50 protein-coding genes and 3 pseudogenes (2 of these 53 only partly in view) are annotated in these 57,537 nt (G+C 71.2%); 41 read left to right on the forward strand and 12 right to left on the reverse strand.

Features of this window, described 5'->3' with window-relative positions:
• The 6 genes from IPK81_14815 to IPK81_14840 all read left to right on the forward strand — a co-directional run.
• Nucleotides 1-512: the 3' portion of a GntR family transcriptional regulator gene (locus IPK81_14815; protein ID QQS10894.1), read on the forward strand. 196 nt of this gene lie to the left of the window's left edge; 512 of the gene's 708 nt are visible here — the last part of the coding sequence; its start codon lies beyond the left edge, outside the window; it ends in the stop codon at nt 510-512.
• A complete protein-coding gene (locus tag IPK81_14820; protein ID QQS10895.1) occupies nt 509-1,330 on the forward strand; it encodes a phytanoyl-CoA dioxygenase family protein in 822 nt (273 codons plus the stop codon). The genes IPK81_14815 and IPK81_14820 overlap by 4 nt, the downstream gene beginning before the upstream one ends.
• Nucleotides 1,331-1,340: 10 nt before the next feature.
• On the forward strand, nt 1,341-2,705 hold the full coding sequence (locus tag IPK81_14825; protein ID QQS10896.1) for a Gfo/Idh/MocA family oxidoreductase: 1,365 nt from the start codon (nt 1,341-1,343) through the stop codon (nt 2,703-2,705).
• Nucleotides 2,706-2,759: 54 nt separating this feature from the next.
• Complete coding sequence (locus IPK81_14830; GenBank protein QQS10897.1) at nt 2,760-3,365, forward strand: hypothetical protein; 606 nt, start codon at nt 2,760-2,762, stop codon at nt 3,363-3,365.
• An 81-nt stretch (nt 3,366-3,446) separates the two neighbouring features.
• On the forward strand, nt 3,447-4,475 hold the full coding sequence (locus tag IPK81_14835) for an isopenicillin N synthase family oxygenase (protein QQS10898.1): 1,029 nt from the start codon (nt 3,447-3,449) through the stop codon (nt 4,473-4,475).
• A 109-nt stretch (nt 4,476-4,584) separates the two neighbouring features.
• On the forward strand, nt 4,585-5,721 hold the full coding sequence (locus IPK81_14840; protein ID QQS15125.1) for an AFG1 family ATPase: 1,137 nt from the start codon (nt 4,585-4,587) through the stop codon (nt 5,719-5,721).
• A 15-nt stretch (nt 5,722-5,736) separates the two neighbouring features.
• On the opposite strand, the gene IPK81_14845 is transcribed toward IPK81_14840, so the two are convergent.
• Together IPK81_14845 and IPK81_14850 are read right to left on the reverse strand one after the other, a co-directional pair.
• Entirely contained in the window at nt 5,737-6,531 is a 795-nt protein-coding gene (locus tag IPK81_14845; protein QQS10899.1) for a class II aldolase/adducin family protein, read from the reverse strand.
• Between the two features lie 88 nt (nt 6,532-6,619).
• Nucleotides 6,620-7,042, reverse strand: a complete 423-nt coding sequence (locus IPK81_14850) for a GNAT family N-acetyltransferase (GenBank protein ID QQS10900.1) — start codon at nt 7,040-7,042, stop codon at nt 6,620-6,622.
• Nucleotides 7,043-7,242: 200 nt separating this feature from the next.
• Here IPK81_14850 and IPK81_14855 point away from each other — a divergent pair, with 200 nt between their 5' ends.
• The 11 genes and pseudogenes from IPK81_14855 (at nt 7,243) to IPK81_14905 (ending at nt 21,439) form a co-directional block, all read left to right on the forward strand.
• Nucleotides 7,243-8,136, forward strand: coding sequence for a dienelactone hydrolase family protein (locus tag IPK81_14855; GenBank protein ID QQS10901.1), 894 nt, complete (start codon nt 7,243-7,245; stop codon nt 8,134-8,136).
• Nucleotides 8,137-8,374: 238 nt separating this feature from the next.
• Nucleotides 8,375-9,430, forward strand: a complete 1,056-nt coding sequence (locus IPK81_14860) for a class I SAM-dependent methyltransferase (protein QQS10902.1) — start codon at nt 8,375-8,377, stop codon at nt 9,428-9,430.
• A 121-nt stretch (nt 9,431-9,551) separates the two neighbouring features.
• A complete protein-coding gene (locus IPK81_14865; protein ID QQS10903.1) occupies nt 9,552-10,424 on the forward strand; it encodes an alpha/beta hydrolase in 873 nt (290 codons plus the stop codon).
• Entirely contained in the window at nt 10,421-10,687 is a 267-nt protein-coding gene (locus tag IPK81_14870) for a hypothetical protein (protein ID QQS10904.1), read from the forward strand. The genes IPK81_14865 and IPK81_14870 overlap by 4 nt, the downstream gene beginning before the upstream one ends.
• Nucleotides 10,688-10,790: 103 nt before the next feature.
• Nucleotides 10,791-11,753, forward strand: coding sequence for a malate dehydrogenase (gene mdh, locus IPK81_14875; GenBank protein QQS10905.1), 963 nt, complete (start codon nt 10,791-10,793; stop codon nt 11,751-11,753).
• Nucleotides 11,754-12,142: 389 nt separating this feature from the next.
• Nucleotides 12,143-13,339, forward strand: a complete 1,197-nt coding sequence (gene sucC, locus IPK81_14880) for an ADP-forming succinate--CoA ligase subunit beta (protein QQS10906.1) — start codon at nt 12,143-12,145, stop codon at nt 13,337-13,339.
• A complete protein-coding gene (gene sucD, locus IPK81_14885; protein QQS10907.1) occupies nt 13,339-14,217 on the forward strand; it encodes a succinate--CoA ligase subunit alpha in 879 nt (292 codons plus the stop codon). Before sucC ends, sucD begins: the two co-directional genes overlap by 1 nt.
• Before the next feature lie 85 nt (nt 14,218-14,302).
• Nucleotides 14,303-17,203, forward strand: a pseudogene (locus IPK81_14890) (2-oxoglutarate dehydrogenase E1 component).
• A 74-nt stretch (nt 17,204-17,277) separates the two neighbouring features.
• Nucleotides 17,278-18,498, forward strand: a complete 1,221-nt coding sequence (gene odhB, locus IPK81_14895; GenBank protein QQS10908.1) for a 2-oxoglutarate dehydrogenase complex dihydrolipoyllysine-residue succinyltransferase — start codon at nt 17,278-17,280, stop codon at nt 18,496-18,498.
• Between the two features lie 28 nt (nt 18,499-18,526).
• Nucleotides 18,527-19,939: a dihydrolipoyl dehydrogenase gene (locus IPK81_14900; protein ID QQS10909.1), complete on the forward strand. Its 1,413-nt coding sequence runs from the start codon at nt 18,527-18,529 to the stop codon at nt 19,937-19,939.
• Nucleotides 19,940-20,212: 273 nt separating this feature from the next.
• Nucleotides 20,213-21,439, forward strand: coding sequence for a CoA transferase (locus IPK81_14905; protein QQS10910.1), 1,227 nt, complete (start codon nt 20,213-20,215; stop codon nt 21,437-21,439).
• A gap of 367 nt (nt 21,440-21,806) precedes the next feature.
• On the opposite strand, the gene IPK81_14910 is transcribed toward IPK81_14905, so the two are convergent.
• The gene (locus tag IPK81_14910) at nt 21,807-23,018 is read right to left on the reverse strand and encodes a CoA transferase (protein QQS10911.1); all 1,212 of its coding nucleotides are present in this window, start codon (nt 23,016-23,018) and stop codon (nt 21,807-21,809) included.
• Between the two features lie 232 nt (nt 23,019-23,250).
• Between IPK81_14910 and IPK81_14915 the strand changes: the two genes are divergently transcribed.
• From IPK81_14915 to IPK81_14955, 9 genes and pseudogenes are all read left to right on the forward strand, one after another.
• Nucleotides 23,251-23,442: a hypothetical protein gene (locus IPK81_14915; protein ID QQS10912.1), complete on the forward strand. Its 192-nt coding sequence runs from the start codon at nt 23,251-23,253 to the stop codon at nt 23,440-23,442.
• Between the two features lie 5 nt (nt 23,443-23,447).
• Nucleotides 23,448-24,788 carry a uroporphyrinogen-III C-methyltransferase gene (cobA, locus tag IPK81_14920; GenBank protein ID QQS10913.1) on the forward strand — a complete coding sequence of 447 codons (1,341 nt, stop codon included), beginning with the start codon at nt 23,448-23,450 and terminating at the stop codon, nt 24,786-24,788.
• Entirely contained in the window at nt 24,788-25,105 is a 318-nt protein-coding gene (locus tag IPK81_14925) for a DUF2849 domain-containing protein (GenBank protein QQS10914.1), read from the forward strand. Before cobA ends, IPK81_14925 begins: the two co-directional genes overlap by 1 nt.
• 7 nt (nt 25,106-25,112) lie before the next feature.
• Nucleotides 25,113-26,767, forward strand: a pseudogene (locus tag IPK81_14930) (nitrite/sulfite reductase).
• Nucleotides 26,754-27,260 carry a DUF934 domain-containing protein gene (locus IPK81_14935; protein ID QQS10915.1) on the forward strand — a complete coding sequence of 169 codons (507 nt, stop codon included), beginning with the start codon at nt 26,754-26,756 and terminating at the stop codon, nt 27,258-27,260. Before IPK81_14930 ends, IPK81_14935 begins: the two are co-directional and overlap by 14 nt.
• A gap of 161 nt (nt 27,261-27,421) precedes the next feature.
• On the forward strand, nt 27,422-28,528 hold the full coding sequence (locus IPK81_14940) for a 5-methyltetrahydropteroyltriglutamate--homocysteine S-methyltransferase (GenBank protein QQS10916.1): 1,107 nt from the start codon (nt 27,422-27,424) through the stop codon (nt 28,526-28,528).
• Between the two features lie 108 nt (nt 28,529-28,636).
• Nucleotides 28,637-29,341, forward strand: a complete 705-nt coding sequence (locus tag IPK81_14945) for a CoA transferase subunit A (protein QQS10917.1) — start codon at nt 28,637-28,639, stop codon at nt 29,339-29,341.
• A 157-nt stretch (nt 29,342-29,498) separates the two neighbouring features.
• Nucleotides 29,499-30,158, forward strand: coding sequence for a CoA transferase subunit B (locus tag IPK81_14950; GenBank protein QQS10918.1), 660 nt, complete (start codon nt 29,499-29,501; stop codon nt 30,156-30,158).
• A gap of 203 nt (nt 30,159-30,361) precedes the next feature.
• Nucleotides 30,362-31,312 carry a DMT family transporter gene (locus tag IPK81_14955; protein QQS10919.1) on the forward strand — a complete coding sequence of 317 codons (951 nt, stop codon included), beginning with the start codon at nt 30,362-30,364 and terminating at the stop codon, nt 31,310-31,312.
• Between the two features lie 6 nt (nt 31,313-31,318).
• On the opposite strand, the gene rmuC is transcribed toward IPK81_14955, so the two are convergent.
• From rmuC to IPK81_14970, 3 genes are all read right to left on the reverse strand, one after another.
• Nucleotides 31,319-32,920, reverse strand: a complete 1,602-nt coding sequence (gene rmuC, locus IPK81_14960; protein QQS10920.1) for a DNA recombination protein RmuC — start codon at nt 32,918-32,920, stop codon at nt 31,319-31,321.
• A 59-nt stretch (nt 32,921-32,979) separates the two neighbouring features.
• Nucleotides 32,980-34,326 (reverse strand): hypothetical protein, encoded by a 1,347-nt coding sequence (locus IPK81_14965; protein QQS10921.1) that lies wholly within the window; start codon nt 34,324-34,326, stop codon nt 32,980-32,982.
• A 73-nt stretch (nt 34,327-34,399) separates the two neighbouring features.
• Entirely contained in the window at nt 34,400-34,750 is a 351-nt protein-coding gene (locus tag IPK81_14970) for a DUF1232 domain-containing protein (GenBank protein ID QQS10922.1), read from the reverse strand.
• A 155-nt stretch (nt 34,751-34,905) separates the two neighbouring features.
• Here IPK81_14970 and IPK81_14975 point away from each other — a divergent pair, with 155 nt between their 5' ends.
• From IPK81_14975 to IPK81_15025, 11 genes and pseudogenes are all read left to right on the forward strand, one after another.
• Entirely contained in the window at nt 34,906-35,898 is a 993-nt protein-coding gene (locus IPK81_14975; protein QQS10923.1) for a tripartite tricarboxylate transporter substrate binding protein, read from the forward strand.
• A gap of 174 nt (nt 35,899-36,072) precedes the next feature.
• Entirely contained in the window at nt 36,073-36,519 is a 447-nt protein-coding gene (locus tag IPK81_14980; protein ID QQS10924.1) for a MarR family transcriptional regulator, read from the forward strand.
• A 105-nt stretch (nt 36,520-36,624) separates the two neighbouring features.
• Nucleotides 36,625-37,491 (forward strand): FAD binding domain-containing protein, encoded by an 867-nt coding sequence (locus IPK81_14985; protein ID QQS10925.1) that lies wholly within the window; start codon nt 36,625-36,627, stop codon nt 37,489-37,491.
• Nucleotides 37,492-37,617: 126 nt separating this feature from the next.
• Nucleotides 37,618-40,447 (forward strand): annotated as a pseudogene (locus IPK81_14990) (molybdopterin-dependent oxidoreductase).
• Nucleotides 40,448-40,455: 8 nt separating this feature from the next.
• Complete coding sequence (locus IPK81_14995) at nt 40,456-41,934, forward strand: 6-hydroxynicotinate reductase (GenBank protein ID QQS15126.1); 1,479 nt, start codon at nt 40,456-40,458, stop codon at nt 41,932-41,934.
• A 28-nt stretch (nt 41,935-41,962) separates the two neighbouring features.
• The gene (locus tag IPK81_15000; GenBank protein ID QQS10926.1) at nt 41,963-42,487 is read left to right on the forward strand and encodes a gamma carbonic anhydrase family protein; all 525 of its coding nucleotides are present in this window, start codon (nt 41,963-41,965) and stop codon (nt 42,485-42,487) included.
• 25 nt (nt 42,488-42,512) lie between these two features.
• A complete protein-coding gene (locus IPK81_15005; protein ID QQS10927.1) occupies nt 42,513-43,373 on the forward strand; it encodes a UPF0280 family protein in 861 nt (286 codons plus the stop codon).
• The gene (locus IPK81_15010; GenBank protein QQS10928.1) at nt 43,370-43,831 is read left to right on the forward strand and encodes an RDD family protein; all 462 of its coding nucleotides are present in this window, start codon (nt 43,370-43,372) and stop codon (nt 43,829-43,831) included. The genes IPK81_15005 and IPK81_15010 overlap by 4 nt, the downstream gene beginning before the upstream one ends.
• A gap of 55 nt (nt 43,832-43,886) precedes the next feature.
• Complete coding sequence (gene leuD / locus IPK81_15015) at nt 43,887-44,507, forward strand: 3-isopropylmalate dehydratase small subunit (GenBank protein ID QQS10929.1); 621 nt, start codon at nt 43,887-43,889, stop codon at nt 44,505-44,507.
• Between the two features lie 80 nt (nt 44,508-44,587).
• Nucleotides 44,588-45,730, forward strand: coding sequence for a 3-isopropylmalate dehydrogenase (leuB, locus tag IPK81_15020; GenBank protein ID QQS10930.1), 1,143 nt, complete (start codon nt 44,588-44,590; stop codon nt 45,728-45,730).
• A gap of 86 nt (nt 45,731-45,816) precedes the next feature.
• A complete protein-coding gene (locus tag IPK81_15025; protein ID QQS10931.1) occupies nt 45,817-47,235 on the forward strand; it encodes an MFS transporter in 1,419 nt (472 codons plus the stop codon).
• Nucleotides 47,236-47,256: 21 nt separating this feature from the next.
• Here IPK81_15025 and cobT read toward each other — a convergent pair whose 3' ends face one another.
• Complete coding sequence (cobT, locus tag IPK81_15030; GenBank protein ID QQS10932.1) at nt 47,257-48,300, reverse strand: nicotinate-nucleotide--dimethylbenzimidazole phosphoribosyltransferase; 1,044 nt, start codon at nt 48,298-48,300, stop codon at nt 47,257-47,259.
• Between the two features lie 33 nt (nt 48,301-48,333).
• Here cobT and IPK81_15035 point away from each other — a divergent pair, with 33 nt between their 5' ends.
• The 4 genes from IPK81_15035 (at nt 48,334) to IPK81_15050 (ending at nt 51,618) form a co-directional block, all read left to right on the forward strand.
• Nucleotides 48,334-49,203, forward strand: coding sequence for an adenosylcobinamide-GDP ribazoletransferase (locus tag IPK81_15035; protein ID QQS10933.1), 870 nt, complete (start codon nt 48,334-48,336; stop codon nt 49,201-49,203).
• Nucleotides 49,200-49,751, forward strand: a complete 552-nt coding sequence (gene cobU, locus IPK81_15040; protein QQS10934.1) for a bifunctional adenosylcobinamide kinase/adenosylcobinamide-phosphate guanylyltransferase — start codon at nt 49,200-49,202, stop codon at nt 49,749-49,751. The genes IPK81_15035 and cobU overlap by 4 nt, the downstream gene beginning before the upstream one ends.
• A gap of 101 nt (nt 49,752-49,852) precedes the next feature.
• Entirely contained in the window at nt 49,853-50,776 is a 924-nt protein-coding gene (locus tag IPK81_15045) for a DMT family transporter (GenBank protein QQS10935.1), read from the forward strand.
• A 146-nt stretch (nt 50,777-50,922) separates the two neighbouring features.
• The gene (locus IPK81_15050) at nt 50,923-51,618 is read left to right on the forward strand and encodes a lipid-binding SYLF domain-containing protein (GenBank protein ID QQS10936.1); all 696 of its coding nucleotides are present in this window, start codon (nt 50,923-50,925) and stop codon (nt 51,616-51,618) included.
• 111 nt (nt 51,619-51,729) lie between these two features.
• Here the strand turns inward: IPK81_15050 and IPK81_15055 are convergent, their stop codons facing one another.
• The 5 genes from IPK81_15055 to IPK81_15075 form a co-directional block, all read right to left on the reverse strand.
• Nucleotides 51,730-52,518 (reverse strand): outer membrane lipoprotein carrier protein LolA, encoded by a 789-nt coding sequence (locus tag IPK81_15055; GenBank protein ID QQS10937.1) that lies wholly within the window; start codon nt 52,516-52,518, stop codon nt 51,730-51,732.
• A gap of 76 nt (nt 52,519-52,594) precedes the next feature.
• On the reverse strand, nt 52,595-55,306 hold the full coding sequence (locus tag IPK81_15060; protein ID QQS15127.1) for a DNA translocase FtsK 4TM domain-containing protein: 2,712 nt from the start codon (nt 55,304-55,306) through the stop codon (nt 52,595-52,597).
• A 90-nt stretch (nt 55,307-55,396) separates the two neighbouring features.
• On the reverse strand, nt 55,397-56,596 hold the full coding sequence (locus IPK81_15065) for an aminotransferase class I/II-fold pyridoxal phosphate-dependent enzyme (GenBank protein ID QQS10938.1): 1,200 nt from the start codon (nt 56,594-56,596) through the stop codon (nt 55,397-55,399).
• A gap of 250 nt (nt 56,597-56,846) precedes the next feature.
• The gene (locus IPK81_15070; protein QQS10939.1) at nt 56,847-57,275 is read right to left on the reverse strand and encodes an OmpA family protein; all 429 of its coding nucleotides are present in this window, start codon (nt 57,273-57,275) and stop codon (nt 56,847-56,849) included.
• 132 nt (nt 57,276-57,407) lie between these two features.
• Nucleotides 57,408-57,537, reverse strand: the 3' portion of a protein-coding gene (locus IPK81_15075; GenBank protein QQS10940.1) for a rhodanese-like domain-containing protein. The gene runs 248 nt beyond the window's last position; 130 of the gene's 378 nt are visible here — the last part of the coding sequence; its start codon lies off the right edge, out of view — the gene reads right to left on this strand; the stop codon is at nt 57,408-57,410.

Raw genomic sequence — 57,537 nt, forward strand, 5'->3', positions numbered from 1 at the left:
ATGCCGGCCGCAAGGGCATCCGGGTCGCGCCGCTCGATCCCCATCAGACCCGCGACCTCTACGAGGTGCGCGCCGCCCTCGATGGCGCCGCCTGCCGGGCCGCGGCCCGGCGGATGGACGCCGCCTTGGCGGCGCGTGGCCGCGCCGTGCTGGCCGACGCCGCGGCGGCGCGCGCGTCGGGCGACGCCGCCGCGCTGATCGCCGTCGACGTGGCGTTCCACCGTTTCATATACGAAGCGTCGGGCAATGCGCTGTTCGCCGCGACCGCGGCGCCGCACTGGTCGCATCTGCGCCGCGTCATGGGCGCGGTGCTGCGCGGTCCCGACGGGCACGAACGGGTCTGGCGCGAGCACGCCGCGATCCTCGAGGCGATGGTCGCCGGCGACGGCGGCCGCGCCGAGGCGCTGGCCCGCGCCCACGCCGAGGGCGCCGCGGCGCGGCTGCTCGACGGGCTTCCACGCGCGGCGGTGGCCGCGCCCGACGACGAAAGACAGGCAGGAGACGTCCGATGAAACTCACGACCGAGCAGCTCGCCCGCTTCGACGACCAGGGCTACCTGTTCTTCCCCGACTATTTCTCCAAGGAGGAGGTCGCGCTCCTCAAGGGCGAGATTCCCGGCGTCTTCGCGCAGCGGCGGCCGGAGAACGTGCGCGAGCGCACGGGCGACGTCGTGCGGACCGCGTTCGCGGTCCACACCTACAATCCGGTGTTCGAGGCGCTGGTGCACCACCCGCGCTTCGTCGAGCCGGCGGAGCGGCTGCTGGGAGACCGCACCTACATCCACCAGTTCAAGATCAACGGGAAGGCCGCGTTCGACGGCGACGTGTGGCAGTGGCACCAGGACTACGGCACCTGGAAGGCCGACGACGACATGCCCGAGCCGCGCGCCATGAACCTCGCGGTGTTCCTCGACGAGGTCAACGAGTTCAACGGACCGCTGTGGTTCATCCCGCGCTCGCACAAGAAGGGCGCGATCGAGGCGAAGCACGATCTGACCACGACGTCGTATCCGCTGTGGGTGATCGACAACGACGTCATCGCCAGGCTGGTCGAGCAGGGCGGCATCGTCGCGCCCAAGGGAGGTCCCGGCTCGGCGATCTTCTTCCACGGCACGCTGGTGCACGGCAGCCCGCCCAACATGTCGCCGTGGGACCGCCAGATCATCTACGTCACATACAACGCCGTCTCGAACGCGATCCGCCAGTTCAAGCGGCCCGAGCACATCGCGCACCGCGACTTCACGCCGGTCGACGCCTGGGCCGAGGATTGCGTGCGCGCCGCCGCGGCGCGTCTACCGACCGCCGCGGCGCGCCCGCGGGCGGCGGAATAGGCGCCGGACGATGAACCTGCACGCGATGCTGCGCCGGCGCGAGGCCGAGGGCCGGCCCGTCCGCGTCGGCCTGATCGGCGCCGGCAAGTTCGGCTCGATGTACCTGGCGCAGATCCCCAACACGCCCGGCACGCATCTCGCCGGCATCGCCGATCTCTCGCCACCGGCCGCGCGCGCCAATCTCGAGCGCGTCGGCTGGGCGGACGGACGCGCCGCCGCGGCGTCGCTCGACGCCGCTGTGAAGGACGGCCGCACGACCCATGTCGGCGATGACTGGCGGGCGCTGGTGTCGCATCCCGCGATCGACGTCGTGGTCGAGTCGACCGGCAACCCCGTGGCCGCCGTCGACCACGCGCTGGAGGCGTTCCGCCACGGCAAGCACGTGGTGATGGTGACGGTCGAGGCCGACGCGTTCTGCGGTCCGCTGCTGGCGCGCCGCGCCGCCGAGGCGGGCGTCGTCTACAGCCTCGCCTTCGGCGACCAGCCGGCGCTCATCTGCGATCTGGTCGACTGGGCGCGCACCTGCGGATTCCCCGTGGTCGCCGCCGGCCGCGGCCACAAATGGCGGCCGTTCTTCGCGCAGTCGCCGCCCGACACGGTGTGGGACAACTGGGGCCTCACCGCCGAGCAGGCGCGGATCGGCGGGCTGAACCCGAAGATGTTCAACTCATTCCTAGACGGTTCCAAACCCGCGATCGAGAGCACGGCTGTGGCCAACGCGACCGGTCTCGCGGTGCCCGAGGCCGGCCTGGCCTATCCGTCGGCGGCGGTCGACGACATCCCCTACGTGATGCGTCCGCGCGCCGAGGGCGGCCAGCTCGAGGCCAAGGGCATGGTCGAGGTGATCAACGCGCTGGAGGCCGACGGCCGTCCCATCCCCTACGAGATCCGGATGGGCGTGTGGGTCTGCTTCGAGGGCGAGACCGAGTACATCCGCCGTTGCTTCGAGGAGTACAAGGTCCGCACCGATCCCAGCGGCCGCTACGCCTGCCTCTACAAGCGTTGGCATCTGATCGGGCTCGAGGTCGGCGTCTCGGTCGCCGCCGTGGCGCTGCGCGGCGAGTCGACCGGCGCGCCGACCGAGTTCAACGCCGACGTCGTGGCGACGGCCAAGCGCGACCTCGCCGCCGGCGAGATCCTCGACGGCGAAGGCGGCTACACCGTCTACGGGCACCTGTTCCCGGCGCGCAAATCGCTGGCGATCGGCGGCCTGCCGCTCGGCCTGGCGCACGGCGTGAAGCTGCTGCGGCCGATCCGCGCCGGCCAGGCCGTGACCTACGCCGACGTCGCGCTCGACGGCGCGCTGACGGCGGTGAAGATCCGTCGCGAAATGGAGACGATGTTCGCGCCGTCGGCGCGCGTCGCGGCGCAGTAGCCAAGCGCCGCGCGCCGTCGCATCCTGCGTCCGGCCACGATGGACGGGGATGGCATGGATAGACGGGCGTTTCTTCTCGCCGGCGGCGCGACCCTCGCCACCGCCGCGCCGGCGGCGGCGCAGGACGCGGCGGACCGCACCATCGTGCCGGGCGTGCGCTTCGGCGCCATCAACCGGCGCACGACATGGGCCGATCTGCGGCGGCTCTACGGCGCCAGCGCCCGGATCGGCAAGTTCCGCACCGGCGACGGCGAGTTCGGCGGCGCCGAGCTGTTCGCCGGCAAGCCCGACCATCTGCGCGTCTACGGCAGCGAGGACGGCAGGCGCATCGAGTCGCTGGAGACGGTGGCCACCGCCGGACTCTGGCGCACGGCCGAGGGCATCCGCGTCGGCGCGCCGCTCGACCTCGTGGTCAAGGTCAACGGCCGGCCGGTGACGCTGATGCCGTTCGGCGGCGAGGGCGGCGGTCATTTCATCGGCGACCACAAGGGCGGCCGGCTGAAGAACGACCTCGGTCTCTATTTCTTCTTCGACGCGACGCTGACGGAGGCCGAGCGCAAGGTCATAGACGCCGACAACGGCGTCGCGTCCGACCATCCCGTCGTCGTCAAGGCGCGGATGTACGTCTACCGGGTCGCGATGGGCTTTCCCGAGGGCTGAGCGCGGCGGTGGATTCCGCCGGCGGACGTGCGATCATCGGGTGGCGCGGCGCCGGCTGGCGTTCCGCGGAGGGAGGCGGCGATGGATGGCGCGATGCCGTCGACGATGTCGGTGCCGGCGAAGCCCGGCGAGATTCCCGTGCTCGACCTCGGGCCGTACCGCGCCGGCGCCGATGGCGCGCTGGAACGCCTCGCGGGCGAGTTGCGCCACGCGCTGGAGAACGTCGGCTTCTACTTCATCGCCGGCCACGGCGTGCCGTGGAGCGCGGTCGAAGCGACGTTCGCCGCGGCCCTGCGCTTCCACGACCAGCCGGTCGAGGCCAAGCTGGCGTTGAAGCTGAACGAGCACAACGCCGGCTACCTGCCGATGCGCGGCAACACGCTGCGCACGTCGGAGGTGCAGAAGGACACCAAGGCCAATCTCAACGAGGCGTTCTTCGTCAAGCGCGACCTGCCGGCCGACCATCCCGACGTCGTCGCCAACCGCCGCTTCCGCGGCGCCAACCGCTGGCCCGCCGGCCTGCCGGGATTCCGCGAGACCGTGGTCGACTACTGCCGGCGGATGGAGGCGGTGGCGCTGTCGCTGCTGCCGGCCTACGCCCGCGCGCTGGACCTGCCCGCCGACTATTTCACCGACGCGTTCCGCGAGCCGCAGTACACGCTGCGCATGACGCATTATCCTCGGCAGGACGTGGTCGACGGCGCCGAGTTCGGCCTGGCGCCGCACACCGACACCAGCTTCATGACGCTGCTGCCGTCCAACGACATCCCCGGCCTGGCGATCCTGACGCGGGACGGACGCTGGATCGACGCGCCGGCGATGCCCGGCACTTTCGTGGTCAATGGCGGTCAGCTGCTGCGGCGCTGGACCAACGACCGGTTCCTCGCGACGCCGCACCGCGTGCTCAACCGCTCAGGCGCCGAGCGCTACGCCATCCCGTTCTTCGTCGATTGCTCGATCGACCACCCGATGGAGTGCCTGCCGGGCTGCGCCTCGCCGGACAATCCGCCGAGATATCCGGTGACGCTCTATACCGACTACATGGTCTGGTACCAGAACCGGAACTACGACGTGCTGCGCGATCCCGGGACGCCGCCGCCCGCGGCGTAGCGCGGCGCGGTGAAAATCGGCGTTGCCACGCGGCCGCGATGCGTTAGGAAGTCGGCCGGTCATGAGCGTCGTCGAGGATCAACCGGACCCCGCGCCCGCGCCGCCGGCGATGCCGCCGCCGACCGGCGAAGGGCCGCTGTCGAACCTGGAGGCCCGGCTGGCGGCCGGCGTCATCAAGGCCGATTCCGAGCAACGCCGCGTCGTGGCGCGCCTGCAGGTCCTGCACGACACGCTGCGCGCCGCCGCCGCGGCGCCGCGCGGTGGCCTGCTGTCCCTGCTCGGCCTCGGGCGCAAGCCCGCCGCCGCGCCGCCGGGAATCTACGTCTGGGGCCCGGTCGGCACCGGCAAATCGATGGTGATGGACCTGTTCTTCGCCGACGCGCCGGTCGAGCGCAAACGGCGCGTCCATTTCCACGAGTTCATGCTCGAGGTCCACCGCCGCCTGTTCGAGCGCCGCCAGGCGATGGCGGCGGCCGGCGGCGAGGCCGACGCGATCCCGCCGGTGGCGCGCGACATCGCCGCCGAGGCGGCGCTGCTGTGCTTCGACGAGATCCAGGTCACCAACATCGCCGACGCGATGATCCTGTGGCGCCTGTTCGACACGCTGTTCGCCTGCGGCGTGACCGTCGTGGCGACCTCCAACCGCGTGCCCGACGACCTCTACAAGGGTGGTCTGCAGCGCGACCGCTTCCAGCCCTTCATCGACATGGTGAAGGCGCGCATGGAGGTGCTGTCGCTCGACGGCGGCCGCGACTACCGGCTGCAGCGCTACCGCCAGCTCGACCTCTATCTGACGCCCGCCGGGCCGTGGGCCGACCGCAAGCTCGAGGAGGCCTTCGCCAGCCTGACCGGCGGCGCGGCGGGATCGCCGCGCACGCTGCGCACGCAGGGCCGCGACGTGCGCGTGCCGCGCGCCGCGCCGGGGGTGGCGTGGGCCGAGTTCGAGGATTGGTGCGGCAAGCCGCTGGGCGCCGCCGACTTCCTGTGCGTCGCCGACCATTTCCACACCGTGCTGCTGCGCGGCGTGCCGAAATTGACGGCGAGGAACCGCGACCGCGCGTGGCGCTTCGTGACGCTGGTCGACGCGCTCTACGAGCGGAAGGTGAAACTGATCTGCTCGGCCGAGGCGGCGCCGGACAAGCTCTACGTCGAGGGCGATGGCGCCTTCGAGTTCGAGCGCACCGTGTCGCGCCTGATGGAGATGCAGAGCCCCGAGTACCTGGCGCTCGAGCACATCGAGGATTGACGCGACGCCGCCGGCCTAGTTCCGGAAGCTGGGATCCTTGGCGTCCATCATGCGCAGCATGGCGCCCCAGGCGAGCGCGTTCATATCGGCGCCGCTGTCGGGGCCGCCGCGGCGCATGACCTGCGCACGGACCGTGTCGATGGCGGCCTGGCTCGGCATGTTGAGCCGCGCCGCGCCGCCGGCCATGGCGGCGATCTGGATGGTGCAGGCGCGCTCGAGGTTGTGCAGATGGACCCAGGCGTCGGCGATCGAGGTCCCGGCCGCCAGCGTGCCGTGGTTGCGCAGCAGCATCAGCTTCTTGTCGCCGAGATCGGCGATCAGCCGCTCGCGCTCGGCGTAGTCCAGCGCGACGCCCTCGTAGTCATGGTAGGCGAGATAGGGCAGCGCGAACATGGCGTGCTGCGACAGCGGCAGCAGGCCGTCCTTCTGCGCCGCGACCGCGACGCCGTCCTTGGTGTGCAGATGGATCACGCACTGCGCGTCGGGCCGGCCCATGTGGACGGCGCCGTGGATCACGAAGCCGGCCTTGTTGAACGGATAGGGCGAGGGCGTGAGGATGTTGCCCTCGTGGTCGACCTTCAGCAGCGACGAGGCCGTGATCTCGTGGAACATCATCCCGTAGGGATTGATCAGGAAGTGGTGGTCGGGACCCGGCACGCGGGCCGAGATATGCGTGAAGATCAGGTCGGTCCAGTTGTAGTGCGCGACCACGCGGTAGAGCGCGGCGAGATCGACGCGCACGTCCCACTCCTCACGGCTGACCTGGTCGCGGACGGACGGGGCGGATTTGACGGCGGCGACCGGGCTCATGGCGGGCTCCTGGGCGTGGATGATGTCCGGTTGATCGTGGGCGCCGACGCCGCGGCCCGTCAAGCGTGGTCGGCCGGCGCGTCGTCGTTCATGCCTCGCTTGCCGCCTTCTCGAAGAGGACCTCGCCACGGATGTCGCGGCCGCGATCGTTCCAGCCGTTCGCGCGATAGAAGCGTTCGGCGCGGGTGCCGGCATCGGTGCTCAGTTTGATCGTCGCATGTCCGGCCGCCTGGAGTTTCGCGCAGGCGCGGGCCAACAGCGCGCGGCCGACGCCCCGGCCTTCGCGGCCGGGATCGACGAACAGCGCCCAGATAGATCCGTCGCGTGAATCGCAGGCCGAGAATCCATCGATGCGGCCGTCGACCTCGCAGACCCAGATCGCGCCGTCGTCGAGCCGACGGCGGTAGTCGGCCGGAGTCACACGGGCGGGATCGGACAACCGGTTCTCGCGCACCGCCGCGCGGATCTCGATCATGCGCGGGATGTCGGCGGTGGTGGCGTCCCTGATCATGCGGCGGCCATACCATCGACCAGGATCGGCGTCGAACCGCGCGCCCCGTCGAGTGCCGATGTGGCCATACGCCCGTCACCAGACGGAAACCGCCGCCGGGCCGATCTCGCTGGATTGTGATCGACTTGTAGGGCGCCGGCACCATACCGTCCGGTTCGGAACGCGCCGGGCCGTCTGGCGCGGATGAAGGGGATGACATCATGGACGGAGATCGTTTCATCGCGCCGGCGGCGGAAGGCGTCTCGCGGCGCGAGGTGTTCGTGGCGCCGGCGGCGGTCGGACTGGGCGTGGGCTTCGCGCTGGCGGTGCAACCGGTGCAGGCGCAGACGATGATCACGACGCCGAGCGACGGCCTCGTCGCCGGCGAGATCAAGGTCAAGACGGCCGACGGCAAGGAGATGCCGGCGTACCGCGCCATGCCGGCCGCGGGACAGGGTTTCGGCACGATTCTCGTCGTGCAGGAGATCTTCGGTGTCCACGCGCATATCGCCGACATGTGCCGCCGTTTCGCGAAGGCGGGCTACTACGCGGTCGCGCCGGAGCTGTACTTCCGACAGGGCGATCCCAAGGGCTACACCGAAATTCCGAAGCTGCTGGCCGAGATCGTCAGCAAGGTTCCGGACGCGCAGGTGATGGCCGATCTCGATTCCTGCGTCGCGTTCGCCAAGGGCGAAGGCAAGGCCGACACCGCCAAGCTCGGCGTCACGGGCTTCTGCTGGGGCGGCCGGATCACCTGGCTTTACACGGCGCACCAGGCCGCCGTGAAGGCTGGCGTGGCATGGTACGGCCGGGTTGTCGGCGCGGCGAGCGAGATGAACCCGAAACACCCCATCGACGTCGTGAAGGATCTGAAGGGACCCGTGCTCGGCCTTTACGGCGGCGCCGACACCGGCATCCCCAACGACACCGTCGACAAGATGCGCGAGGCGCTGAAGGCCGCCGGCACGCCGGCCGCGACCAAGTCGATGATCCACACCTACGCCGACATGCCGCACGCTTTCAACGCCGACTACCGCCCGTCGTACCGCAAGGAGGCGGCCGACGACGGCTGGAAGCGGTGCACGGCGTGGTTCAAGGCCAACGGCGTCGGCTGACGCCAGCCTGCCCGTTCGCACGGTCCGACCCGCCCCCGGCCCGAAAGCCGGGGGCGGTTTCGTTCCGGCGGTGCGGCGGATGCCATCCGAAGGCGGTATTTTCACTTCAATACATAAATTATCTATTAAATATCAAATAGATAGAAATTATTGTTTATGTTTTAGATGTGCTGTAGTGTGATCATATTGAGTTGCGTCCCGACAATGGTCGTCGGGTCGTCCGGCAGGCGAGGCCGCGATGTCTTTGACCGATATTTCCACCCGTGATGGCGCCGGCGCGCTCGCTCTGCCGGGGTCCGTCGTCGACACGCCGGCGAACCGGCCGGGCGTCGGCGTCGCGCCGCTTCCGGGCCGCGCGGGGCTGACGGCGCGCGCCAAGGCGGCGCTGCGCCGCGGCGTCTGGCACGCCATGACGCTGGGCCAGCGGCTCGGCGTCAGCGCCGTTCCCAACCATTTCTACTCGCCGATTCCCGACGTGCGCGATCTCGCGTCGCGCACGGATTGGCGCGCGCCGATGTCGATGATCGGCGTCGCCGGCTGGTCGCTCGACTCCCAGCTCGATTTCGTCCGCGACTGCTGCCCGCCGCCGGTGGTCGCGCGGCTGCGCACCCACGACGTGCACGCCGAGGCCTGCGCCGCGAACGGCGTCGACGGCTACGGCCGCGTCGAGGCGGATTTCCTCTACGCCCATGTCGTGCGCCACAAGCCGCGCAGCGTCGTGCAGATCGGCGCCGGCGTGAGCACGGCGGTGATCCTGCGCGCCGCGCACGACGCCGGCTACCGGCCGCACGTCGTCTGCATCGATCCGTTCCCGACGCGCTACCTGTGCGACATGGCGGCCGAGGGCCGCGTCGAGCTGGTGCGCGAGCCGGCGCAGCGCGTGCCGGTCGAGGCGTTCCAGCGCCTCGGCGCGGGCGACCTGCTGTTCGTCGATTCGACGCACGCCGTGAAGGTCGGGTCCGAGGTCAACCGCATCGTGCTCGAGGTGCTGCCGCGCCTGGGCGAGGGCGTGTGGGCGCATTTCCACGACATCTACTTCCCCTACGACTACCAGCGCCGCGTGCTCGACGGCGAGATCTACTTCAGCGCCGAGAGCACGCTGCTGCACGCCTTCCTGCTCGGCAACCGCCGGGTCGAGCTGCGCGCCGCGCTGAGCTACCTGCACTACGCCGCGCGCGCCGAGCTCGGCGCCGTCATGCCGAACTACCGGCCGGCCGAGGATTCCGACGGGCTCGAGAAGCGGCCCGGCCATTTCCCGTCATCGGCCTGGCTGCGGATCGTCGCCGACCGCTGACCGTCGGCGGCGTGCGCCACGCCGTTCCAATAGATCCGATCCACCGCCGTCGCCGCGCGACGGTCGACGGCCCGTGTCCGTCGTGCGAGGCTCGCCGCGAATGGACGCGGTGGGGGGCGGAATGCTCGAGACGAAGCGGATCACGACGCGCGCGGGATTGACGTTCGACGCCTGGGACGAGGGTCCGGCCGACGGACCGCTGGTGTTGTTGCTGCACGGCTATCCGCAGTCGCGGCACACCTGGCGGGCGCAGGTGCCGGCGTTGGCGGCGGCGGGCTACCGCGCCGTGGCGCCCGACCAGCGCGGCTACTCGCCGGGCGCGCGGCCCGATCCCGCCGACCTCGCCAACTACCACTACGACCGCCTCGTCGGCGACGCGATCGACATCGCGGCGGCCTGCGGGCGCGACACCGGGAGATTCCATCTCGTCGGCCACGACTGGGGCGGGCAGGTGTCGTGGGGCGTCGCCGACCGGCATCCCGACCGGCTGGCGTCGTTGACCATCCTGTCGCGGCCGCATCCCTCCGCGTTCATCCGCGCGCTTCAGTCGCCCGACGGCGACCAGAAGCACCGCTCGCGCCACCACCGCGCCTTCCTCGATCCCGACACCGCCCGGCTGTTGCTGGAGGACGACGCGCGGCGTCTGCGGCGCGGCCTCGTCGACGCTGGCGTGCCCGACGACGCTGTGGGCATGTACCTCTCGGTGCTGACCGATCCCGGCGCGCTCGACGCGGCGTTGGGATGGTACCGCGCGCAGCGCGAATTGCGCGTCCAGACCGGGGCGATCTCGGTGCCGACGCTCTACGTGTGGGGTGACGCCGACCACTCCGTCGGCCGCGCCGCCGCCGAGGGAACGGCGGAGTTCATCAAGGGTCCGTTCCGCTTCGTCGCGTTGCCGGGCGTCGGGCATTTCAGCACCGACCAGGCGCCGGAGCGCGTCACCGCGCTGCTGCTCGAGCATCTCGCGCGCCATCCCGTGGCGTCGTCGTCGTGAGCGTCGTCTTCGGCGTCCTCGCGGGCGCCGCCGTCGCGGCGTGGTTCACGGCGCTCTACGCCTTCATCTCGCTGGCGGGAAAACTCAGCGGCCGCAAGTCGCTCGGCGCGATGCTGTTCTCGGGCATCGCCTGGTTCGACGCCCGCAATTTCAAGGCCGAGGCGGCGCCGGCGCGGCGCCTGCTGGTGCGCGCATTCGTCGCCTTCTTCATCTGCGTCGTGGCGCTGGCCGTGGTCTCGATGGTCCTCACCGCTCCGCGCTGAGGCCGCCGGCGGCGGCTTGCCGCTCCCATCGAATCGCGCTATGGCGCCGCGTCTTTCATCGCGCGGCCCCGCGCCGGCGCCCCATCCGACAACGGAGATCACCATGGCTCGCAAGAAGATCGCGCTGGTCGGCGCCGGACAGATCGGCGGCACGCTGGCCCTGCTCGCCGGCCAGAAGGAGCTCGGCGACATCGTCCTGCTCGACATCCCCGCCGCCGAGGGCACCGCCAAGGGCAAGGCGCTGGACATCGCCGAGCTGTCGCCGGTCGCGAAGTTCGACGCCCACTACTCGGGCACCTCGAACTACGCCGACATCAAGGGCGCCGACGTGGTGATCGTCACCGCCGGCGTGCCGCGCAAGCCCGGCATGAGCCGCGACGACCTGATCGGCATCAACGCCAAGGTGATCGGCGCGGTCGGCAAGGGCATCAAGGAGAACGCGCCCGACGCCTTCGTCATCGTCATCACCAACCCGCTCGACGCCATGGTCGGCCTGATGCGGGAGGTCACCGGCCTGCCCGCCAACCGCGTCGTCGGCATGGCCGGCGTGCTCGACTCGGCGCGCTTCCGCTGGTTCCTCGCCGAGGAGTTCAAGGTCTCGGTCGAGGACGTGAGCGCCTTCGTGCTCGGCGGCCACGGCGACACGATGGTGCCGCTGGTGCGCTACTCGACCGTTGCCGGCATCCCGCTGCCCGACCTCGTCAAGATGGGTTGGACCACGCAGGAGAAGCTCGACAAGATCGTGCAGCGCACCCGCGACGGCGGCGGCGAGATCGTGGCGCTGCTGGGCAACGGCTCGGCCTTCTACGCCCCCGCCGCGTCGGCCATCGCCATGGCCGAGAGCTACCTGAAGGACAAGAAGCGCCTGCTGCCCTGCGCGGCGCTGCTGACCGGCCAGTACGGCGTGAAGGACCTCTACATCGGCGTGCCGGTGGTGATCGGCGCCGGCGGCGTCGAGCGCATCGTCGAGGTCCAGCTCAACGGCGACGAGAAGGCGATGTTCGAGAAGTCGGTCGCCGCCGTGAAGGGTCTGGTCGAGGCGACCAACAAGATCGTCGCCGCGTAGGGCTCCCGACCGGGCCGGAACGGCGTTACGCGGGGCGGGCGATTCACCGCCCGCGGGCGCGGTCGCCGGCGATTCGAAACCTCGGGTTTTCCGGCATCGGATGGCTTCCGGGCCGCGGCGCGATGGGCGATTCGGCGTTTGTATATTGTATTTTGTATACAATATACAAAATCGGCCTCCGACGCCTGTTTCTCCGCGGTGACTGGCGACGTGGCGCGGCCGAAGAATAGCCGGCGGCGGCGGATAGACATTGCGAACCCGCCGCAAAGTGATAGATTGCCCCCGCATCGAGGGTGGGTTTTCTATAGCAACCGACCATTGCCGCTGGCCGTTCCCGGCCGAATGCCGAGCCGGCCCGCGATGCGCCCGAACCCTGCCGACAGGTTTCCATGAACATCCACGAATATCAGGGCAAGGCGCTGCTGGCCAAACTGGGCGTGGCGGTCCCCAAGGGCTTCGTCGCCTACACCAAGGACGAGGCGGTCGAGGCGGCCAAGAAGCTGCCGGGCCCCGTCTACGTGGTGAAATCGCAGATCCACGCCGGCGGCCGCGGCGCGGGGCGCTTCAAGAACGATCCCAACGGCAAGGGCGGCGTGCGCGTCGTCAAGTCGGTCGAGGACGTCGGCGTCCAGGCGGCGGCGATGCTCGGCAAGACGCTCGTCACCAAGCAGACCGGTCCGGCGGGCAAGGAGGTCAAGCGCGTCTTCATCGAGGAAGGCGTCGACATCAAGCGCGAGCTGTATCTCTCGATCCTGCTCGACCGCGCCACCGGCCGGAACACCATCGTCGCCTCGACCGAGGGCGGGATGGAGATCGAGAAGGTCGCGCACGAGCACCCCGACCGGATTCTCAAGGTCCAGATCGATCCGGTGGCCGGCTACCAGCAGTACCACGGCCGCAAGGTCGCCTTCGCGCTGGGGCTGGAAGGCAAGCAGGTCGGCGCCGCGGTGAAGCTGCTGGGCGCGCTGTACGCCGCCTACATGCGGCTCGACTGCTCGCTGCTCGAGATCAACCCGCTGATCGTCACCGGCGCCGGCGAGGTGGTCGCGCTCGACGCCAAGGTGAACCTCGACGACAACGCGTTGTACCGCCACCCGGAGCTGGAGGCGCTGCGCGACGAGAGCGAGGAGGATCCGGCCGAGCTGGAGGCGGGCAAGCACGCGCTGAACTACGTCAAGCTGGACGGCAACATCGGCTGCATGGTCAACGGCGCCGGCCTCGCCATGGCGACGATGGACATCATCAAGCTCTACGGCGGCGAGCCGGCCAACTTCCTCGACGTCGGCGGCGGCGCCACCAAGGAACGCGTCACCACGGCGTTCAAGATCATCCTCTCCGATCCCAACGTCGAGGGCATCCTGGTCAACATCTTCGGCGGCATCATGCGCTGCGACGTGATCGCCGAGGGCGTGGTCGCGGCGGCGCGGGAGGTCTCGCTGCACGTGCCGCTGGTCGTCAGGCTCGAGGGCACCAACGTCGATCTCGGCAAGAAGATCATGAAGGATTCCGGCCTGCCGATCCTGTCCGCCGACAACCTGGCCGACGCCGCCGAGAAGGTCGTCACCGCCGTCAAGGAGGCGAAGTGATGGCCGTCCTGGTCGACAAGAACACCAAGGTCATCTGCCAGGGCTTCACCGGCTCGCAGGGCACGTTCCATTCCGAGCAGGCGATCGCCTATGGCACCCGGATGGTCGGCGGCGTGACGCCCGGCAAGGGCGGCAGCAAGCACCTCGACCTGCCGGTGTTCGACACCGTGCAGGAGGCGGTCGCTAAGACCGGCGCCAACGCCACCGTGATCTACGTGCCGCCGGCCTACGCCGCCGACGCCATCCTCGAGGCGATCGACGCGGAGATCGCGCTGATCGTCACGATCACCGAGGGCATCCCGGTCAACGACATGATCCAGGTGAAGCGCGCGCTCGCCGGCTCGAAGTCGCGGCTGATCGGTCCCAACTGCCCCGGCGTGATCACCCCGGGCGAGTGCAAGATCGGCATCATGCCGGGCCACATCCACAAGCGCGGCCGCATCGGCATCGTGTCGCGCTCGGGCACGCTGACCTACGAGGCTGTCGCGCAGACCACGGCGGCCGGCCTCGGCCAGACCACCTGCATCGGCATCGGCGGCGATCCGGTGAACGGCACGAACTTCGTCGACTGCCTCGACATGTTCATGCGCGACCCCGAGACCGAGGGCGTCGTGATGATCGGCGAGATCGGCGGCGACGCCGAGGTCAAGGGCGCCGAGTACCTGCGCGCGTCGGGCGCGAAGAAGCCCGTCGTCGGTTTCATCGCCGGCGTCACCGCTCCGCCGGGCCGCCGCATGGGCCACGCAGGCGCCATCATCTCGGGCGGCAACGACACCGCCGATTTCAAGGTCGCCGCGATGCGCGAGGCCGGGATCCACGTCGTCGACTCCCCGGGGTCGCTCGGCAGCGGCATGCTCGAGGCGATGCGCAAGCGCTGATCTAGTTTCCGGTCCGCCGCCCCGGGCGCCGGACCGGCCGCCGTCAACAGCGGAGGCGGCGCCCTGGCGCGCCGACGGGCGACACATGGCACAGACGGAACGCACCTCATTCCTGCACGGCGCCAACGCCGCGTTCATCGAGGAGCTGTTCGCGCGCTACGCGGCCGACCCCTCGTCGGTCGACGAGAGCTGGCGGGCGCTGTTCGACGAGCTGTCGGACGAGCAGCAGGCGATGCTGCGCGCCGCCACCGGCGCGAGCTGGGCGCCGCGGTCGGCGCGGGTCATCGGCGTGGTCGACCCCGACGCGCGGCCGGCGGCGGCCAACCGGAACCTCAAGGCCGACGCGCCGGCGGAGGCCGCGCCGGCGGCCGGCGCGACGCAGGAGCAGGTGCGCGCCGCGGCGCTGGATTCCGTGCGCGCGCTGATGCTGATCCGCGCCTTCCGCATCCGCGGCCATCTCCAGGCGACGCTCGATCCGCTCGGCCTGACGCCCAAGGCCTACCACCCCGAGCTGGATCCGAAGACCTACGGCTTCGGCGACGGCGACTACGACCGGCCGATCTTCATCAACGGCGTGCTCGGGCTCGGCGACACCGCGACGCTGCGGCAGATCATGTAGCGGCTCGACAAGACCTATTGCGGTCCGATCGGCGTCGAGTTCATGCACATCGGCGATCCCGAGCAGAAGGCGTGGATCCAGGAGCGCATCGAGAACGTCGAGAACCACACCGACTTCACGGTGAAGGGCCGGACCACGATCCTGCAGCGCATCATCGAGGCCGAGCACCTCGAGAAGTACCTGCACGTGAAGTTCGTCGGCACCAAGCGCTTCGGCCTCGACGGCGGCGAGTCGCTGATCCCGGCGCTGGAGCAGATCGTCAAGCGCGGCGGCCAGCTCGGCGTGAAGGAGGTCGTGATCGGCATGCCGCACCGCGGCCGCCTGAACACGCTCGTCAACATGATGGGCAAGAGCTACACGGCGCTGTTCTCGGAGTTCCAGGGCAAGGCGTCGCACCCGGAGGAGCTGCGCGGCTCGGGCGACGTGAAGTACCACCTCGGCGCGTCCTCGGACCGCGAGTTCGACGGCAACACCGTCCATTTGTCGCTGACCGCCAATCCGTCCCATCTCGAGGCCGTCAATCCGGTGGTGCTCGGCAAGGCGCGCGCCAAGCAGGACCAGCGCGCCGACCGCTCCCGCGAGCAGGTGATGGCGATCCTGATGCACGGCGACGCCGCGTTCGCCGGGCAGGGGCTGGTCGCCGAGTCGCTCGACCTCAGCGACCTCGCCGGCTACCGCGTGGGCGGCACCATCCATTTCATCGTCAACAACCAGATCGGCTTCACGACCTCGCCGACCTACTCGCGCTCCGGTCCGTACTGCACGGAGGTCGCGAAGATCGTCCAGGCGCCGATCCTGCACGTCAACGGCGACGACCCAGAGGCGGTGGTGCACTGCGCGCGCATCGCCACGGAGTTCCGGCACAAGTTCAAGCGCGACATCGTCATCGACATGTTCTGCTACCGGCGCTACGGCCACAACGAGGGCGACGAGCCGATGTTCACCCAGCCGATGATGTACAAGAAGATCGGCCAGCATCCCTCCGTCCAGGAGGTCTACGCCCGCCGGCTGGTCGCCGAGGGCGTGCTCTCCGAGGACGGCCTGGCCGGCATGATCGGCGAGTTCCGCCAGCGGCTGGACGACTCCTTCGCCGCCGCCGCCTCGTTCAAGCCCAACAAGGCCGACTGGCTCGAGGGCAAGTGGACCGGCATGACGACGGCGCCCGGCGAGGAGGACCGCAAGGGCGACACCGCGGTGCCGCTGGAGTCCCTGCGCGAGGTCGGGCTCGCGATCTCGCGCAAACCCGCCGACCATGACACCAACCGCAAGATCCTGCGCCAGCTCGACGACAAGCGGAAGATGATCGAGACCGGCGAGGGCATAGACTGGTCGATGGGCGAGGCGCTCGCGTTCGGCACGCTGCTGACCGAGGGCACGCCGGTGCGGCTGAGCGGCCAGGACTCGGGCCGGGGCACGTTCTCGCACCGCCACTCCGTGCTCGTTTGCCAAGGCAGCGATGCCCGACATGTGCCGCTCAACGCCATCCGCGACGGGCAGGCGCGGTACGAGGTCATCGACAGCCCGCTGTCGGAAGCCGGCGTGCTGGGTTTCGAGTACGGCTACTCGCTGGCCGAACCGAACGCCCTGGTGTTGTGGGAGGCGCAGTTCGGCGACTTCGCCAACGGCGCGCAGGTCATCATCGACCAGTTCATCTGCTCGGGCGAGAGCAAGTGGCTCCGCTTGTGCGGTCTGGTGATGCTGCTGCCGCACGGATACGAGGGCCAGGGCCCCGAGCATTCCTCGGCCCGCCTCGAGCGCTTCCTCCAGCTCTCGGCCGAGGACAACTGGCAGGTCGTCAACGTCACCACGCCGGCCAACTACTTCCATGTGCTGCGCCGCCAGGTCCGCCGCAGCTTCCGCAAGCCGCTGATCGTGATGAGCCCGAAATCGCTGCTGCGGCACAAGGATTGCGTGTCGACGCTAGCCGAGATGGGGCCGGGCACCAGCTTCCACCGCATCCTGCCGGAGACGGACAAGCTGGTCGCCGACGCCAAGGTCCGGCGCGTCGTGCTGTGCTCGGGCAAGGTGTACTACGACCTCGTGGCCGAGCGCCGCGCGCGCAAGATCACCGACGTGGCGATCGTGCGGGTCGAGCAGCTCTATCCGTTCCCGTTCACGGCGACGTCGAAGGAACTGCGGCGTTACCGCAACGCCGAGGTGGTGTGGTGCCAGGAGGAGCCCGAGAACATGGGCGCGTGGCATTTCGTGGACCGGCGCATCGAGCGCGCGCTGGCCGAGCTCGACGTCAAGGCGAAGCGGCCGGTCTACGTCGGCCGCCGCGAGGCGGCGTCGCCGGCCGTTGGTCTGGCGAAGCTGCACGCCTTGGAGCAGGCCGATCTGGTCAACCGCGCGCTGACGGTCGGCTGAGGCGCGCCCGGCGGATTCAGGAGAGGGCGGCGGGCGGCGCTGGAGCGGCGCCGGCGGCCCGGACAGAGGGCGACATGGCGATCGAGATCAAGGTTCCGGCGCTCGGCGAATCGGTCACCGAGGCGACCGTGGCGCAGTGGTATAAAAAAGAGGGCGACGCGGTCGCCGTCGACGAGGCGCTGTGCGCGCTGGAGACCGACAAGGTCACCGTCGAGGTGACCGCCAGCGCCGCCGGCGCCCTGTCGCGCATCGTCGCCGCCGAGGGCGCCACGGTGCCGGTCGGCGCGGTGCTGTGCGAGATCGAGGCCGGCGCCGCCGGCGCGGTGTCGAAGCCCGCCGCCGCCCCGGCCGCCAAGCCCGCCGCGCCCGCGCCGGCCGCCGCGCCCGCCGCCGTCGTCAACCTCGCGGCCTCCGGTCCGGCCGCGCGCAAACTGGTGGCCGAGCGCCAGATCGATCCCGCGGCGGTTGCCGCCACCGGCAAGGACGGCCGCATCACGAAGGCCGACGTCATCTCTTTCCTAGCCGCTCCGCCCGCCACCGCCGCGCCGGCCGCCGCGCCCGCGGCCGCGCCCGCCGCGCCGCGTCCCGCCGCCGCGCGCGAGGAGCGGGTGCGCATGACGCGCCTGCGCAAGACCATCGCCGCGCGGCTCAAGGAGGCGCAGAACACCGCCGCCATGCTGACCACCTTCAACGAGGTGGACATGACGGCCGTGATGGCGCTGCGCGACCGCCTCAAGGAGGATTTCGAGAAGCGCCACGGCGTGAAGCTGGGCTTCATGAGCTTCTTCGTGAAGGCGAGCCTGGCGGCGCTGCGCGAGATCCCCTCGGTCAACGCCGAGATCGACGGCGACGAGCTGGTCTACAAGAACCACTACGACATCGGCGTCGCCGTCGGCACGCCGCAGGGCTTGGTGGTGCCGGTGCTTCGCGACGCCGACGCGCTGGGCTTCGCCGGCGTCGAGAAGGGCATCGCCGAGCTGGGCCGGCGCGCCCGCGACGGCAAGCTGTCGATCGCCGATCTCACCGGCGGCACGTTCACGATCTCCAACGGCGGCGTCTACGGCTCGCTGATGTCGACGCCGATCCTCAACCCGCCGCAGTCCGGCATCCTCGGCATGCACAAGATCCAGCAGCGCCCGATGGTGATGGCCGACGGCAAGATCGAGGCCCGCCCGATGATGTACCTGGCGCTCAGCTACGACCACCGCATCGTCGATGGCCGCGAGGCTGTCACATTCCTCATACGCGTCAAGGAATGCGTCGAGGATCCGGAGCGCCTGCTGCTCGAGGTGTGAGCGCCGGCCCGCGACCGAGGACACCGACATGGCCAGCGAAACCTACGATCTCGTCGTCATCGGCGCCGGACCGGGCGGCTACGTCGCCGCGATCCGCGCCGCGCAGCTCGGCATGAGGGTGGCCTGCGTCGAGAAGCGCGCGACCCTGGGCGGCACCTGCCTCAACGTCGGCTGCATCCCGTCGAAGGCGCTGCTGCAGTCCTCGCACCTGCTCGAGGAGACCGCGCACGACCTGAAGGCGCACGGAATCACGGTCGGCGGCGTGTCGTTCGATCTGGCGGCGATGATGAAGCGCAAGCTCGACGTGGTCGGCGCCACCACCAAGGGCGTCGAGTTCCTGTTCAAGAAGAACAAGATCGCCGCGTTCACCGGCGCCGGCCGGATCGCCGGTCCCGGCGCGGTCGAGGTGGTCGGCGCCGACGGCGCGGTCGCGGCGACGCTGGCGGCGAAGAACATCCTGATCGCGTCCGGGTCGGAGGTCATGCCGCTGCCGGGCGTGGCGGTCGACGAGAAGACCATCGTGTCGTCGACCGGCGCGCTCGAGCTGGAGGCGGTGCCGAAGCGGCTGGCGGTGATCGGCGCCGGCATCATCGGGCTGGAGCTGGGCTCGGTGTGGCGCCGGCTCGGCAGCGACGTGACGGTGGTGGAGTTCCTCGACCGCATCGCGCCGGGCATCGACGACGAGGTGACCAAGCATTTCCAGCGCGCGCTGGCGAAGCAGGGCCTGAAGTTCAAGCTCGGCCGCAAGGTGACCGGCGCGGTGACGGGCGCCGGCGGCGTGACCGTGACCCACGAGCCGGCCAAGGGCGGCGCCGCCGAGACGCTGGAGGTCGACGTCGTGCTGGTGTGCATCGGCCGGCGCCCGTACGTCGAGGGACTCGGCCTCGACAGGGCGGGCGTCAAGCTCACGCCGCGCGGCCGGATCGCCGTGGACGCGCATTTCCAGACCTCGGTGCCGGGAATCTACGCCATCGGCGACGTGATCGACGGACCGATGCTGGCGCACAAGGCCAGCGAGGACGGCGTCGCCTGCGTCGAGACGCTGGCCGGCCAGAAAGGCCATGTGAACTGGGATCTCGTGCCGTCGATCGTCTACACCCAGCCGGAGGTGGCGTGGGTCGGCCGGACTGAGGAGCAGCTCAAGGCGGCGGGCGTAGCGTACAAGATCGGCAAGTATCCGTTCACCGCCGACCCGCGCAGCCGCGCCAACGGCCGCACCGAGGGTTTCGTGAAGGTGCTGGCCGACAAGGCCACCGACACCGTGCTGGGCGTGCACATCATCGGCGCCGAGGCCGGCACGATGATCGCCGAGGCGGCGCTGGCGATGGAGTACGGCGCCTCGGCCGAGGATATCGGCCGCGTCTGCCACGCCCATCCGACCGTCAACGAGGCGCTCAAGGAGGCGGCGCTCGCCGCCTGGGACAAGCCGATCCACCTGTGACGCGGCGGCGCGCGCGGCGTCCGCCGTTACGCGCCCTCGCCGAACGACCTGAATTGGTAAACCCGCGTCCTGCATGTCGTCGACCGTCGGCTTGGGCGCATCGCGACGCGATATCGTCCGCCGATTTGTCTGCGCTTCCGCGCCGAGCCCCCGGACGCCGGCCCAACCTCGTCTCGACGTGGCATGGCAGCGTCGCGGCCGGTGGCGATTGACCGCCGCCCGCGGCGTCGCGAAGCTTCGCGCGACACAGAGTCCGCGAGCCGGGAGCGCGCCATGCCGTCGAACGACGCCGACACCGACGACCAGCCCTTCGCCGGCCTGCGCGTGCTGGACATCGGCAGTTTCGTCGCCGGACCGGCGGCGGCCACGATTCTCGGCGACTACGGCGCCGACGTCGTCAAGATCGAGCCGCCGGGCGAGGGCGATCCTTTCCGCGCCTTCCACGCCTCGCACGGCGTGCCGCGGCACGAGGTCAATTTCTGCTGGCACCTGGCGTCGCGCAACAAGCGCTCGCTGGCGCTCGACCTGAAGAGCGCCGATGGCCGCGCCGCGCTCGACCGGCTGGTGGCCGGCGCCGACATCCTCGTCACGAACTATCCGCCGGGGGTGCGCGCGCGGCTGCGGCTGCGCTACGCCGATCTGGCGCCGCTCAATCCACGGCTGATCTACGCCTCGCTCACCGGTTACGGCGAGAGCGGGCCGGACTCGACGCAGCCCGGCTACGACGCGACGGCGTATTTCGCGCGCTCCGGCCTGCTCGATTCGACCACCTACGAGGGCGCGCCGCCGTCCTTCTCGGTGCCCGGCGCCGGGGACCATCCCACCGCGACGGCGCTGTTCGCGTCGATCATGCTCGGCCTGTGGCGGCGCGAGCGCACCGGCAAGGGCTCGGAGGTCGGCACCTCGCTGCTGGCCAACGGGCTGTGGGCCAACGGCGTGCTGGCGCAGGGCGCGCTGCTATCGGCGGTGCTGCCGCAGCGGCCGCCGCGCACGCGGCCGCGCTCGGCGCTGGCCAACCAGTACCGCACGAAGGACGGGCGCTGGATCAACCTCGCGGTGGCGCGCGAGGAGAAGCTCTGGCCGGTGTTCTGCGGCGCCATCGGCCGGCCGGAGCTGGTCGAGGATCCGCGTTTCGCCGACACGCCGACGCGGCGCGCCAACGGCGCCGCGCTGACGGCGATCCTCGATCCGCTGTTCGACGCGCGCACGCTCGACGAGTGGCAGGCCGCGTTCAAGGCCGTCGGCATCACCTACGGCGTCATCAACCGGCTGGGCGATGTGGCCGAGGACGCGCAGGCCGTCGCCGCCGGCGCGGTGGTCGCCACCGCCATCCCCGGCATGCCGCGCACCATCGCCAATCCGGTGCGCGCCGATTTCGCCCGCCAGCGCGCCGCCACGCCGGCGCCGGCGCTCGGCGCCGACAGCGACGCCGTGCTGCGCGAGGCCGGCTTCGGGCCGGACGAGATCGCGGCGCTGCGGCGGAGCGGCGCGGTGGGGTGAGCGGGGTTCCATATCTGGCGCCATCGTTTTTTCCCTCTCCGCCGCGCAGCGGGGAGAGGGAAGGGGCCCGCGCGTAGCGCGGGAAGGGTGAGGTGGTCGTCGTATCGCCGGTGATGCGAGTTAGGGAGTACGTGTGCCGGTATCGAGCCTTGGCAGGTCGGTGAAGATTCTCGATAGGGGACGCGTCGATTCTCCGCGCACATTCCCTTCGATGCGGACACCACCTCACCCTTCCCATCGCGCTACGCGCGACGGGCCCCTTCCCTCTCCCCCGCTGCGCGGCGGAGAGGGAACGAGTCGTGACGGAGTAGTGTGAGTCCGATAGGGGCCGCGTGAGGGGTGTCGGCGCCGCGCGCGAGGCGGCGCGTCAGAGCGTGATCGCCGCGCCGCTGGCTTTGAGGGCGGCGACCTCGGCGTCGGACAGGCCGGCCTCGCGCAGGATGGCGGCGGAGTCCTCGCCGAGCAGCGGCGCGCCGCGGAGGTGGCGGCTGGGGGTCTTGTCGAACTTCACCGGCGGCTCGACGTTGAGCAGCTCGCCCTCGCTGTGGTGCTCGACCTTGCGGAACATGCCGCGGGCCTTCATGTGCGGATCGTCGATCACCTGCGCCAGCGTCTTGACCGGCGTCGCGGGGATCTCGGCCGCCTCCAGCGCCGTCAGCCACTCCGCCACCGTGCGGGTCGGCGTCACCTCGTCGAGCATGGCGTAGAGATCGCCGATATGCAGCGAGCGCTGCGCCATCGTCGAATAGCGCGGGTCGTCCATGATCTCCGGCCGCCCGGCCAGCGTGAAGAATTTGGTCCAGTGCCGGTCTGTGTAGGGCAGGATCGCCAGCCAACCGTCCTTGGCGCGGTAGGGCTTGCGGTGCGGCGAGGTCAGGCGCGAGTAGCCGAGGTCGCCGTCGTCGCGGTAGGTGCGCTCCCACAGATGCTCGAGCGCCAGCCACGAGGCCATGGTCTCGAACATCGGCACCTCGACCTTCTGGCCCTCGCCGGTGCGCACCTTGTGCATCAGCGCGCACAGGATGGCGTAGGCGAAGGTCAGGCCGACGGTCTTGTCGGCCAGCACGGTCGGCGCGTATTTCGGCACGCCGCCGTCGACGCCGTCGAACGCCGTGCCGGCGACCAGCGCGGCGTAGCCGGAGATCGCCTGGATGGCGTCGTCGTAGGCCGGCCGGTCGCCATAGGGGCCGTCGAGCGAGTAGCCGTAGGCGCCGGCGTAGACGATCGACGGGTTGATCTTGACCAGGTCCTCGTAGGCCAGCCCGAGCTTGGCCATGGCCTGCGGCCGGAACGAGTAGACCAACGCGTCGGCCCGCGCGATCACCTTGAGCAGCGCCGCCCGCGCCTCGGGCCGCTTCAGGTCGAGGCACAGCGAGCGCTTGTTGCGGTTCACGAACAGGTGGTGCGGGCCCATCCCCTTGGTCGCCTTCGACCGGCCGACGTGGCGCGTCGTGTCGCCGGCCGGCGACTCCACCTTGATGACCTCGGCACCCTGCTCGGCCAGCATCATGGTCGCGAACGGGCCGAGCGCGACCCCCGTCATGTCGACGATCCTCAGCCCGTCCAGCGACCCGGCCATGCCTAAACCCCTTCGAGCATGTGAAATTTTCCCGATCATGGCCGGCCGCCAGGGGGCCGTCCATCATCGAAGGGATCGCCGGATTTTCAGCCGGAGAACGCTATAGATTGATATTATACACGGTTATAGAATGTAATTAGCAAAATTTACATCGTAGAAATAGTTAAACTAAATTGTAACCACCCATGGAGATGTTTAATTCCTTCCGAGCAACAGTTGGCCGAGGAAGAAAATGGTCGCGATGACCGATCCGGATACGCCCCGACAGCGCGGTCGTGCCTCGGCATACACCACGACGACGGTCGGCGACCGCCTGCGCGCCTGGCACGCCGCCAGCCCGAAGGCCGTCGGGGCGGCCGCGCGGTTGGTCGAGGTGGCGGGCTGGATCGCCGTCTATGTGCTCGTCCGCTGGTTGGGGGGCTAGCCGCCATGAAGCATCTCCCGGCGTTCTTCGATCTCGCGGGCCGGTCCGTGCTGGTGGTCGGGGCCACCGACTCAGCGGCGCAGCGCGCGCGGCTGGCGCGGGACGCCGGCGCCGACGTGGTCGAGGCCGAAGATATCGATTCCAGCGACTTGGCCGCGCGGCGTCCGGTCATCGCGTTCGTCGCGACCGGCGACGCGGCGCGCGATGGCGTGGTCGCTTCCGCGCTGCGGGCGGCCGGCGTTCCGGTCAACGTGGTCGACCGGCCGGCGCTCAGCGATTTCATCATGCCGGCCATCGTCGACCGCGGCGACGTCGTGGTGGCCGTGTCGACCGGCGGCGCCTCGCCGACCCTGGCGCGCCACATCCGGCAGCTCGTCGAGCGCGCGCTGCCGTCGCGGATCGGCGCGCTCGCCGCCTTCGGCGCCCGTTTCCGCGACACCGTCAAGCGCGCCGTCGAGCGACCCGACGCGCGCCGGAGGTTGTGGGAACGCGTCGTCGCCGGCCCGATCGGGCAGGACGTCCTCGCCGGACGCGACGGCGTGGCCGCCGCGGCGATGCTGCGCGCGCTGAACGCGCCGGCGGCGACGCGCGCGCCGGAGGGCTCGATCGCGCTGGTCGGCGCCGGCCCCGGCGATCCCGAGGTGTTGACGCTGCGCGCCGCGCGGCTGCTCGGCGAGGCAGACGTGCTGCTGTACGACGACCTCGTCGATCCCGCGATCCTCGACATGGCGCGCCGCGACGCGCTGCGCGTCGGGGTCGGCAAGCGCAAGGGCAGGCCGTCGATGCCGCAGGCCGAGATCAACGCGCTGATGGTCGAGCACGCCCGCGCCGGCCACCGCGTCGTCCGCCTCAAGGGTGGCGATCCGTTCGTGTTCGGCCGCGGCGGCGAGGAGCGCGACCACGCCCGCGCCCATGGTTTCGATCCGGTCGTCGTGCCGGGCATCACGGCGGCGCTGGGCTGCGGCGCGTCGGCCGGCATCCCGCTGACCCACCGCGACCACGCCTCGGCCATCACCTTCGTCACCGCGCAGCGCAAGCCCGGCGACGACGCGCCGGACTGGGCGGCGCTGGCCCGCGCCGGCCACACGCTGGCGATCTACATGGGGCTGACCTCGGCGCGCGACGTCCGCGACGGCCTGGTGGCCGGCGGGCTGTCCGCCGCCACGCCGGTCGCGGTCGTGCAGAACGGCACGCGCGCCAATCAAAGCGTCTCGTGCGGAACCCTGTCGGATCTCGCCGTCCTGGCCGCGCGCCACCCCGGCGACGGACCGGCGCTGATCGTCGTCGGCGCGGTGGCGGCCTTGGCCGACATTCCGCCCGGACTTCTTCTCGCGGAGGCATCGTGATGGCCAAGAACGTCGCCGGCGAAGTCCAGGTCGTCACCGCCAACCGTCTGCGCGACGGCGTGGTCGTGTACCTCGCCGCCAACGGCCAGTGGACCACCGACATCGGCGCGGCGGCGCTGGCGCGCGACGCCCAGGCGGCGTCGCTGCTGCTGTCGATCGGCGCGGTCGCCGCCGCCGAGTCGCGCGTGATCGAGCCCTACCTCGCCGCCGTGGTGGAGGAGGGCGCGAGCGTCGTGCCGGTGACGCTGCGCGAGCGCATCCGCGCGACCGGGCTGACGATGGACGTGATCGCGGCCGAAGCGCTGAGCTACGCCTGAGGCCGCGATGTACCGCTACGACCACCACGACACCACTTTCGTCGCCGAGCGCGTGGCGCAATTCCGCGACCAGGCGGCGCGCCGGCTGTCGGGCGAGATCAGCGAGGACGAGTTCAAGCCGCTGCGCCTGCAGAACGGCCTGTACCTGCAGCTGCACGCCTACATGCTGCGGGTGGCGATCCCCTACGGCACGCTGAGTTCGACGCAGCTGCGGGCGCTGGCGGGGATCGCGCGCAAGTACGACCGGGGCTATGGCCACTTCACGACGCGCCAGAACATCCAGTTCAACTGGATCAAGCTGGAGCAGGCGGCCGACGCGCTGGCCGACCTGGCGGCGGTCGGCATGCACGCCATCCAGACCAGCGGCAACTGCATCCGCAACACGACCGCCGACCACTGGGCCGGCGTCGCGCCGGACGAGATCGAGGATCCGAGGATCTGGTGCGAGATCATCCGCCAGTGGTCCACCGTCCACCCGGAGTTCTCGTTCCTGCCGCGCAAGTTCAAGATCGCGGTCGCCGGCTCGCCCAACGACCGCGCCGCCGTGCGCGTGCACGACATCGGCCTGCGCATGGTGCGCGACGCGGCCGGCGAGACCGGCTTCGAGGTCATCGTCGGCGGCGGGCTCGGGCGCACGCCGATCATCGGCAAGACGGTGCGCGCGTTCCTGCCGAAACGTCATCTGCTGTCCTATCTCGAGGCGATCCTGCGCGTGTACAACCGCTTCGGCCGCCGCGACAACCTCTACAAGGCGCGCATCAAGATCCTGGTGCACGAACTGGGCATCGACGAGGTCCGCCGCCAGGTCGAGGCGGAGTGGCTGGAGATCCGCGACGGCGCGCTCGACCTGCCGGCCGACGTCGTGGGCGCCATCGCGTCGCAGTTCGCGCCGCCGGCGTACGCGCGACAGCCCGCGATCTCGCCCGAGGTCGAGCGCCTGCGGCTGGAGGACCGCGACTTCGCGCGCTGGCTGAAGGCCAACGTCGCGCCGCACCGCCAGGCCGGCTACGCCATCGTCAACCTGTCGCTGAAGCCGGAGGGCGCGCCGCCGGGCGACGCCAGCGCCGCCCAGCTCGAGGCGATCGCCGATCTGGCCGACAGCGACAGCTTCGGCGAGGTCCGCGTCACCCACGAGCAGAACCTCGTGCTGCCCGACGTCGCCGTCGCGCGCCTGCCGGCGGTGTGGCGCGAGCTGCGGCGCATCGACTGCGCCACGCCCAACCTCGGCATGATCTCCGACATCATCGCCTGCCCGGGCCTCGACTACTGCGCGCTGGCCAACGCCCGCGCCATCCCGGTGGCGCAGCGCATCTCCCGCCGCTTCGCCGACCTCGACCGCCAGCACGACATCGGCGAGCTGAAGCTCAAGATCTCGGGCTGCATCAACGCCTGCGGCCACCATCATGTCGGCCACATCGGCATCCTCGGCGTCGAGAAGAACGGCGTTGAGTTCTACCAGCTCACGCTCGGCGGCCACGCCGGCGACGACGTGTCTTTGGGCGCGCTGGTCGGCCCGGCGGTCGGTGCCGACCAGGTGGTCGAGGCGGTCGATCGCTGGTCGCGACCTACGTCGAGGAGCGCCGGGGCGGCGAACGCTTCCTCGACACCTACCGGCGCGTCGGCCTCGCGCCGTTCAAGGAACGCCTCTATGCCGCTGCTTAGGGACGGCAACGTCGTCGAGGATCGCTGGACGCGCGTCGACGACGCGGCGGAGATCCCCGCCGACGCGCCGGCGATCGTCGGCTTCGCGCGTCTCGCGCGCGAGGGGGACGCGCTGACGGGCCGCAACGGCCCGCTCGGCGTGGCGCTGCGCAACACCGACGCGGTCGAGGACCTGGCGCCCTACCTGCCGCGTCTCGCGCTGGTGGCGCTGGAGTTCCCGAAGTTCAGCGACGGGCGCGCCTTCTCGCAGGCCCGTCTGCTGCGCGAGCGCCACGGCTTCAAGGGCGAGCTGCGCGCCACCGGCAACGTGCTGCCCGACCAGCTTCTGCACATGCGGCGCTGCGGTTTCGACGCCTTCGAGCTGGCCAAGGGCGATCCGGCCAAGTCGTGGGCGCGCGCCGTCCGTGGTTTCAGCGCCCACTACCAGCCCGCCGGCGACGCCGCCGCGCCGGTGTCGGCGCTGCGTCGTCGCGTCGCGGCCGCCGCCGACTGAGAGGTCATCGGCGCGTACCGGCGCCGCGCCGGCCTTCGTTCCTCCCCGATCTTCACCGGCGTGGCAACGCCGCGCGTTGGTGTACGATGCCCTCCGTGACGCGCGTCCTCCGAGGTGCGCGCCGCCGGCGCCCGACGCCGGTCCCTGGGGAGGGAAGCCGCATGAGACGCGACACGCCACCGTTCCGCGCCGACCACGTCGGCAGCCTCCTGCGGTCGCCCGCGCTCAAGGCGGCGCGCGCCGAGCGCGAGCGCGGCGGCATCGGCGCCGTCGCGCTGCGGGCGATCGAGGACCGCGAGATCGCGGCCCTGGTGGCGCACCAGCAGGCCATCGGCCTCCAGTCGGTGACCGACGGCGAATACCGCCGCTCGATGTGGCATTTCGACTTCCTCGAGCGCCTCGGCGGCGTCGAGGGCTTCACGTCGGACCGCGGCATCCAGTTCCAGGGCGGCATCGCGACCAAGGCCAAGGGGCTACGGGTCGTCGGCAAGCTCGGCTTCAACGGCCATCCGATGATCGACCATTTCCGCTACCTGAGGAGCGTCGCCAAGGTGACGCCCAAGATGACGATCCCGTCGCCCAGCGTGCTGCATTTCCGGGGCGGCCGCAGCGCCGTCAGCGCCGAGGTCTATCCCGACATGCGCGATTTCTACCGCGATCTCGGCGACGCTTACGGGCAGGCGGTGCGCGCCTTCGCCGACGCGGGCTGCCGCTATCTCCAGCTCGACGAGACCAACCTCACCTACCTGTGCGACACGGAGCAGCGCCGCATCCTGGTCGAGCGCGGCGACGATCCCGACAAGCTGCCGGCGATCTACGCCGACATGATCAACCGGTCGATCGCCGGGCGGCCGGCCGACATGACGATCGCCATGCACCTGTGCCGCGGCAATTTCCGATCGTCGTGGATCGCCACCGGCGGCTACGAGCCCGTCGCCGAGATCCTGTTCAACGGCATCGACGTCGACGCCTATTTCATGGAGTACGACACCGACCGCGCCGGCGGCTTCGAACCGCTGCGCTTCGTGCCCAAGGGCAAGACCGTCGTGCTCGGCGTCGTGACCACGAAGACGGGCGTCCTGGAGTCCAAGGACGAGGTCAAGCGCCGTGTCGAGGCGGCCGCGAAGTTCGTCGACATCGACCAACTTTGTCTGAGCCCGCAATGCGGCTTCGCCAGCACGGAGGAGGGCAACGTGCTCGCCGAGGAGGCGCAATGGGCGAAATTGCGCCTCGTCGTCGAGGTGGCGCGCGAGGTCTGGGGCGGCTGAGCGCCGCGGCGGCGCGCGCCGCATTGACTCGCCGCCGGGCCGCGTCGATAACCGATTCCGCACCGCGGCGCGCCCGATGCGCGGCGGCCACGTTTCCGGACGGAGCCCATGGCGAAAAGCAAGGTCTACAAGGACGCCGCGTCGGCGCTGGAAGGCGTGCTCAGGGACGGCATGATGGTCATGTGCGGCGGCTTCGGCCTGGTCGGCGTGCCCGACCGGCTGATCGGCGCGATGCGCGATTCCGGCGTCAAGGACCTGACCTGCGTGTCGAACAACGCCGGCGTCGACGGCGCCGGCCTCGGCCTGCTCCTGGCGACGCGGCAGATCAAGAAGATGATCTCGTCCTATGTCGGAGAGAACAAGATCTTCGCCCAGCAGTACCTCGCCGGCGAGCTCGAGCTCGAGTTCAACCCACAGGGCACGCTGGCCGAGCGCTGCCGCGCCGGCGGCGCCGGCATTCCCGCCTTCTTCACGCCGACCGGCGTCGGCACCGTCATCGCCGACGGCAAGGAGGTGCGCGAGTTCAACGGCCGCCGCTACGTCATGGAGACGGGCCTGTTCGCGGACGTCTCGCTGGTGCGCGCCTGGAAGGGCGACACCGCCGGCAACCTCGTCTACCGGAAGGCGGCGCGGAACTTCAATCCGATGATGGCGACCGCGTCGCGCTTCACCGTCGCCGAGGTCGAGGAGATCGTCGAGACCGGCGCGCTCGATCCCGACCACATCCACACGCCCGGCATCTTCGTGAAGCGCATCATCTGCGGCGCGCCCTACGAGAAGAAGGTCGAGCAGCGCACGACGCGCAAGGCGTGACGGCGGGCGGGACGGCGCGCGCTGTCTGGCGAACCCACCCCTTCCGTCATTCCGTGCGCAGCGAGGAATCTTTCGGCCGTGAAGCCGGCGCGGGAAGGTGAAAGATTCCTCGCTGCGCCCGGAATGACGGAGATACGGAAATTCTGAGGAGGCACACATGGCCTGGAACCGCGATCAGATCGCCGCGCGCGCGGCCAAGGAACTGAAGGACGGCTACTACGTGAACCTCGGCATCGGGATCCCGACGCTGGTGTCGAACTACGTCGCCGAGGACATGGACGTCACCCTGCAGAGCGAGAACGGCATGCTCGGCGTCGGCCCGTTCCCGCTCGAGAACGAACTCGATCCCGACATCATCAACGCCGGCAAGCAGACCGTCACCGAGATCAAGGGCACGTCGTATTTCTCGTCCGCCGACTCCTTCGGGATGGTGCGCGGCGGGCACATCGACCTGTCGATCCTCGGCGCCATGGAGGTGGCCGAGAACGGCGACCTCGCGAACTGGATGATCCCCGGCAAGATGGTCAAGGGCATGGGCGGGGCGATGGATCTCGTCGCCGGCGTGAAGCGCGTCATCGTCGTGATGGAGCACGTCTCCAAGGACGGCGCCTCGAAGCTGCTGCCGGCCTGCACCCTGCCGCTGACCGGCCAGCGCGTCGTCGACATGGTGATCACGGAACTCGGCGTGTTCGGCGTCGACAAAGCCGGCGACGGCGGGGTGACCCTGATCCAGCTCGCCGACGGCGTGACGGTCGACGAGGTCAAAGCCAAGACCAAGGCCAAGCTGACGGTGCCGGCGTCGCTGCAAGCCGCCTGATTTCGCTTTTCTGCCCGTTCAGGCGTCCAGATGCCCCGCGTTTTCGGGGCTCCAGCCGCATCATGGCGTAAGGATGGACGTGTTTCGGCGGTTTGGGTGGCCGAGGCATGCGTTTTCGGACGTGGTCGGCTGATATCGCATAGCGTATTGATGACGGCGTCGCGGCGATGGCATCGAGTGATGTCCCGCCGCCGGAGTCCGCCATGTTCGCCGCCGGGTCGCCCGCGTTTCCGATGCCGTTGATCGCCGCCGTCCGGGCGCTGCCGCCGAACCTGCGCGGCGCTCTCTGGATCATCGCCAGCGGCTTCGTCTTCACGAGCGTCAGCGTCTTCATCCGCCTGTCTGTGCGCGAACTGGACAGCCTCCAGGTCTCGTTCTTCCGCGCCGTCTTCGGCCTGCTGTTCATCGCCCCGGCGTTGATCCGCTTGCGCATGAATCCGCTGGGGACGTCGCGCCTGGGGCAGCATTTCTGGCGCGCCGCGCTGGGCACCGCGTCGATGGCCTGCGGCTTCTACGCGGCGGCGCATCTGCACATCGCCGAGTCGACCTCGATCAGCTTCGCCGCGCCCCTGTTCATCACCGCCATCGCCGCGTTGTTCATGGGCGAGGACGTGCGCTGGCGCCGCTGGGCCGCGACCATCGCGGGCTTCGCCGGCGTCGTCATCATGCTGCGGCCCGGCGCCGAGACCCTGCAATGGGCCGCGCTGGTCGCGGTCGCCGGCGCGTTCCTGACGGCCTGCTCGGCGATGCTGGTGAAGCAGCTTTCGGCGCACGAGCCGCCGATGCGCATGCTGGCGACCTTCGCGATCTTCTCGACGCTGTTCCTGGTCGGCCCGGCGATCTGGGTGTGGCGCTGGCCCTCGCCGCATGTCTGGCTGTACGTCGCCGCGATCGGCGTCTGCGCCACCATCGGCCAGTATTTCTGGGTGCGCGCCTACGCCATCGCCCAGGCCTCGGCGGTGGCGCCGTTCGACTATTTCCGCATGCCGTTCTCGGTGCTGGTCGGCTTCGTGATGTTCTCGGAGCTGCCGACCATCTGGACCTTCGTCGGCACCATGGTGATCGCCGCCTCGGGCCTCTACATCGCCCACCGCGAGGCGGTGCGCGGCAAGCGCATCACCGCAGAGGTCAAGCCGCACAAGAACCTGGCCTGATCCGGCTCAGGACGGCGGCGCGGCCGGCGGAAGCTGGAGATCGCCGCCGAGGCGCGGCTCGCGCACCGCCGTCTCGATCTCCTTGAGGTCGGGCAGATCCTTGGGGCGTTCACCCGGCGTCAGGTCGCGAAGTTGCCGGGCGGTCGGGAACACGCGGCCCTCGAGGCTGCCGATGAAGCGGTTGTACTGCGCGGCGGCGGCCTCGAGGCTCTTGCCCAGCGCCAGCACCGGTTCGCCCATCGTCGACAGGCGCTGATAGAGCTCGGTGCCAAGGCGGCCGATCTCGCGCGCGTTCTCGGTGGTCTTGATCTGGTTCCAGCCATAGGCGACGGCCTTTGCCAGCGCCACCAGCGTCGTCGGCGTCACCACCAGCACGCGCCGCGAGATCGCGTACTCGAACAGGTCGGGGTCACGCTCGGCGGCGGCGCTGTAGAAATTCTCGCCCGGCACGAACATGGCGACGAAGTCCGGCGCGTCGTCGAACTGCGACCAGTAATCCTTGGCCGCCAGCAGGGTGACGTGCTGCTTGAGCTGGCGGGCGTGCTCCATCAGCTTCGCGTCGCGCGCCGCCTCGTCGGGCGCGTCGATCGATTCGAGATAGGCCGACAGCGACGTCTTGGCGTCGACCACGATGCTGCGGCCGCCGGGCAGGCGGATGACGGCGTCGGGACGCAGCCGGCCGCTCTCGGTGTCGACGCTGTGCTCCAGCACGAAGTCGACGTGCTCGCTCATGCCCGCGAGCTCCATGACGCGCCGCAACTGGTGCTCGCCCCAGCGGCCGCGCGTCTTAGGCGCCGCCCGCAGCGCCATGGCCAGCCCGCTGGCGGCGCCGCGCACCGATTCCTGGCCGCGCACGACGTCCTCGAGCTGCTGGCGCATCGCGCCGTAGGCCTTGGCGTTCTCCTGCTCCAGATCGGTCAGGCGCTTCTGGTAGGCCAGCAGCGTCTCGGCGACGGGTTTGACCAGCCCGTCGATCGCCGCCTGGCGCTTCTCGAGATCCGCGTCGGCGGCCCCCAGGCGCTTGCCGTGCTCGGCCTCGACCAGCTCGCGGTGGCTCTTGAGCAGCTCGTCGGCGCGCTCGACCAGCGATTTGCGGCTCTGTTCCAGCGCGGCGTCGGCCAGCGCCTTCATGCGCGCCTCGACGTCGTCGCGCAGCGCGGTCAACGCCGCGACCTTCTCGCCCTGCGCCTTCTCGCGCTCGACCAGCTCCGTCTCGAGCCGGCTCTTCTCGGCGGCGAGCGCGTCGAGCCGGGCGCGGGCCGCCGTCAGCTCGCCTTCGACCACCGGCACGCGCTCGGCCTGCGCCGCGAGGCGCGATTTCTCGGACAGCAACGCGTCGCCCGCGTCCTCGGCGGCGCGCAGGCGGTTCTCGAGCTCCGGCACGCGCGCCGCCACCGTCTCCAGCGCCGCGAACCGCACGCGCTCCTCGTGGACGGCCGTCGCGGCCGCCGTGGCCTCGGCCCGGGCGGCGTCGCGCTCGCCCAGCGCGGCGCGCAGGCGCGGGCCGCGCATCAACCCGCCGATCCACGCGCCGACGCCGAGCGCCACCAGCGCGGCGGCGACGAGCGGCCAGATCAGGTCCGGCGGAATGGTCGGGAGCGGGGGCATCGGCGGTCTCTTGGTTGCCGGCGAGACTCGCAGATCGCGCCCCGCCGATCAACGCGGCCTCACCGTTTCACCGCGTCGACGCGCGTGATGTCGGTCCGGCCGCCGGTCGGCAGCGGTATCAGGCCGGGCAGCGTCGGCTGGAAGGTGTCGCGCCGGAACGTATAGGTGATCCGGAACGGCCCGTAGGTCACCTGCTGGGCGCCGGCCCCGCAGGCGTAGGTCTGCACGCACGCGACGGTGCACGGCCCGGTGACGCCGGGCAGCGCGCCGAGCGCGTCGCGGCCGGCCGGCTGGTTGCCGGGCCCGACGTCGAACACGAAATGCGAATCGGGGAAGCTGTTGCGCGCCTGGCCACCGGCCGGGACGTTCCATGGCATCTCGATGTTGCCGATCGGCAGGCGGATCGAGTTGCCCTGCCCGCCGACCGTGAAATTGCGGTGGCCGCCGGTGCCGCACAGCGCGGCGGCGTTGGGGATGGCGCACGTGTTCGAGGCCGCGTCGAGCCGCACGGTCTCGACAATGCGGGCGCCGCTCCAGTTGCGCGCGGCCGGCCGCGCCTCCATCGTCGAGACGATGCCGCCGCCGGTGCGGCCGCCGCGCGCGAACCATTGGCGGTCGACGATGTCGTCGTGCGCCGTGGCGCCGCTGACGACCAGCGAGTCGGGACAGGATGGATCGCCGCCAGCGTCGGGACAGTAGAGCGAGAGCGCCTGCACGACGCGCTGCCGCGGCAGGACGAAGGTGTCGGCCACCGCGACGGAGATCGCCGAGACGCCGCCAGTCGCACGGCAGGCGATCGTGGCCAGGCCCTCCTCCACCACGTTGGCGGGCAGCCGGGTGCGGCCGAAGCCGCCCTCGGGGTGGTGCCACCGCCCCTCCTCGCGGGCGACGCGGAAGAAGCTCCGCGCACCGCGGCCGGTGATCCGGGAGCACTCGATGGCGAGATCGGCGGCGTAGTCGAACTGGGTGAAGCGCACCACGCGCGCGCGCACGCCGCTGACCATCTCGTCCTGCGCGCAGGTCATCGCGGGGTGCGCGTCGCCGCCGCCGCCGCCGGCCGCGGCGCCCGGCCGCGACGCGGTCCAGCGGCAGCCGTTGGCGTCGCACACCGGCGTGGCGCAGGCGACCTGTACGCGGTCGAGCACGTTGCCGCGCCGGATGCCGACGCCGACGATCGCGTCGCCCGCCGGACAGCGCAGGGCGCTGAGCTCGTAGTTGACGCCGAGGCGTCTGCCGCCAGCCTGGCCGCCGGGGCGGTTCGCGGTGTCGACCTCGCCGGGTCCAGGCCGCGATTGCAGCGTCTGGACGGTGCGCTGCGCCGAGGCGGCGCCGGGAAGGGACCACGTGACGGCGGCCGCCAAAAGCGCCGGCGCGAGCAGACACGCGAGGAACGGACGATCAGGCATGGCCGGCTCCACCGCTGGCCGGCGGTCGCGCCCCGGCCGATGCGGCCAGCCTAACGCCTAGCCGCGCAGGCCTTCAATCGACGTCGATGGATTTCAGCCAGCGGCCGGCCCGTGCGCGGTGCGCGTCGGTGATGCTGCCGCCGACGATCTTAAGCGCCGTAAGCAGGACCGCGGCGTCGTCGGTGAAGCCGAGCGCCGCGATGAAGTCGGGCACGGCGTCGATCGGCAGGACGAAATACGCCAGCGCCCCGACCAGCGTGGCGCGCACCTTGAACGGCGTCGCCGGATCGCGGGCGCAGAACCACGCCGCCACGGCGTCCTCGGCGAACGGCACGCGGCGGGCGACCGATTTGATCTTGTTGACGAATCCCGCGCGGACGGTGGCGGCGTTCTGGGCGTAGCTGCGGGAATCCGACATGGGCATCGCGAACCTCCACGGTCCGGCGGTGAGATGGGCACGCCTGCGCCGGAAACAAGTGCCGCCCGTGGCCCGCGCGCTCGACAGCCGGCGCTTCGGACGGTAAACGCCGTCGCCGTCCGAAACCGCGCCATCATGCGTCCACCTCGGGGAATGTCCAGATGATCCGTCGTACCACCCGCCGTGCCGCCTTGGGCGCCGCCGGCGCCACTCTCGCCGCCGCCCTGTCGCGTGGCGCGCACGCGCAGGGCGCCGACTGGCCGAAGCAGCCGATCAAGTTCGTGGTGCCGTTCCCGCCGGGCGGCTCGGTCGATCCGCTGGCCCGGCTTGTGGCGCAGCGGCTGACGGAGACCCATGGGTGGAACATCGTGATCGACAACCGCGCCGGCGCCAGCGGCTCGGTCGGCACGGCCATCGTCGCGAAGGCGCCGCCCGACGGCCACAGCTTCGTGTTCGTGTTCGACACCCACGGCGTCAATCCGACGCTGATCCCCGGGATGCCGTTCGACACCCAGAAGGACCTCGATCCGGTCAGCGTGGTCAGCACCTCGTCGATGGTGTTCTCGACCCACGAGAGCCGCCCGTACAAGAGCTTCGCCGACGTCGTCGCCGCCGTGAAGGCCAAGCCGGACTCCGTGTCGTTCGGCAGCATCGGCAACGGCAGCCTCGCGCATCTCACGATGATGCTGCTGCAGAAGCAAGGCGGGTTCCGCATCCTGCACGTGCCCTACAAGGGCGGCGCGCCGATGCTGCAGGACGCCGTGGCCGGCCAGATCGACACCGCGTTCTCGACCGTGGCGCACCAGATGCCGCAGATCCGCAATGGCAAGCTGCGCCCGCTGGTGGTCACCGGCGACAAGCGCGCGCCGCAGCTACCCGACGTGCCGTCGCTGGCCGAGGTCGGCTTCCCCGGCTTCTCCGCCAAGGCGTGGTGGGGCGTGCTCGCGCCGGCCGGCACGCCGAAGCCGATCATCGAGCGCATGAACGCCGAGCTGCGCCGCATCCTCGGCGAGCCGGCCGTCAAGCAGCGGCTGGCCGACCAGCTCGGCATGGACATCTGGGCGAGTTCGCCGGAGGAAATGCGCGCCTTCGTCGCCGCCGAGATCGACCGCTGGGGCAAGGTCGTGCGCGAGAACGGCATCAAGGCCGATTGAGCGACCGCCTGGACCGCCGTCGATCCGCGCGAATCGCGCTTGATCGACGGCGGACGCGGAAGATAATCGACAAGGGCGGGCGCTGTGGGGCGCCGGTCCGGGGGGATGCCGATGCCGGACGATCCGCAAAGCGCTCGCGTGGTTCCACCGTGCGCCGTACCCGACGCTTTCCCGATGGCCGCGCGCGACGCCGGCGTGGACGACCACGTCGGCTACCGGGTCGAACGCCAGATCGGATATCTGCTGCGGCGCGCGCACCAGCGCGCCACGGCTGTGTTCCAGGCCAATATCGGCGATCCGACCGTGACGCCGACCCAGTTCTCCAGCCTCGTGAAGCTGCACGAGCACGGCGAGCTGTCGCAGAACCATCTCGGGCGCCTCGTCGCGATGGACAAGGCGACGACGCAGGGCGTGATCCGCCGGCTGCGGTCGCGCGATCTGGTGTCGGCGCGGCCCGACCCGGGCGACGCCCGCCGCACCCTGCTGCGTCTGACGGCGGCCGGCGAGCGGCTGGTCCGCATGCTCATGCGCAACGGCCAGACGGTGTCGCGGGAGACGCTGAAGCCGCTCGACGTCGCGGAGCAGCGGCAGCTTGTCGATCTGCTGGCGCGGATCGGGTAGGTCCCGGCCGGGCGCAAAGGCCGTCGTGACGGTTGGCGGAACGCCGGACCGGCGCTAGGATCGGGCGGTCGTTCGCTTACGAACGGTTCTGGATGCGGCAGGCGGATGGGGCGGTATCTGCGACCGGACACACTGGCCGAGGCCACGGCGGCGCTGGCGGATGCCGCCGCCGCCCGGCGCGCGCTTCTGCCGTTGGCCGGCGGCACGGATTTCTATCCCGCGCGCGTCGGACGCGCGCTCGACGACGACGTCCTCGATCTCACGGCGGTGCGCGGCCTGCGCGGCGTCGAGATGCGCGGCGACCGATGGCGCATCGGCGCGACGACCACATGGCGCGACATCCTCGACACCGATCTGCCGCCGTTGTTCGACGGCTTGCGCGCGGCGGCGCGCGAGGTCGGCGGCGCCCAGATCCAGAACGCCGCGACCATCGCCGGCAACCTGTGCAACGCCTCGCCGGCGGCGGACGGCGTGCCCTGCCTGCTGGCGCTCGACGCCGAGGTCGAGCTGACCGGCGCCGATGGCGCGCGCGCGCTGCCATTGTCCGCCTTCATCGCCGGTAACCGGCGCACGGCGCGGCGCGACGAGGAGATCGTGACGGCGATCCTGGTGCCGGGCGCGCCGGCGTCCGCGCGCGGCGGCTTCCTCAAGCTCGGTGCCCGGCGGTACCTCGTGATCTCCATCGCCATGGTCGCGGCGACGCTGGAGGACGACGGCGCCGGCCGCGTGGCGCGGGCGCGGGTCGCGGTCGGCGCGTGCTCGGAGATCGCGCGGCGGCTGCCGGCTCTGGAGGCGGCGCTGGTCGGTCGCGCGATGGACGCGGCGCTGGGCGACGTCGTCGCGCCGGGACATCTCGCGCCGTTGGCGCCGATCGACGACGTGCGCGGCTCGGCCGCCTACCGCGCCGACGTCGCGGCCACCCTCGTGCGCCGCTTGCTCTCGATGCTGGGAGGCGCGCATGGGTCGGCGTAACGCTGTCGTATCGTGGTCAACCTCACGCCCCCTCCCCCCTTGTGGGGGAGGGCTGGGGTGGGGGGTGCGACCGCGAGGAGCGTGTCGTGAATGTCGAGCGCGCGGTGTGCGTCGTGGTGATGCCCGATGACTCTTGGCGGACATCGCACCCCCCTCCCCAGCCCTCCCTCACAAGGGGGGAGGGAGTCTGAATGGCGTACGCCATCCGAACTTGCGACGACACATGCCACCGTCAACGGCCGCGCCGTGACGTTCGACGCGCCACCGCTGGCGCGCCTTTCGGACGCGCTGCGCGACGGGCTCGGCCTGAAGGGCGTGAAGATCGGCTGCGAGGCCGGTGATTGCGGCGCCTGCACGGTGCTGGTCGATGGTCGCCAGGTCTGCGCCTGCCTGGTGCCGGTGGCGCAGGCGGCGGGCCGGGACATCATCACCGTCGAAGGGCTCGCGGCGCTCGACGGCGCGGCCGCGCGGCTGCCGGCGGCGTTCCTCCAGCGCGGCGCGGCGCAGTGCGGCGTGTGCACGCCGGGCATGCTGATGTCGGCCGCCGAGCTCTTGCGGCGCAACGCGGCGCCGACGCGCGAGGAGACGCTCGACGCGCTCGGCGGCACGCTGTGCCGTTGCACCGGCTACGGCAAGATCGTCGAGGCGGTGATGGCCGCGGCCGGCGGCGCGGCGCCGGTGGTGGCGGCGCCGGAGGTCGGCGCTGCCGTCGGCGCGCGCGTCGCGCGGGTCGATGGCGTCGGACGGGTCGACGGCACCGAGGCGTTCGGCGCCGACGCGATTCCCGCCGACGCGCTGTGGCTGCGCGTGGTGCGCTCGCCGCACGCCCGTGCCACCTTCACGCTCGGCGGCCTCGACGCGTTCCGACGCGCCCATCCCGCGATCGCTGGCCACGCTCACGGCGCGCGACGTGCCGTTCAACGGCTTCGGCATCTATCCGACGATCAAGGACCAGCCGGTGCTGGCCGACGGGATCGCGCGTTACCGCGGCGAGGCCGTCCTGGCGCTGGTCGGGCCGCGCGACGCCGTGCTCGCGGTGCGCGACGCCGATCTGCCGATCATGTGGACCCCGGAGACTCCCGTGATCGGCATCGACGCCGCGCGGGCGCCGGACGCGGCGCTCGTCCAGGCGGACAAGCCCGGCAACCTCCTGACCGAGGGCGGTGTGCGGCGCGGCGATGTCGACGCGGCGTTCGCCGGCTGCGCTGAGGTGGTGGAGACCACGATCGAGACCGCCTTCGTCGAGCACGCGTACATCGAGCCGGAGGCCGGCTGGGCGCGCCGCGTCGGCGACCGGATCGAGATCCACGTCACGACGCAGACGCCCTACATGGACCGCGACGAGGTCGCCAGCGTGATGCGCCTGTCGCCCGACAGCGTGCGCATCGTGCCGACGGCGTGCGGCGGCGGCTTCGGCGGCAAGCTCGACCAGTCCGTCCAGCCGCTGGTGGCGCTGGCGGCGTGGACGCTGCGGCGGCCGGTGGCCTGCGTCTACACCCGGCCCGAGAGCATGGCCGCGACGACCAAGCGCCATCCCGCGCGGGTGCGGGCGCGGTTCGGCTGCGACGCCGACGGGCGGCTGCGCGCCTGCGATGCGCGGGCCGACTTCGACACCGGCGCCTACGCCTCGTGGGGACCGACCGTGGCCAACCGCGTGCCCGTGCATGCGAGCGGGCCCTATCTCGTGCCCAACGTGCGGACCTGGGGGGCGGCGTGGTTCAGCAACGGTCCGCCGGCGGGCGCGTTCCGCGGCTTCGGCGTGCCGCAGGCCGCGATCGCGCACGAGGCCGCGATGGACATGCTCGCCGACCGCCTCGCCATCGACCGGCTGGAGTTCCGCCACCGCAACGCGTTGCGCGTCGGCAACACCACGCTGACCGGCCAGACGCTGGAGAGCTCGGCCGGCCTCGCCGCCTGCCTCGACGCGCTGCGGCCGCGCTGGCGGCGCGCGAGAACCGATGTGGCGGCGTTCAACGCGTCGAGCGCCGCGGGCCCGCGGCGCCGCGGCGTCGGGATCGGCTGCATGTGGTACGGCATCGGCAACACCTCGATGTCGAACCCGTCGACCATGCGGATCGGCATCGGCCGCGACGGCGCCGTCACGCTCTACAACGGCGCGGTCGATATCGGGCAGGGCAGCAACACCATCATGACCCAGATCGCCGCCGACGCGGTCGGGCTGCCGTTCGAGGGTTTCCGACTGGTCGCCGGCGACACCGACCTGACGGCCGACGCCGGCAAGACGTCGGCGTCGCGTCAGACCTTCGTCTCGGGCAAGGCGGCCGAGCTCGCGGGCCGCGACCTGCGTCGGCGCATCCTGCGGCTGGCCAACGCCGGCGACGCCGCGACCTTGGCGATCGACGGCGCCACGCTGCGCGTACGCGACGGCGGCGCGGTCCGCTCGATCGATCTCGGCGCGTTGCCGTTGGTCGCGGGCGGCGACGTCCTTTTCGGCGAAGGCTCGTTCGATCCGCCGACCACGCCGCTCGACGCGGACGGGCAGGGGATTCCGTACGCGTCCTACGCGTTCGCCGCCCAGATGGCCGAGGTCGAGGTCGATCTGGAGCTCGGCACGACCAGGGTTCTGCGCATCGTCGCGGCCCACGACGTCGGCAAGGCAGTCAATCCGACCATGGTCGAGGGCCAGATCGAGGGCGGCGTGGCGCAAGGGCTGGGGCTGGCGCTGATGGAGGAGTATCTTCCAGGGCGCACGGAGAACCTGCACGACTATCTGATCCCCACGGTCGGCGACGTGCCGGAGATCGAGGTGATGCTGATCGAGGATCCCGATCCGCTGGGTCCATCCGGCGCCAAGGGCATCGGTGAACCGGCGCTGGTCGCGACGGCGCCGGCCATCCTCGGCGCCATCCACCACGCCACCGGCGTGCGCGTCTCCCGCGTGCCCGTCCTGCCGCACCGTCTCCGCGCCGCGATCCTCGAGGCGAGGCGCACGTGAGCGACGAGATCGCCCTCAGCAAGTCCGAGCGCGACGCCGGGATCGTCCGGTGCGACGCGTGCCCGGTCCTGTGCCGCATCCGGCCGGGACGGGCGGGCGCCTGCGACCGCTACGCCAACGAGGCCGGCGCGCTGGTGCGCGTCGATCCGCTGGTGCTGTTGCATCGGCCCGACGCCGCCGCCGTGCCGTTCCTCGACCGTGACGGCGCGGGCGACGGCTGGAACGGCCGTCTGGGCGAGGGCGCGGCGGGCTTCGTCACCGGCATCGGCGCGACCACGACCTATCCCGACTACAAGCCGGCGCCTTTCATCGTCGCCAGCGCCGTCGACGGCGTCGACATGGTGACGGTCGTGACCGAGGGCATCTTCAGCTACTGCGGCGTCAAGGTGAAGATCGACACCGACCGCTATCTCGGCCCCGAGCAGGCCGCGGTGCGCGTCAAGGGCGAGGCGGTCGGCCACGTCACGACGGCCGAGTACGGCTCGCAGATGCTGTCGCTGGGCGGCGTGCACCACCTCGTCGGCGGCAGCAAGAAGGAGGGCGTCACGACCTGCGACGCGCTGCTGGCGCTGTGCAACCGCGAGTCCGTCGAGCTGGCGGTCGACGGCGGCGCGACGGTCGTCGTGCGCGCCGGAGCCGCGCCGGTGGTCGACGGCGCGCGCGAGGAGCACATGCGCGTCGGCTGCGGCTCGGCCGCCATCGGGATGTTCGCGCCGCAATGGCGCCCGCACGTCGACGAGGTGATCGTGGTCGACGACCACATCACCGGCGTTCTCACCGAGCACCAGGGCGGCCGGTTCCTCGACATGAGGCCGGCCGGCATCCGCGTGCGCGGCCGCAAATCCACGCCCGGCCGCTATTTCCAGGTGGCGGCGCCGGGGCAAGGGTGGGGCGGCACCGACGTCGCCGATCCGCTGCAGATCATCGAACGGATCGATCCGAAGACGGCGTGGCCGGGCCTCCGCCTGCTGATGGTGTCGACCACCGGCGAGCATTCGGCGTGGTTCACGCTCGACGAGGCGCTGAAGCCGGTCGAGGCCGACATGCCGCGGCCGGTGCGCGACGTGGTCGAGCGCATCGCCGAGAATTGCGAGCCGGCGCTGTGCACCGTGATGTTCATGGCCGGCGCCGGCGGCTCGCTGCGCGCGGGGGTGACCGAGAATCCCGTGCGCCTGACGCGCTCCGTGCGCGACGCGCTGACCCGCGTGACCTGCGGCGGCGCGCCGGCCTATGTCTGGCCGGGCGGCGGCATCACGCTGATGGTCGACGTGGCGCGCATGCCGGAGCGGTCGTTCGGCTACGTGCCGACGCCGGCGCTGGTGGCGCCGATCGAGTTCACGTTGCGGCGCGACGACTACGCGGCATTGGGTGGATATCTGGACCGCGCCGTGCGTCTGGAGGATATGCTGGCCGCGACGCGGCACGAGACGCGGCCCGGTCCGGAGACGGCGCCGTGGCCCGGCGCGCCGACCGGAACGAAAGGCTAGGGCGCGCGCCGCCCGCGGGAGACGAGACATGGCGATCTACAGGATCGGCGACGACGCGCCGGTGATTCCGGCCTCCGCGTACGTGGCGGCCGAGGCCACGCTCATCGGCCGGGTGATCCTCGGCGAGAACGCCAGCGTCTGGCCGGGCGCGGTGCTGCGCGGCGACAACGAACCCATCCGCATCGGCGCCGGCAGCAACGTGCAGGAGGGCGCCGTGCTGCACACCGATCCCGGCTGCCCGCTCGATGTCGCCGAGGACGTCACCATCGGACACCAGGCGATGCTGCACGGATGCACCGTCGGCGCCGGCTCGCTGATCGGCATCCAGGCGATCGTGCTCAACCGCTCCGTGATCGGCCGCATGTGCCTGGTCGGCGCCGGCGCCGTGGTCACCGAGGGCAAGACCTTCCCCGACCGCTCGATGATCCTCGGCGCGCCGGCCAAGGTGGCGCGCGAGCTGGACGAGGCCAACGCCGAGCGCCTGCGCATGAGCGCCCAGAGCTACGCGCTGCGCGGCAGGATGTTCCGCGAGAAGCTTGTGCGGATCGGCTGATCCCGCTGGTCGGGCGGCGCAGCTCGTGGCCGGGCCGGTCGCGACGATGCTGCCCGACGGGCGTCGGTTGCATCTGCGACACGGCCCCATCGATCTGGTGATCGAGGCGTGGGGCGCGGCCGGTGAGACCGCCGCCGCCTATCGCCAGGCCGTCGCGCGCTCCGCCGACATCCTCGACACGCTGGCCGGCGAGTTGGCCGCGCTGCGCGCGCCCGTCGCTGGCGCGGCGCCGCCCGCCGTCCGGGGCCCCGTCGCGCGCCGCATGGCCGCGGCGGTTTGGCCGCACCGCGCCGTCTTCATCACGCCGATGGCCGCGGTCGCGGGGTCGGTCGCCGACGAGACTCTGGTGGCGTTGACGCGTGGACGGACCCTGGAGCGCGCCTACGTCAACAATGGCGGCGACATCGCGTTCCACCTCGCGCCGGGCCATGCCTTGCGCCTCGGCGTGGTCGCCGATGTCGACGCGCCGGCGCTGGACGGCTTCGCCACGCTCGACGCGGCGGGACCATCACGTGGATTGGCGACGTCGGGTTGGCGCGGACGGTCGTTCTCGCTGGGCATCGCCGACGCCGTGACGGTGTTCGCGGACACCGCCGCGGCCGCCGACGCCGCCGCCACGATCGTCGCCAACGCGGTCGACGCCGACCATCCCGCCATCGCGCGCGCGCCGGCGCGGTCGCTGGACCCCGATTCCGATCTCGGCGGTCTGCCGGTGACGACCGTTGTCGGGACGCTGCCGCCGGGAATCGTCGACGGGGCGCTCGACCGCGGCGCGTCGGTGGCCGGTGATCTGCTCCGTCGCCATCTGATCCACGCCGCGACGTTGATGCTCCAAGGCCGGACGCGGGTGGTCGGCGCGCTGGCGCCGGCTGTGGCGATCCGATGATCCCGGGCACGCTGGCCCGACGCCTCGCGGCCGGGCTGCTCGACGCGCTCATCCTGACGCCGCCCTCGCTTGCCGTCCTGTTCCTGACCGGCGAGCGCTGGGCGCTCACCCCGATGGCGGTCCTGCTGATCGCGGCCCTCGATCTGGTCTACCGGGCCGGTTTCGAGGCGTCCGGGTGGCGGGCCACACCGGGAAAGCGGCTGCTCGGTCTGGCCGTCACGACCCTCGACGGCGGCGGGTTGGGCCTGGCCCGGGCGATCCTGCGGACCTTGCCATTCTGGGGCGGGACCTTGATCGCCCTGCTAAGCCCCGCCACCGGCCGGCCGGAATTCACGGCGCTGGCATGGCTGGCGGCGCCCGCCTGCCTGCTGTGGCTGCCTTTCGCGGGCTGGCGGCGGGCGCTGCACGACGTCTGGGCGGGGGCGGTGGTCGGGCCGGCGGCGGGCCCTCCGCCTTGACCCGGACGGCGATTCCCCGTTTATTCCGGCCGCTTTCGGTCGGGAGGGAATGACCATGGAGAAGTTCACGACGCTGACGGGCGTGGCCGCGCCATTGCCGATCGTCAACATCGACACCGACATGATCATCCCCAAGCAGTTCCTGAAGACGATCAAGCGGACGGGACTGAAGGAAGGCCTGTTCTACGAGATGCGCTACGCCGCCGACGGCGCCAAGCTCGACTTCGTGCTCGACCGGCCGGCCTACCAGAATTCCAAGATCATCGTCGCCGGGCCGAATTTCGGCTGCGGCTCCAGCCGCGAGCACGCGCCCTGGGCGCTGCTCGATTTCGGCATCCGCTGCGTGATCGCCGAGAGCTTCGCCGACATCTTCTACAACAACTGCTTCAAGAACGGCATCCTGCCGATCAAGCTGCCGCGCGAGGACATCGCCAAGCTGATGGACGACGCCGAGCGCGGCGCCAACGCCGTCGTGACGATCGATCTCGTGAACCAGGAGATCAAGGGTCCGGACGGCGGCACGGTGAAGTTCGAGATCGACGCGTTCCGCAAGCAGAGCCTGCTGGACGGGCTCGACGACGTCGGCCAGACCCTGAAGGCGGCGCCGAAGATCGACGCGTTCGAGTCGTCGCAGAAGATGGGGCAGCCCTGGCTGTCGATGAACCCGGCGGCCTGACGGCGCCGACGGTCTCCACGCGCGGCGCCCGTTTCCGGGCGCCGTCGCTTTTTCGACCCCGATCCTCCGGAGCAAAGGCCATGGCCACCTCGAACCGCAATCTCCTCATGCTGCCCGGCGACGGCATCGGTCCCGAGGTCATGAACGAGGTCCGCAAGGTCATCGCCTGGACGGCCCGCAAGCGCGCCGTCGGCTTCGACATCGCCGAGGACGTGTGCGGTGGCGCCGCGCTGGACAAGCACGGCGTGCCGGTGACCGACGCCACGGTGAAGGTCGCGATGGAGGCCGACGCGGTGCTGTTCGGCTCGGTCGGCGGCCCGAAATGGGACAACGTCGCTTTCGACAAGAAGCCGGAGCGCGGCCTGCTGCGCCTGCGCAAGGAGATGGACCTGTTCGCCAATCTCCGGCCCGCCAAGGTGTTCGACGCGCTGGTCGACGCCTCGACCTTGAAGCCCGAGATCGTCAAGGGTCTCGATATCATGATCATCCGCGAGCTGACGGGCGGCGTGTATTTCGGCGAGCCGCGCGGCATCTCCGACCTGCCCAACGGCGAGCGGCTGGGCGTCGACACGCAGCGCTACAAGACCAGCGAGATCCGCCGCGTCTGCGCCGTGGCCTTCGAGCTGGCGCGCAAGCGCGGCAACAAGGTGTGCAGCGCCGAGAAGGCGAACGTCATGCACACCGGCGTGCTGTGGCGGCAGGAGGCCACCAAGCTGCACCAGGAGTCGTACAAGGACGTCGAGCTCAGCCACATGTACGCCGACGCGCTGGCGATGCAGCTGGTGCGCTGGCCGGCGCAGTTCGACGTCATCGTCACCGACAATCTGTTCGGCGACATCCTGTCGGACGAGGCCTCGATGCTGACGGGCTCGCTCGGCATGCTGCCGTCCGCGTCGCTTGGCGCGCCCGACGCCACCGGCCGGCGCAAGGCGCTGTACGAGCCGATCCACGGCAGCGCGCCGGACATCGCCGGCAAGGGGCTGGCAAATCCGATCGCCGAGACGCTAAGCTACTCGATGATGCTGCGCTACTCGTTCGACCTCGGCGCCGAGGCGGACCTGGTCGAGCGGGCGGTCGAGAACGTGCTCGGCGCCGGCTACCGCACGGCCGACCTGCTGACCGGCGGCATGGACGACAAGGCCGCCGCCGCCAAGGGCCTGCGCAAGGTCGGTACGCAGGAGATGGGCGACGCCATCGTCAAGGAGCTCGACCGGCTGGCCTAGCCGGGCCGTGGACGCCGCGCGCTTGCCATGACGCGCTCGGCGCCACAGTCTTCGATCCGCCCGCATGGCGCGGGAGGAGCGTAGGGATGGCCGGAGCACATGGCGCGTCGGCGGGCGGCGGACCCGGCCCCGGCCCCGGTAAGGAGGCGCCGCCGCTCGGGCGCTATTCCTGGGCGCTGTTCGACTGGGCCAACCAGCCGTTCTTCACGCTGATCACCACGTTCATCTTCGCGCCGTACTTCGCCAACGTCCTGGTCGGCGATCCCGTGAAGGGGCAGGCCCAATGGGCCTTCACGCAAGCCACCTCGGGCGTGATCATCGCGCTGTGCTCGCCGTTCCTCGGCTCGATGGCCGACGCCGCGGGGCGCCGCAAGCCCTACATCCTCGCCTTCCAGATCGTGCTCGCGACGGGGTGCTTCGCGCTGTGGTGGGCGGTTCCCGGACGTCCCGATCTCGTCGCCGTGGTCGCCTGGGCGGTCGTGCTGGCGACGGTCGGCGCCGAGATCTCGATCGTGTTCAACAACGCGCAGCTGCCCAACATCGTCGGCCCGGACAAGATCGGACGGCTGTCGGGGATCGGCTGGGGCTTGGGCTATTGTGGCGGCCTGCTGTCGCTGTTCATCGTGCTGGCGGTCCGCGATCCGGCGATGCTGGGGCTGGCGCCGGCCGGCAGCCCGCCGCTCTTCGGCCTCGATCGCGCGACCTACGACGTGGAGCGACTGATCGGGCCGGCGACGGTCCTGTGGATGGCGCTGTTCGCGCTGCCGATGTTCCTGTTCACGCCGGACGGACGCGCCACCGGCCTTTCGGTGGGCGCCGCCGCGCGGCGGGGCGCGAGCTCCCTGCTGGCGACGGTCAAGGCGCTGCGCGGCTACCGCAACGCCGCGCGGTTCCTGGTCGCCTTCATGATCTACAACGACGGTCTGACGGCGGTGATCGCGTTCGGCGGCGTCTACGCCGCGGCGACGTTCGGCTGGACGACGACGACCCTGGGCGTGTTCGGCATCATCCTGACGGTGTTCGCCACCTTCGGCGCTTTCACCGGCGGCCGTCTCGACGACGCGATCGGCTCGAAACGCACGATCCAGATCGCCATCGTCGGCGTCTTCATCGCGACGCTCGGCATCCTGTCGGTCACCGACCACTCCATCCTGTTCGCCGTCGAGACGCCGCGGCCGGCGGCCGACCGCGGGATGTTCGGGTCGCCGCAGGAGAAGGTGTTCATGGGCTTCGCGCTGATCCTCGGGATCTGCATGGGCCCGATGCAGGCGGCCAGCCGCACCATGGTCGGCCGGCTGGCGCCGGAGGGCATGACCGGCGAGTTCTACGGGCTGTTCGCGCTGAGCGGCCGCGCCACCGCGTTCATGGCGCCGCTGCTGATCGGCGTGGTGACGCAGGTCACCGACTCGAACCGCGGCGGCCTGATGGTCGTACTGGTGTTCCTCGCCGTGGGCTTCGCCATCCTGTGGACCGTGCGCGAGGAGCGCGCGCCGCGCCTGCACTGAGCGCGCGCCGGCGTCCGCGGCTCAATGCGACGGTCCGACCGGCCGGATCTCGCGCTGTTCCAGCGTCGCCATCCCCGCGAAGCACGCCATCGCGATCTTGACCACCGACACCGCCAGCGCCGCGCCGCTGGCCTCGCCCAGCCGCATGTCGAGATCGAGCAGAGGACGCTTGCTCAGCCTCGCGCATAGCGCGGCATGCGCCGGCTCGGCCGACCGGTGCGCAACGAGGCAATGGTCGAGCGCGTGGTCGTCGATGGCGTGCAGCACCGCGGCCGCCGCCGTGCAGGCGTAGCCGTCGAGCAGCACCGGGATGCGGCCCATGCGGGCGGCGACGATGGCGCCGCAGATCGCCGCCAGTTCCTCGCCGCCGAGCGCCGCGAGGATCGCCAGCGGATCGCCCGTCAGGCCGCGATGCCGTTCGACGCCCAGCCGCACCGTCTCGACTTTGCGGGCCAGCGCCTCGCCTTTGACGCCGGTGCCGGGTCCGACCCAGTCGGCCGCGTCGCCGCCGAACAGCGCGTGGCACAGCGCCGCCGCCGAGGTGGTGTTGCCGATGCCCATCTCGCCGAGGCAGAGGACGTCGATTCCCGTCTCGGCCGCCATCATGCCGTAGGCCATGGCGCGGGCGCATCGGCCCTCGTCCATCGCCGGCCCGGCGGTGAAATCGGCGACGGGATGGTCGAGATCCATCTCGTAGACGCGCAGGTCGCCGTCGATCGCGCCGGTGATCTGGTTGATCGCCGCGCCGCCGTCGATGAACGTGCGCACCATCGTCGCGGTCACGTCGGGCGGGAACGCCGAGACGCCGCGCGCGGCGACGCCGTGGGCGCCGGCGAACACGCAGACCCGCGGCCGGTCGCAGCGCGGATGCTCGCGGCCCTGCCACGCCGCCAGCCAGTCGACGATCTCCTCGAGCCGGCCGAGCGATCCCGGCGGTTTGACGAGGCCGTCCTGGCGCAGTCGCGCCCGCGTGCGCGCGGCGACGTCAGGGCCGGGCAGGCGCGCCATCACGGCGCGCATCTCGGCGAAACTCGCCTCCGGCGGGGCGTCGGATCGTTCGGTCATGTCGTTGGGGGAGCGGGTGGCAGGGGCGCGACGTTGTCCTACACTGTCCGGGCGATGACCAGCGAAAACCCCGATCCCCGGCTTGATCGCGACGCGCCACCGGCGCCGCGCGACGCGGCCGGCTGGCTGGCGGCGCTGGGCGAGGCGGCCGCGTTCTTCACGCGGCTGCCCGTCGGCGGCGCGGGCGCGCCGAGCTACCGCCTCGCCGACACGCTGCCGGTGGTGCCGGTGGTCGGCGTCGCGATCGGGCTGGCGGCCGGGATCGACCTCGCCATCGCACGCGGGCTCGGCGCCTCGTCGCTTCTCGCCGCCGCGGTGGGGGTGTTGACGGCCGTCGTCATCACCGGCGCGCTGCACGAGGACGGGCTGGCGGACACCATCGACGCCTTCGGCGCGCCGGGCGCCGTCCGGACGCGGCGTCTGGAGATCCTGCGCGACAGCCGCATCGGCGTGTTCGGCGCGTTGGCGTTGATGTTCTCGCTGCTGTTCAGGGTCGCGGCGCTGGCACAGATCGTCGACACGCGCGGCGCGCTGGCGGCGCTGCTGGCGTTGGCGGCGGCGCACGCGCTGTCGCGCGCGGCGCTGGGCTGGACCTTGTGGTCCTCGCCACCGGCGCGCGCGGACGGCCTCTCGGCCGGAATCGGCGCGGTCTCGCAGGCGACCGCCGGCTGGACGCTGGGCGTCGGTGGCGCGATCGCCTTCGTCTGCCTCGTCTGGGTCACGCCGCTGGTCGCGCTGCTGGCGCCGCCGCTGGCGGTGGCCATCGCCGCCGGGACCGCGTCTGTGGCGCGCGAGCGCGTCGGCGGCCACACCGGCGACACGCTGGGCGCGACGCAGCAGTTCGTCGAGATCGCGATCCTCATCCTTGTCGCGCTCGCCGTCGGGCTCGGAGCGCGGGTGTGAGCGGCGCCGATCTGACGCTCGTGCTGGGTGGCGCGCGTTCGGGCAAGAGCGTCCATGCCGAGCGGCTGGTGGACGGCACGCTCGACGGCGCGGCACCGCGCGCAAGCGTCTACATCGCGACCTGCGACGCCGCCGAGAGCGCGCGCCACGACGACCGCGAGATGCTCGAACGCATCGCCGGGCATCGCGCGCGGCGTGGTCCGCATTGGACGACCGTCGAGGCGCCTCTCGAGCTTCCCGGCGCGTTGCGCGCGCACGCGGCCGACCCGCGGCCCGCGCTGGTCGACTGCCTCACGGTCTGGGTGTCGAATTTGTTGCTGGTGGACCGCGATATCGCGGGCGCGACGACGGAGTTGCTCGCCGCGGTCGACGCCACGACCGGACCCGTGACGCTGGTCGCCAACGAGGTCGGGCTCGGGGTCGTGCCCGGCACATCGCTTGGCCGCCGCTTCCGCGACGAGGCCGGCCGCCTCAACATCCACGTCGCCGCCCGCGCCCGCCGCGTGATCCTGATGACGGCGGGAATCCCCATGACTCTAAAGGGCTGACCCCGCCAGCGTCGAATTCGACGCCGATCCCCGGATGGCGCCACCGCCGTGCATGGCCGACAACGCGATCCGTCGCGCCGCTGGCGCCGGAGGTCTCCCGAATGGATACGCGCGCGCGGCCGATGGGCCCCGTCGAATGGTCGCTGCTGGTCGCGTTGGCGCTGCTGTGGGCCGGCTCGTTCTTCTTCGCCAAGATCGCGGTGACGACGCTGCCACCGCTCACGGTGGTGCTGGCACGGGTCGGCATCGCCGCCGTCGCGCTCAATCTGCTGCTGGTGGGGTCGGGCCGACGCATGCCGGCGGATCTCGGCATCTGGGCGGCGTTCGTCGCCATGGGCCTGCTCAACAACCTGATCCCGTTCAGCCTGATCTTCTGGGGTCAGACGCGGATCGGTTCCGGTCTCGCATCGATCCTCAACGCCACCACGCCGCTATGGACCGTCGTGGTGGCGCATCTGTCGACCCGCGACGAGCGGATGACGGCGGGCAAGCTGGCGGGCGTCGCCGCCGGTATCGCCGGCGTGGCGGCGTTGCTGGCGCCGACGCTGTCGGCCGGCGCGGCCGGCGACCTCGCGGCGATGGCCGCGGTGGTGGGCGCGGCGCTGTCCTACGCCGCCGCCAGCGTGTTCGGCCGCCGCTTCGCGCGCATGGCGGTGCCGCCCTTCGCCGTGGCGTCGGGGCAGCTGACCGCGACCACGGCGATGATGCTTCCCGTCGTGGCGATCGTCGATGCGCCATGGATGCTGCCGGTGCCGGGCGTCGAGGTCTGGGCGTCGCTGGTGGCGCTGGCGTTGCTGAGCACCGCGCTGGCCTACGTGATCTATTTCAGGATCCTGGCGACCGCCGGCGCGACCAACCTGATGCTGGTGACGTTGCTGATTCCGCCCGGCGCTGTGGCGCTGGGCGCCGTGTTCCTCGGAGAGCTGATCTCGCCCGAGCATCTCGTCGGGTTCGCGCTGATCGGCGTCGGTCTGGCGCTGATCGACGGCCGCCTGATCGGCGTGGCGCGGCGGCTATCCGGGTAGCCGTCCACGGGCCGCGACACCAGGGCCGGCGCCACATTTCCGCCGCGCGTTGAACCGATGATTCAGCGGACTTGAAGTGATATGGTAAGCGCGCCTCGGCCATAGGCGTCCCTCCGCCGGCCGGTGGCCATGAATGGAGAAACGATATGACGACGCTCCGCCCGGGCTTGTCCCGCCGCACCCTCGTCGCGTCCGCCGCCGGCGCCGCCGCCTTCGGCGCCGCCCTGCCGGCGCTGGCCGACGCCAAACGCCAGGCCCTCGTCAACGACGCGCTCGCCGCCGCCCAGCGCGTGGCCGAGAGCAAGGACATCGGCGATCCGCCGGCGCTGCTGCGCCGCTGCAAGGGCGTGATGATCCTGCCGAGCTTCGCGCAGGCGGCGTTCGTGGTCGGCGGCGCCGGCGGTCGCGGCGTGCTGCTGGGCCGGCGCGGTCCCGGCGACTGGAGCTACCCCGCGTTCTACAACATGGGCTCCGGCAGCCTCGGGCTGCAGATCGGCGGCCGGGTGCAGGAGATCGTCCTGATCGTGCTCACCGACAAGGGCCTGAACTCGCTGCTCGACAGCCGCTTCAAGTTCGGCGCCGAGGCGGGCGTCACGGTGCTGGAGCTGGGCGGCGGCGTCGCCGGCGCGACCACGGCGGCGGCCGGCGCCGACATCGTGTCGTTCTCGCGCGCCAGCGGCCTGTTCATCGGCGGCGCCCTGGAGGGCTCGTACCTCGATCCCGACAACGACTGGAACGCGCTGTACTACGGCCAGGGCGCCCGGCCGCGCGCCATCGTGCTGGAACGCCGCTACTCGAACCCCGGCGCCAACGCCCTGCGGCAGTATCTCGCGAAGTACTAGGGCGCGTATGGAAGGCGCGGCGACCACCGTGTCATCCCGAGCGTAGCGAGGGATCCAGGTTCCGTCCCTGGATCCCTCGCTACGCTCGGGATGACAGGGCCGGCGGCTCGGTCAGCGCTGCTCTTTCGCGCGCTTCAGGGCGTGCTCGTCGAAGCGGAAGAGGTCGTTCGCCAACGGCATGCCGGTCTTGAGCGCGTTCAGCGTCACGTCGACGCGCGTGCCCTTGGAATCCCAGGTCGTCCAGCCCTTGAGCATCAGGGGCCGGTCGGCGAACGCGATCTCGACGCGGCCTTCCTGCGGCCGAGAGGTCTGGATCATCGTCAGCCGCAGCTCGCCGGCGGCGCGGGTCACGCCGGTCACGGTGAGATCGCCCGACAGGACGACCTTCTCTGCGGCGAGGAAGCTGGCCGAGGTCCAGCCCAGCGGCCACTGGCTGAAGGTGCCGTCGGAGAAGTCCGCCATCGTCACCTGCGACCCGTCGGCCACGATCAGCAGCTTGACCGGCGGATCGTACTCGAAACGCATGCGGCCGGGCCGGCGCAGCGACAGCGTGCCGGGCAGCGTGCGGCCGCTGGCGCCGACCTGCGCGAAGCGCGCCTGCAGCGTCTGGACGTCGTTGAGATACCGCTCGGCGCGCACCACGTCGGCCTGGTCGGCGGCCGAGAGCGCCGGCGCGGCGGCGGTGGCGGCCGGCGCCTGCTGACGCCGCGACGGGCGCGGCTGCTCGGCGGGCGTCTCGCTCGGACCCTGCGCGTTGGCGTCGTCGAACGACAGCGTGAGGATGTGCCGGTCGCCGCCGAGCCTCGGCGTCAGCGCCCACGCGGCCACGCCGGCGGCCAGCGCCAGCGCGCCGACGGCGAGGCGGCGGACGAACGTGCGGGCGGCTGGCGGGTTGGTCATCGAATCGTCCGGGACGGAGCGGGAGCGGGCGATTCTGGCGATGAAAGCGGCGGAATGACGGCGGCCGCGCCGGCGCTCACGCCGCGTCGCCGTCGATGTCGCGCGCCAGCACCTCGCGCTTGCCGACGCTGTTGGCCGAGCTGACGACGCCCTCGCGCTCCATGCGCTCGACGATGCGGGCGGCGCGGTTGTAGCCGATCTGGAGGTGGCGCTGCACGAAGCTGGTCGAGCATTTGCGCTCGCGGCAGACCACGGCGACCGCCTTGTCGTACATCTCGTCGGCCGCCTCCTCGGCGCCGTCGCCGCCGCCGTCCTCGCCGCCGGCCGCGCCGCCCTCCGAATCCTCGATGATCGAGTCGAGGTAGTTCGGACGTCCCTGCCGGCGCAGGTGCTTGACGATCTTCTCGACCTCGGTGTCGCTGACGAACGGGCCGTGGACGCGCACGATGCGGCCGCCGCCGGCCATGTACAGCATGTCGCCCTGGCCCAGCAGCTGCTCGCCGCCCTGCTCGCCGAGGATGGTGCGGCTGTCGATCTTGCTGGTCACCTGGAAGGCGATGCGGGTCGGGAAATTGGCCTTGATGGTGCCCGTGATCACGTCGACCGACGGCCGCTGCGTCGCCATGATGACGTGGATGCCGGCGGCGCGCGCCATCTGCGCCAGCCGCTGCACGGCGATCTCGATGTCCTTGCCGGCCACCATCATCAGGTCGGCCATCTCGTCGATGATCACGACGATGAACGGCAGGGAGTCCAGCGCCATCGGCTGGTCCTCGTAGACAGGCTTGCGGGTCTCCGGGTCGACGCCGACCTGCACCGGCCGCAGGATCTCCTCGCCGGCCTCGCGCGCCTCGGTGACGCGCTCGTTGTAGCCGGCGATGTTGCGCACGCCGAGCTGGCTCATCGCGCGGTAGCGCGTCTCCATCTCGCGCACGGTCCATTTCAGCGCCACCACGGCCTTGCGCGGCTCGGTGACGACCGGCGTCAGGAGGTGCGGGATGTCCTGGTAGACGCTGAGCTCCAGCATCTTGGGGTCGATCATGATGAACTTGCACTTGTCCGGCGGCAGCCGGTACAGCAGCGACAGGATCATCGTGTTGATGCCGACCGACTTGCCCGAGCCGGTGGTGCCGCCGATCAGAAGGTGCGGCATGCGCGCGAGGTCGGCGATCACCGGTCCGCCGCCGATATCCTTGCCGAGCACCATCGGCAGGTTGAGGCGGCCGTCCTCGTAGTCCTTCGACGACAGCAGCTCGCGCAGATAGACCATCTCGCGCCGCGCGTTGGGCAGCTCGATGCCGATCACGTTGCGGCCGGGCACGGTGGCGACGCGCACGCTGACGGCGCTCATCGAACGGGCGATGTCGTCGGCCAGGCCGATGACGCGGCTCGACTTGGTGCCGGGCGCGGGCTCCAGCTCGTAGAGCGTGACGACCGGCCCGGGGCGGACCTTCACGATCTCGCCCTTGACGCCGAAATCCTCCAGCACGCTCTCCAGCAGACGCGCGTTCTGCGTCAGCGCCTCCTCGTCGACCTTGGCGGCGACCAGCGCCTTCGGCGCGGCGGTGAGGATGTCCAGCGGCGGCAGCTGGAAATCGGCGCCCAGCGCCAGCTCGGGCTGGCGTTCGCGTTCGACCCGGCGGCCCGGCTGCGGCGCGGCGCGCTTGACGACGACAGTCGGCGTGGCCGGCGCGGGCACGGGCGCGGCCGGAGGCTCGGACGCCGGCCGCAGCGGAAGCTGCAGGACCTGCGCCGACGGGAGCGGGGCGTCCTCGACCGCCGCCGGCGCGTCGGGCGGCGCCACGTCCCACACCGGCGCCGGCGGCGCGGCCACGACCGGCGCGGCGGCCATCAGCACCGGCTCGACGCGACCGTCGACGGCGTCGTCGCGGCCGAACAGGCGCGCCCATAGCGGGCGCTTCGGCATCGGCGCGGCGGCGGGCGCCGGCGCGAGCGGCACGGGCGCCGCCGGCACGTCGGGCGGCAGCTCCGGCGCGCGCAGACCCGCGATCGGCGACATCGGCGCGTCGACCAGCAGCGTATCGCGCGTCGGCAGCGGCGCGCCGTTCTCGGGGATGCCGTGGAAGCGGGCGGGATCGTACTGCGAGGCGTCGATCTCGCCGGGGATCTCGGCGTAGCCGATCTCCGGCTGCGGCGTCCGCGCGGCGGCCTCGCGCTCCGGCCGGCCGCGCCAGATCGAGATCGCGCCGCGCACCAGCAGCCGCGCCGCCGTCACCGGCAGCAGCAGGGCGCGGAACACGATCGGCAGATGGCCGCGCTTCATGCCGATCACCGGCACCATCAGCGCGGTCGCGGCGATCGCGGCGAGCGGCGCCAGGAACGGCAGCAGGGCGCCGTCGGAATGGGTCAGCGTGAGCTCGCGCAGATGCAGCGCAAGCGCCGCGCCGGTGACGCCGCCGGCGCCGGCGTGCGGCGTCCAGTGGCCGATGTCGCCCAGCGCGGCGGCGGCCGACGCCGCCAGCAGCGTGGTGGCCAGCAGCAGCGCCAACCGCAGCCCGAAGAACGGCAGGCCGTGCTGGCGCATCAGCATCACGCCCCAGGCGATGCCGGCCACGGGCACGACCAGCGCGCCCAGGCCCAGCGCCTGCATCATCACGTCGGCGAAGGTGGCGCCGGGAACGCCCAGCAGGTTACGCGGCGCGAAGCCGGTGGCGCGGTTCAGAGACGGATCGGTCGAGTGGTAGGTGATCAGCGCGATCATCGCCGCCATGCCCAGCGCGATCAGGACCAGGCCGACGATCTCGGTCGCGCGCCGGCGGAAGAACATGCCGGCGCCGGTCGGCAGGAACTGGCCGCCGTTGGAGGAGGGTTTCAGCGTCGCGAAGGCCATCGGTGCCCCGTCGGTTCCCGGCCGCCGTCACAGAAGCTCGGCGATGCGCGTCAGCGCCGCGCGCGTCGTCTCGAGGTCCTGCACCAGCGCGATGCGGATGTAGCGCTTTCCCGGATTCTCGCCGTCGACGTCGCGCGCCAGATAGCCGCCGGGCAGCACCTTGATGCCGCCCTCGGCCCACAGCTTGCGCGTCGCGGCCTCGCCGTCGCCGACGTCGAGCCACAGGAAGAAGCCGCCGTCGGGCATGAAGAAGCCGCCCTTGTTGTGCAGCACGGATTTGGCGATGCGGAAGCGCTCGCGGTAGCCGTCGCGGATCTCGCGCACGTGCGCCTCGTCGTTCCACAACGCCGTGGCGGCGTTCTGGATCGCGATCGGCACCTGCGCGCCGCCGTAGGTCTTCCAGCGCAGCATCATGGCGACGATCCTCGGATCGCCGGCGACGAAGCCCGAGCGCAGGCCGGCGGCGTTGGACCGCTTCGACAGCGAGTGGAACACCGCCACGCCTTCGAACGGATTCGCGCCGCCGGTCCTGTCCATCGCCAGCGCCGCGGCCAGTCCGCCCGGCGGCGGCGCGTCGTTGTAGATCTCGGCGTAGCACTCGTCGATCGCCAGGGTCGCGCCGGTGGCGCGGCATTTGCGGATCAGGTTCTGCAGGTACGGGATCGACGCCATCGCGCCCTGCGGATTGCCGGGCGTGCAGAGGTAGACCAGCGCCGCGCGCTTCCACACGTTGTCCGGCACGGCGTCGAAATCCGGCATGAAGCCGTTCGAGGTGTCGGCGTTGACGAACACCGGCTCGGCGCCCGCCAGCACGGCGGCGCCGAGATACACCTGGTAGAACGGGTTGGGGATCAGCACGGTCGGCCGGGCGCCGCCCTTGTCCTGCGGCACCGCGACCGTGCCGATCACGTAGACGCCCTCCTTCGATCCCGCCAGAGGCAGGACGTGCTTCGTCGGATCGATCGTGCCGGGCGGCAGCGCGTAGCGGCGGTGCAGCCAACCGGCGATGGCGGCGCACAGCTCGGGGGTGCCCTGGTTCGGCGGGTACTTGTTCGCCGTCGTCAGGTCGCGCGTGATGATATCGCGGGCGAACTGCGGCACCGGACCCTGCGGTTCGCCGACCGACATGATGATCGGATTCTTCGGCGCCGGCAGATCGGCGATCAACGCGTTGAGGCGCGCGAAGGGATAGTCGTTGAGCTCGTTTTCGAGACGCGGATTGATCATCTTCGTCGTTCGCCTTCCGGGTCGGGTGGGGAGCCGACCTTCGCGCCCCGACCGGCGCCGGGCAACACCCCATCGTTCGGCGCACCCCCGCGCCTCGACGGTTCATTTGTCGATTCACTGTAGATGAACAATTTATCAATTACAAGAACGGCTTAGAGAATTTTTCTCACATGGATTTCAATGGGTTGCGGGCGGTGCAGCCGCGCCGTGGCGCCACGCCGGCGGAACCGCGCTACCGCCCGACCCCTCGTCAGCGGCCGTAGCGCACCTCGACCTTGCGCTCGGTGGAGGTCTCGCGCCGCCCGAAGACGCGCTTGGGATCGATGATCTTGTTGATGAAGATCCTCTCGCGCGGATAGCCGTTGGCGACCAGCTCGTTCCCCACCGCCTCGGCCCGCGCCTTGGCGAGCAGCAGGTCGTCCTCGTGGCCAAGGCGCGCGTCGGCGTAGCCGTCGAGGCAGAGCCGGGTCGCCTTCTGGCCGATCGCCCTCGAGGCGAACCCCGCCAACTCCTGCTTGGCGCGTGGCGTGATCGTCGACTGGCCGGTGTCGAACTGCACGATGAACACGCCGCCCGGCGTGTTGCCGCCGGTGCAGCGGTCGTCCTGGGCCGCGGCCGGCGCGATCGACAAAGCCGCCAGCGCGCCCGCCAGCACGGCCGCGGTGAACCCCTTGTGCATGGAAACTCCCTCCCCCCGTCACGGCGCCGCAGACCGGCGCCTTCGCCGGCGATGGTGACGCGGGCGCGGCGCGCCGCCAAGCCCCATCGCGCGGCGGTGCCTGCGGAACCGACGGCCAGTGTGCGGCCGCGGTCAGGCCTTCTCGACCACGCCGGCGGAATCCACCCAGCCCTTGAAGCCGCCCAGGTTGCGGACGTTGGCGTAGCCCATGTCATTGAGCGTCTTGCCGACCAGCGCCGCGCGCCCGCCCGAGGCGCAGTAG

Source organism: Rhodospirillales bacterium (assembly GCA_016699855.1).
Lineage (GTDB): Bacteria > Pseudomonadota > Alphaproteobacteria > Reyranellales > Reyranellaceae.

Bases quoted from the DNA above. Each gene is read 5' to 3' on its own strand.
- IPK81_14965 (QQS10921.1), bottom strand. From the start codon at position 34,326: ATGCCTGATCGTCCGTTCCTCGCGTGTCTGCTCGCGCCGGCGCTTTTG.
- IPK81_15060 (QQS15127.1), bottom strand. From the start codon at position 55,306: ATGTTCTTCCGCCGGCGCGCGACCGAGATCGTCGGCCTGGTCCTGATC.
- IPK81_14950 (QQS10918.1), top strand. From the start codon at position 29,499: ATGGCCTGGAACCGCGATCAGATCGCCGCGCGCGCGGCCAAGGAACTG.
- IPK81_14820 (QQS10895.1), top strand. From the start codon at position 509: ATGAAACTCACGACCGAGCAGCTCGCCCGCTTCGACGACCAGGGCTAC.
- cobA (QQS10913.1), top strand. From the start codon at position 23,448: ATGAAGCATCTCCCGGCGTTCTTCGATCTCGCGGGCCGGTCCGTGCTG.
- IPK81_14855 (QQS10901.1), top strand. From the start codon at position 7,243: ATGGACGGAGATCGTTTCATCGCGCCGGCGGCGGAAGGCGTCTCGCGG.
- IPK81_15025 (QQS10931.1), top strand. From the start codon at position 45,817: ATGGCCGGAGCACATGGCGCGTCGGCGGGCGGCGGACCCGGCCCCGGC.
- IPK81_14865 (QQS10903.1), top strand. From the start codon at position 9,552: ATGCTCGAGACGAAGCGGATCACGACGCGCGCGGGATTGACGTTCGAC.
- leuB (QQS10930.1), top strand. From the start codon at position 44,588: ATGGCCACCTCGAACCGCAATCTCCTCATGCTGCCCGGCGACGGCATC.
- IPK81_14910 (QQS10911.1), bottom strand. From the start codon at position 23,018: ATGGCCGGGTCGCTGGACGGGCTGAGGATCGTCGACATGACGGGGGTC.
- IPK81_14940 (QQS10916.1), top strand. From the start codon at position 27,422: ATGAGACGCGACACGCCACCGTTCCGCGCCGACCACGTCGGCAGCCTC.
- IPK81_14840 (QQS15125.1), top strand. From the start codon at position 4,585: ATGCCGCCGCCGACCGGCGAAGGGCCGCTGTCGAACCTGGAGGCCCGG.
- IPK81_15055 (QQS10937.1), bottom strand. From the start codon at position 52,518: ATGACCAACCCGCCAGCCGCCCGCACGTTCGTCCGCCGCCTCGCCGTC.
- IPK81_14860 (QQS10902.1), top strand. From the start codon at position 8,375: ATGTCTTTGACCGATATTTCCACCCGTGATGGCGCCGGCGCGCTCGCT.
- IPK81_14845 (QQS10899.1), bottom strand. From the start codon at position 6,531: ATGAGCCCGGTCGCCGCCGTCAAATCCGCCCCGTCCGTCCGCGACCAG.
- IPK81_14830 (QQS10897.1), top strand. From the start codon at position 2,760: ATGGATAGACGGGCGTTTCTTCTCGCCGGCGGCGCGACCCTCGCCACC.
- IPK81_14835 (QQS10898.1), top strand. From the start codon at position 3,447: ATGGATGGCGCGATGCCGTCGACGATGTCGGTGCCGGCGAAGCCCGGC.
- IPK81_14975 (QQS10923.1), top strand. From the start codon at position 34,906: ATGATCCGTCGTACCACCCGCCGTGCCGCCTTGGGCGCCGCCGGCGCC.
- IPK81_14980 (QQS10924.1), top strand. From the start codon at position 36,073: ATGGCCGCGCGCGACGCCGGCGTGGACGACCACGTCGGCTACCGGGTC.
- sucD (QQS10907.1), top strand. From the start codon at position 13,339: ATGGCCGTCCTGGTCGACAAGAACACCAAGGTCATCTGCCAGGGCTTC.
- IPK81_15000 (QQS10926.1), top strand. From the start codon at position 41,963: ATGGCGATCTACAGGATCGGCGACGACGCGCCGGTGATTCCGGCCTCC.
- IPK81_15045 (QQS10935.1), top strand. From the start codon at position 49,853: ATGGATACGCGCGCGCGGCCGATGGGCCCCGTCGAATGGTCGCTGCTG.
- IPK81_14955 (QQS10919.1), top strand. From the start codon at position 30,362: ATGTTCGCCGCCGGGTCGCCCGCGTTTCCGATGCCGTTGATCGCCGCC.
- IPK81_14825 (QQS10896.1), top strand. From the start codon at position 1,341: ATGAACCTGCACGCGATGCTGCGCCGGCGCGAGGCCGAGGGCCGGCCC.
- IPK81_14905 (QQS10910.1), top strand. From the start codon at position 20,213: ATGCCGTCGAACGACGCCGACACCGACGACCAGCCCTTCGCCGGCCTG.
- IPK81_14850 (QQS10900.1), bottom strand. From the start codon at position 7,042: ATGATCAGGGACGCCACCACCGCCGACATCCCGCGCATGATCGAGATC.
- sucC (QQS10906.1), top strand. From the start codon at position 12,143: ATGAACATCCACGAATATCAGGGCAAGGCGCTGCTGGCCAAACTGGGC.
- leuD (QQS10929.1), top strand. From the start codon at position 43,887: ATGGAGAAGTTCACGACGCTGACGGGCGTGGCCGCGCCATTGCCGATC.
- IPK81_14925 (QQS10914.1), top strand. From the start codon at position 24,788: ATGGCCAAGAACGTCGCCGGCGAAGTCCAGGTCGTCACCGCCAACCGT.
- cobT (QQS10932.1), bottom strand. From the start codon at position 48,300: ATGACCGAACGATCCGACGCCCCGCCGGAGGCGAGTTTCGCCGAGATG.
- rmuC (QQS10920.1), bottom strand. From the start codon at position 32,920: ATGCCCCCGCTCCCGACCATTCCGCCGGACCTGATCTGGCCGCTCGTC.
- IPK81_15070 (QQS10939.1), bottom strand. From the start codon at position 57,275: ATGCACAAGGGGTTCACCGCGGCCGTGCTGGCGGGCGCGCTGGCGGCT.
- IPK81_14945 (QQS10917.1), top strand. From the start codon at position 28,637: ATGGCGAAAAGCAAGGTCTACAAGGACGCCGCGTCGGCGCTGGAAGGC.
- IPK81_15050 (QQS10936.1), top strand. From the start codon at position 50,923: ATGACGACGCTCCGCCCGGGCTTGTCCCGCCGCACCCTCGTCGCGTCC.
- odhB (QQS10908.1), top strand. From the start codon at position 17,278: ATGGCGATCGAGATCAAGGTTCCGGCGCTCGGCGAATCGGTCACCGAG.
- IPK81_14915 (QQS10912.1), top strand. From the start codon at position 23,251: ATGGTCGCGATGACCGATCCGGATACGCCCCGACAGCGCGGTCGTGCC.
- IPK81_14900 (QQS10909.1), top strand. From the start codon at position 18,527: ATGGCCAGCGAAACCTACGATCTCGTCGTCATCGGCGCCGGACCGGGC.
- IPK81_15010 (QQS10928.1), top strand. From the start codon at position 43,370: ATGATCCCGGGCACGCTGGCCCGACGCCTCGCGGCCGGGCTGCTCGAC.
- IPK81_14970 (QQS10922.1), bottom strand. From the start codon at position 34,750: ATGCCCATGTCGGATTCCCGCAGCTACGCCCAGAACGCCGCCACCGTC.
- IPK81_14935 (QQS10915.1), top strand. From the start codon at position 26,754: ATGCCGCTGCTTAGGGACGGCAACGTCGTCGAGGATCGCTGGACGCGC.
- IPK81_14985 (QQS10925.1), top strand. From the start codon at position 36,625: ATGGGGCGGTATCTGCGACCGGACACACTGGCCGAGGCCACGGCGGCG.
- IPK81_15065 (QQS10938.1), bottom strand. From the start codon at position 56,596: ATGATCAATCCGCGTCTCGAAAACGAGCTCAACGACTATCCCTTCGCG.
- mdh (QQS10905.1), top strand. From the start codon at position 10,791: ATGGCTCGCAAGAAGATCGCGCTGGTCGGCGCCGGACAGATCGGCGGC.